This is a genomic window from Nocardioides sp. JQ2195 (genome assembly GCF_012272695.1).
In the GTDB taxonomy this organism is placed as follows: Bacteria; Actinomycetota; Actinomycetes; order Propionibacteriales; family Nocardioidaceae; genus Nocardioides.
Genome location: NZ_CP050902.1, coordinates 56,366 through 113,593, shown reverse-complemented (window position 1 = coordinate 113,593; position 57,228 = coordinate 56,366). Strand labels below are relative to the sequence as shown.

The following is a 57,228-nucleotide window of genomic DNA, read 5'->3' as shown; positions in this document are numbered from 1 at the left end:
GCCACGCCGTACAGGCCACCGGCCAGCACGCCGTCCAGCCAGGCCTCGACCGAGTGCGCCCAGCCCAGCCGGTGCAGCTCGACGTACGCCGAACGGATCGCGCCGTCGATCCAGCCGCCGTCCCTGGCGGGATCGGCGCAGGCGTCGATCACCTCCTCGAACGCGGTGTCGACCCGGATCTCGAAGCGCCGGCACGAGCGTCGCAGCGACTTGGTCACGCGGAGGCCGTCGAGGGGAAGCACGCCCCGGCGCTGGGGCGACCACCACCCCAGCTCGTCGTCGATGGGCATCGGGAAGAACCCCGATCGATAGGCCAGCAACAGTGTTCCCGGAGCCAGGTCGGCGCCGAACGCGATCAGGTCGTCGGGCACGCCCGTCGGATCGGGGAAGCCCCACGGCGTCAGCGGTGGTTCAACGGGCACGTCCATCAGCGTAGGCCAGACGATGCCCCGGACGGATCCGGTCATCTAGGCTTCCGGCATGGGAATCGGTCAGAGTCTCGCCAGGCGCATCACTCCGAAGATCACGCAGGCCGCCCCGGGGCTGTCCCACGGCTTCGTGCGGGAGGCACTCAAGCGCGCGATCGAGGGTGCGGGACCACTGCCGTCGGTGCGGGAGTCGTCCACCAAGAAGCTCGCCGATGCCGGGGGCGACGTCGACAAGGCGATCCGCAAGGCCATCGAGGTGCACACCGGCTATGCCGCAGCCGAGGGGTTCGTCACGAACCTGGGCGGCCTGGTCACCGCTGCGGCCACCATCCCTGCCAACATCACCGGGCTGGCGCTGATCCAGTGCCGCCTGATCGCCACCATCGCCGAGCTGCGCGGCCACGACCTCAGTGACCCGCGCGTGCGCAACGCGGTCCTGCTGTGCGTGATCGGCGAGGACAGCGTCAAGAAGCTGGTCAAGCGCAAGACCGTCCCGGGCACGCCGATGGCGCTGGCCACCGCGCCGGTGCACGACCCGGCACTCGACAAGGTCATCTCGACCGAGGTGGCCACCGAGCTGGTCTCCAAGGTCGCCGGCAAGCGCCTGGCCACCACCGTCGGGCGTCGGGTCCCGGTGATCGGCGGTGCCGTCGGCATGACCGCGGACGGCTGGGCCACGTGGCGGATCGGCCGCTACGCCGCTCAGGAGCTCCTGCCGCGCGCCCGGCGGTAGAGGCCGAGCAGGCGGCGTCCCCAGCCCTTGGCCTCGGCTGATCGGACGATCTTCTCCCGCATCCGGTACGTCGGCCGCAGGTGGGCCCGCTCGAGAGCGATCCGGGTCTCGCGCAGCTCGACCCGCAGCTCCTCCTCGGAGCGCCGCATCCGATCACCTTCGAGGAGCAGCGCCTTGATCGCGTCGATGGCGGCCGCGTTCACCTGCCGTGGCCGGGCCCGGTCGGGGTCGCGGAACTCCACGGCGTGGGTGTCGGGGAGCAGGTCGTCGAGGTCGCCGATCACGTCATAGCCGCGCAGGCGCAGCTCCGCGACCCACGCCTGGGACAGGTCGTCCGCCCACTGGCGGGCCTCGGGGGGCATGCCCAGCCGGGGCGAACGCGTCCGACGGGACAAGGTCTGGTGGGCGAGCAGCTCCCGGACCAGCGGCCGATAGGCAGCCGGCTTCAGCTCCGCGTTGGTGGCCGCGTTGATCCTGCGGATCAGGGCTGTCTCGGGGACCCCCATGGACGGGTTCGCGCGCTCGGCGTGCAGGTCGAGGTCGAGGCCGTCGAGGTCGAACGCCCGGGCGAACCGTTGCCACAGCAGGTCGGGCGGGGCACCCGGTTTCGGCACCGTCACGACGTGGACCCGGGACGGGTCGAGCGCGGATCCCCAGCGGTCCAGGATGTCGGGAATCTCCTGCACTCCCCAGAACCAGGTGGCGATGCGGTCCACGCGCTGGGGATCCTGGATCTGCTCCAGGAACCGGTGGTACTTGATCGTGCGCCGGTGCTTGACGTTCTCCTGCCACTCCGCCGGCACCTGGCGGACCAGGTCGCGCGTGGAGAGGACCACGTGGATCTCGGTGTCGGGGTGGCCCAGCGACTTCAGCGCGCGCTTGACCTGGGGGCGAGAGGCGGTGGCCAGGATCTCGTGGCTGATGATCGCCGTCCCCGACCAGTCCCGCACCTGCTCCGCGAGCCGGTCCCATGCGCCGACGGCCTCGGTCTCCAGACCTCCCCACGGGAGGCGCATGAGGTCGAGCGCGGCCAGGAAGTGTGCGTCGAACCGGTCGGCCGGGTAGAGCACGCCCTGCTTGGCCAGCCCCCCGCGATTGCGGAACAGCACGTCCTGCAGGTAGGACGTGCCGGTCTTGGGTGTCCCGACGTGGAGCAGCACCCGCTTGGGACTCACAGTGCCTTCTCCTTGAACCTCAACAGCGTGCACAGGGCCACGTCGAGGACGCCGCCGCTGGTGGGACGCGTCCCTGGGACGTGCTCCGGCGGGACCAACGCGTCCAGATCCCCGCGCACAGGATAGCCAGCAGCGGTCAGTTCCTTGCGCATTCCCTCGGCTTGGCGGCGTACCCAGTCGAGGTGGCGAGGAAGGACCGCGCGCTGCGGTCCGCGGGCGTCGGCGAGCAACGGCACGAGCCCGGTCTCGACGATGCGTGCTCGCTCCTCCTTCGGCGCCAGCACCCGGAGCACCAGGTTCGCTTGGCGCACGAGCTCGACCGCATCGGGTGAGAGCCGTGTGGTCGCCTCGACGGCAGACGCGGGGACACCCAGCAGGGCGGCGACCGACGCAGTCTCCGCGTTCACCACGACGTGCACCCCGGCGCGGCCGATGGTCGTCGCCTGCTGTGCGGCGACCCGCGGCAGCTGCAGCCGTGGCGGCAGGGCGTCCTGGCGCTCCCAGTCGTCGAGCCAACGCGCCCACCGGACGGTTCCGCCCTGGAGGATCCGCCAGCTCCACACGTCGGAGAGCATCGCGCAGAGCTCGTCCGCGAGCACGGCGGCCACCGGGGCCCGCAGGCCCGGGGGGTGCCCGGCGCGGAGCAGGGAACGTCGGAGAGCATCGACCGCCAGCGGGTCGCCGGCCAGGCGGTAGTCGCGACGCCACGGGCGGATTCGTGCAGGACGTTGCGTCGCCGCCGGCGGAGCGGGGTGGCGGACGACGAGGTCGGCCAGCAGCCCGACGGCGATCCGGAGCAGCTCGGACGCGGGGACCTGGGCCGGATCCACCGGTGGCGCCCCGAAGTCGGAGTCGGTGTCGACCCCGACCAGGGCCAGGTCGAGCTGGCCCCGCCCCGGTCCACCTTGGTCCAGGACGTGGTCGACCAGACGGCTCTGCTGCGGCGACGCCGCGCCGGCGAGCAGGTTCAGGCGCCTGGCCAGCTCGAGCTGGGCCGCTCCCGGCAGCGCCTCAGGGCGTCCTGCCGCCGTGCCGTCGAAGTCGGACCACGGTGTCGAGCCCCCGGCACGCAGGTGGTCCACCCAGGCCCACGCCCGGGCTGACCCCGCTCGGTCGACTCCCACCGTCACTGCTGGCGGAGCCGCGTCGCATGGGCACGGATCCTCGAGCCGAGCTCGCGCGAGGGATCGGGGCGGCGCGCCGCTTCGTTCGTCATCGCCGCCAACGCGTGCACCGCGGCGTTGGTGATCTTCTTGTTCCGGACCCGGTTCGGGTTCGGAGCCAGGTCGACCGGAGGCTCGCCGGTCCGGAGGTCGTCCAGGTCGCCGACCACGCGCACCCCCGAGCCCTCGATCCACTCGATCCACCGCTCGGTCACTGCCCTGGTCCACGCGTAGTGCTCGGGCGGGAGCTGGACCTTGCGGGACTTGTGCAGGTCGACCCGTTCCAGCATCGCCCGGATCAGCTCCTCGTGGGCCCCGGTGGAGCGGGTGGCCCGGTCGAGCCGTCGGTTGAGGCGCCGCAGGAGCTCGGTCTCGGCGACCCCCATCCCGGCGTTCGTGCGCTCACTCTCGAGGGGCGCCCACGCCGGGTCGATGCCGACGACCTGGCAGAACCGGTCCCACAGCGAGTCACCGGCGACCCGCTGCTGCGGGACGGTCACCACGTGCACGTTCTCGGGGAGCAGGTTGGCCGACCAGTTGGACAGCACCGTCGGGAGGTCGAAGGCGCGCATGAACCAGACCGACTCCCGCTCGGCCTTGACCAGGAACTTCTCGAAGCTCCACTTGCGGCCCTGCTTGACGCTCTCCTGCCAGGCCGCGGGCATCTGCCGGACCAGGTCCCGGGCGCTGTAGACGATGTGGATCTCGGCACCCTGCAGGTCGTTCATCACCCGGGAGACCTTCTCCTTGGGGGCCGGCGCGAGGATCTCGTGGCTGATGATCGACGTTCCGGTGTGGCGGCGCACCTGCTTGACCATCGTGGGCCAGGCTCCCGCCGCGTGGCCGGGCGGCCCGCCCCAGTCCTGGCCGAGCAGGTCGAGGGCGGCACGGAAGTGGAAGAGGTTCGGGTCGGCGAAGAGCCGGCGGTTGGGCAGGTTGATGCCGTGCTCGGCCAGGGTGCGGAGGTTGAGTGCCAAGCGGTCCTGCACGTAGGTCGTGCCTGTCTTGGGCGCCCCCACGTGGAGGAACACCTTGCGGGCCGTTCTGCTCATGGGCCAGATTGTGCCGCATGGGGCGCTGGCAGCAGCACTGCCGGTCAAGCCAGCGCCGTGACGACCCGCGAGGGACTCGGACGGCCCAGCTTGCCGGACATCCACACGCTGGTGCCCACCAACGCCTCCAGGTCGACGCCGGTCTCGATGCCCAGGCCGTGCAGCATCCAGACCAGGTCCTCCGTGGCGAGGTTGCCGGTGGCGCTCTCGGCGTACGGGCAACCGCCGAGTCCGCCGGCGCTGGCGTCGAAGGTGGTCACGCCGGCCTCGAGTGCGGCGTACGCGTTGGCGAGGGCCTGGCCGTAGGTGTCGTGGAAGTGGACGGCCAGGTTCTCGATGGGCAGCCCGGCCTCGCCGAAGGCGCCCAGCAGGCGCTTGACGTGGCCGGCGGTGCCCACGCCGATGGTGTCCCCGAGGCTGAGCTGGCTCGCGCCGAGGTCGAAGAGCCGCTTGCCGACGCTGACCACCTGGTCGATCGGGACGTCGCCCTCCCACGGGTCGCCGAAGCACATCGAGACGTAGGCGCGCACGTCCATGCCGGCCTCACGCGCCCGGCTCACGGTCGGCTCGAACATCGCGAACTGCTCGTCGAGGCTGCGGTTCAGGTTCTTGGTGGCGAAGGTCTCGGTGGCACTGCCGAAGATCGCGATGTGCTTCATGCCCAGCTCGAGGGCGCGGTCGAGGCCGCGTTCGTTCGGCACCAGCACCGGCAGGTCGTGGTGGTCGAGCCCACCCTCGTCGCGCAGCTTCTCGAGCAGCTCCTTGGCGTCGGCCAGCTGGGGCACCCACCTGGGGTGCACGAAGCTGGTCGCCTCGACGATCGGCAACCCGGCCGCGAGCAGGCGTCGGATGAACTCGGCCTTCGTCTCGAGGTCGACGACGGACTTCTCGTTTTGCAGGCCGTCACGGGGACCGACCTCCCAGATGGTGACCTGCTCCGGGAGCTCCGCGGGGCTCTGCTCGACCTGTGGCTGCCTCATGCTTCCTCCACCTCGAAGAGTACGGCGCCCAGGGGCACCTGCTCGCCGGCCGCGGGATGGACCCCGGTCACGGTGCCGTCGAACGGTGCCTTGAGCGCGAGCTCCATCTTCATCGCCTCCATGGTGCCGAGCACGTCGCCCTCCTTGACCGCCTGGCCCTCGGTGACGTTCACGGCGAGCACGGTGCCGGGCATCGGTGCCAGCAGGGTGCCGTCGCCGACCAGCGGGCCGTGGTCGCCGAAGACGTCGGGGCGCACGAAGTGGAAGCGCTGGCCGCGGTGGACCACGTCGATGCCGTGCTCCTGGGCGTCGACCACGGCCTCCACGCGGTGGCCGTCGATGCGCAGTCGGGCCACGTGGTCGGCCATCCCGCGCTCGAGGACGGTGACCCCGTCGACCGTGCTCTGGCTGCGGTCGACCCGCACCACCTGGTCGAGCTCGACCAGGGTGGGCACGGCCGGTCCACCGTCGCGCCACCCGTCAGCCATCAGCGGGCCGGGCCGCTCGGTCATCCGGGACACCGCGACGTCGGTCCACGCGGCGATGGTGCGGGCCACGTCGGGGCTCGGGGCCGTGGGTGGGTGGCGGTCCAGCCAGGCGGTGTCGATCTCGGCATCGCGGAAGGCGTCGCTCTCGGCGATCTCGCGGAGGAACCCGGTGTTGGTGGTCAGGCCGAGGATGCTCGTGCGCTCGAGGGCCGCGATCAGCTGTCGGCGGGCGGCCTCGCGGTCCTTGCCCACCGCGATCACCTTGCCGAGCATCGGGTCGAAGCTGGTCGAGACGACCTGCTCGCTCTCGAGGGCCGCGTCGACCCGCATGCCGTCCGTCGTGCCCGTGAAGGGAGCGACCGGCCAGCGGACGATGGTGGCGGTGCCGGCCTGCGGGAGGAACTCGTTGTAGGGGTCCTCCGCATAGACCCGCGCCTCGATGGCGTGGCCGTCGAGCCAGAGGTCGTCCTGGTCGAAGGGCAGCTCCTCCCCCAGCGCCACCGCGAGCTGCACGGCGACGAGGTCGATCCGCTCACCCTCGGGGGTGCAGGCCACCACCGACTCGGTGACGGGGTGCTCGACCTGGAGGCGGGTGTTCATCTCCAGGAAGTAGGCCTCCTGGGTGTCGCTGTCCAGCAGGAACTCGACCGTCCCCGCGTTGACGTAGCCGACCTGCTTGGCGAGGTTGACCGATGCCTGGGTGACCAGGGCGCGCACGGCCTCGTCGATGGTCGGGGCCGGGGCCTCCTCGAGCACCTTCTGGTGGCGACGCTGGGTGGAGCAGTCGCGTTCGAAGAGGTGCACCACGTTGCCGTGGGAGTCGGCCATCACCTGGACCTCGATGTGACGCCCACGCTCGACGTACTTCTCGACGAGCATGGTGTCGTCGCCGAACGACTTGGCGGCCTCGCGCTTGGCTGCGGCCACCGCGTCGGCGTACTCCCCGGCGCTGCGGACGATGCGCATGCCCTTGCCGCCGCCGCCGGCCGCAGCCTTGACCAGCACCGGGAAGGCCATCGTGGCCGGGTCGTCGTCGACACTGAAGCTCGGCACCACCGGGACGTCGGCGGCGATGGCGATCTCTCGGGCCGCGTCCTTGCGGCCCATCCTGTCCATCACCTCGGCACTCGGGCCGACCAGCGTGAGCCCGGCCTCCTCGACAGCGCGGGCGAAGGCGGCGCGCTCGGAGAGGAAGCCGTAACCGGGGTGGACGAGGTCGGCGCCGGAGTCCTTGGCGGCCTGCACCACGGCGTCGATGTCGAGGTAGCCGCTCACCTGGACGGCGACGTCGGCCTCGCGCACGTGGGGCGCGCGCTGGTCGAGGTCGTTGTGGATGGCGACGGTGCGGATGCCGAGCGCGCGGGCGCTGCGGATCACGCGGAGGGCGATCTCGCCACGGTTGGCGATCAGGAGGGTTTTCATGGGGTCCTCACTTGGGTTGCTGTCCTTGCCTGGTTGCCGCCCTGCGGCTTGTTGCTGCCCTGCCTTCTGCCCTGCGATCCTCACTGCTGTCTCGACGCGGCATTCACGACCTCGTTCCTCGGTCGTGTGCCTTGCTCGACCTGGCCACGCCCACGCGCTCTGCTCGTTCCTCGCAAAGCGCTGCGTGGCTCACATCCTGAAGATTCCATAGTTGGGCTCGGGCACCGGTGCGTGCGCCGCGGCGGCCAGGCCCATCCCGAGCACGCGCCGGGTGTCGGCGGGGTCGATGACGCCGTCGTCCCAGAGGCGGGCGGTTGAGTAGTAGGGGGAGCCCTGGACCTCGTACTGCTCGCGCAGCGGCTCCTTGAACTCCTCTTCCTCCTCGGCCGACCACTCGCCGCCCTTGGCCTCGATGCCGTCACGCTTGACAGTGGCCAGGACGCTCGCGGCCTGCTCGCCGCCCATCACCGAGATGCGCGCGTTCGGCCACATCCACAGGAAGCGCGGGTCGTAGGCGCGACCGCACATGCCGTAGTTGCCGGCGCCGAACGAGCCGCCGATGACGACAGTGAACTTGGGGACGACGGAGCACGCGACCGCGGTGACCAGCTTGGCGCCGTCCTTGGCGATGCCGCGGTTCTCGTACTCGCGACCGACCATGAAGCCGGTGATGTTCTGCAGGAACACCAGCGGGATCCTTCGCTGGTTGCACAGCTCGATGAAGTGCGCGCCCTTGAGGCTGGACTCGCTGAAGAGGATGCCGTTGTTGGCGATGATGCCGACCGGGTGGCCCCAGATGCGGGCGAAGCCACAGACCAGGGTCTCGCCGTAGTACTGCTTGAACTCCTGGAAGCGGGAGGCGTCGACGATCCGGCGGATCACCTCGCGCACGTCGTAGGGAGTCCGGGTGTCGCTGGGTACCACGTCGTACAGCGTCTCGGGGGCCTCGTGGGGCTCCTCGGGCTCGATGACCTCCCATGGGATGGCGGTCGGCTTCGGCACCGTCTCCATGATGCCGCGCACGATCGCGAGGGCGTGCGCGTCGTCGTTGGCGAGGTGGTCGACCACGCCGGACTTGCGGGCGTGCACGTCGCCGCCGCCGAGGTCCTCGGCCGTGACCACCTCGCCGGTGGCTGCCTTCACCAGCGGCGGGCCGCCGAGGAAGATGGTGGCCTGGTCCTTGACGATCACGGTCTCGTCGGACATCGCCGGCACGTAGGCGCCACCGGCGGTGCAGGAGCCCATCACCGAGGCGATCTGCGGGATGCCCTCACCGCTCATGTTGGCCTGGTTGAAGAAGATCCGGCCGAAGTGCTCCTTGTCGGGGAACACGTCGTCCTGCATCGGCAGGAACGCGCCGCCGGAGTCGACCAGCGCGATCACGGGAAGCTTGTTGGCGCGGGCGATCTCCTGCGCACGCAGGTGCTTCTTGACCGTCATCGGGTAGTAGGTGCCGCCCTTGACCGTCGCGTCGTTGGCGATGATCACGCAGGTGCGGCCGCTGACCTGGCCGAGACCGGTCACGATGCCGGCGCTCGGAACGGTGTCGGCATCGTCGGTGGCGCCGTACATCCCGGTCGCGGCGAGCGCACTGAGCTCCAGGAACGGGCTGCCCGGGTCGAGCAGCCGGTCCACGCGCTCGCGGACCAGGAGCTTGCCGCGGTCGGTGTGCTTCTTGCGGGACGCCTCGCTGCCGCCGGCGCCGTCGTTGCGTACGGCGGACAGGCGCGCGCGCAGGTCCTCGACCAGTTCCCTCATCTCCATGGGGTCGATGTTAACGACCATTAACCTTCGCGTCCAGACCGGCCGCCTCCTGCCGCGGGCTCTCGTTAATGGGCGCTAACCTGATGCCGTGAACCGACGCGAGCAGATCATCGCCACCGCGGCGACGCTGTTCGCCGAGCGCGGTTTCCACGGCGTCTCCGTCGGCGAGATCGGTGCCGCCTGCGGGATCAGCGGCCCGGGGCTCTACAAGCACTTCGCAGCCAAGGACGCGATCCTCGCCGAGATGCTGGTCGCGATCAGCGAGGAGCTGCTCAGCGTCGGGCGGGCGCGAGTGGCCTCGGCCACCTCTGCCCGCGCCGCGCTCGAGGCCCTGATCGACTGGCACATCTCCTTCGCACTGGCCAACAAGGCGCTGATCATCGTCCAGGACCGCGACTGGTCGTCGCTGCCCGACGCCGACCGGGAGAAGGTGCGCACGCTGCAGCGCACGTACGTCGACCTGTGGGCCGCCCAGCTCCGCGAGCTCGACGACTCCCTGTCGCTGGTCGAGGCGCGAGCCCGGGCGCACGCCACCTTCGGCCTGCTCAACTCGACCCCGCACAGCGCATTCCTGCCCGAGGCCGAGATGCGCGCGCTGCTGCACGAGATGGCCGCGCGGGCACTGTCACTGCCCCTTCCCCCTTCCCCGGGCACCCGGTGAAGGCGTCACCGCCCCGGCCGAGCTTCCGGCCGGGCACGGGCTCGTCAACCGTGGCTGACATGATCGGAGCATGAGCACTCGATGGTTCGACGCCAGGTCCGAGGAGCAGCGCAAGGAGTACAGCCAGCGCTTCGTGAAGATCGCGGCCGAGGGCCATGACATCGACGGCGAAGGGCGCTTCGTCGACGCGATGGCCGGCCGCGGATCCCGCATCCTCGACGCGGGTTGTGGCGCCGGTCGGGTGACGGACTACCTGCGCCGCTGCGGTCACCGGGCCGTCGGTGTCGACGTCGACCCACTGCTGATCGAGGCGGGGCACGAACAACACCCGCAGGCCGACCTGCGAGTCCTCGACCTGGCCGACCTGTCCCCCGAGCTGGGCAGCTTCGACGTCATCGTGTGCCCCGGAAACGTGATCACGTTCGTCGCCTCCGGCACGGAGCCCCAGATCCTGGCCGCGATGGCCACCGTGCTGGCTCCGGGCGGACGGGTGGTCTTCGGCTTCCACCTCGACCGCACGCTCTCCGTGGCGGACCTCGACGGGTGGGGCGAGGAGCTCGGCTGGCGTCTCGAGCACCGTTTCGGCACGTGGGAGCTCGACCCCTTCACCGACGAGTCCGACTGGGCAGTCTCGGTCTATCGCGGCTGAATCCGCGAAGCACCCGGGCCCGGTCGCGGATTCACCGCACGTGACGGGGATCCCTCGGCGAGCTGGCTCACCTGTTCCTCCAGGTCGAGGACCTTGGCGACGCCGGCCAGGTTGAGGCCCTCGTCCAACAACTCACCGATGCGGCGAAGCCTTTCGACGTCGGCAGGGCTGTACAGGCGCGTGCCTCCGGCGGTTCGATCGGGCTCCAGGAGTCCCTTGCGTTCGTAGACGCGAAGGTTCTGGACCTGCATGGAGGCCATGCCGGCGGCCACCGATATGGCGAAGACACCGCGGGACTGCTCGTCCACAGGCCTGTCACCTCCTCACGCTGAAAAAATTCTGTTGCAACGGACTTGATCCGTTGTCCAACATCGGTTATATAAAACCTGTAACAGCAATGTTAGATGCTGTTACCGACAACCACCAACTCCGAGGAAGGAAGGACTCGAAATGTTGATTCGTACCGCTGACCCGTTCCGTGAGCTGGATCGCTTCGCGCAGCAGGTCCTGGGCACCACCAACCGTCCTGCGGTGATGCCGATGGATGCGTGGCGCGAGAGCGACGAATTCGTCATCGAGTTCGATCTGCCGGGCATCGCAGCCGAGAGCATCGACCTCGACGTCGAGCGCAACGTGCTGACGGTGCGTGCCGAGCGCATGGCGCGCAATGGCGACTGGGAGATGCTGGCCTCCGAGCGACCGCGCGGCATGTTCAGCCGCCAACTGGTCCTCGGCGACAACCTGGACCTCGCCAAGATCCAGGCCAGCTACGAGGGCGGAGTGCTCCGCCTGCGCGTTCCCGTCGCCGAACAGGCCAAACCGCGCAAGATCCAGATCAACTCCGACACCCAGGCCCAGCCCGCTTCCATCGAGGCCTGAGGCCCTCAACCAGGGTGCAGGGGGCTCCGCGGCCGTACGCCGTGATCCGCGGAGCCCCGCGGCACCACCCCGAACGCCACGTCCCTCGGAAGGAGCTCCCCATGAATCTCACTCGAACTGCCAACGACTTGGGCATTCTCCTTCGGATCGGTCGAGAACTCGATGTTGTGGGCGACGTCACTTCCGTGGTCGAGAACCCCTCGGAGCTGCTGGCCTGGGCCACCACACTGTCCCGGCCTGCCCTGCTCTGCTGGAGGACCACCGACTCCGGCCGGCGTTACCTCCAGGTCAGCGCCCGCCACGACCGAGCCCCCATCCGTGGACAGGTCACCGCCGTGCTCAGCTGCGACCAGCACTTGGACTTCTGGGACCAGATCCCCGAGACCAAGGAGCTGGCACCCGGCGAGAAGGCGTCCGTCTCCCTCGCCCACCTCGCCCACGCCTGGGAAGTCGTCCCCTCGACCCCTCCGAGCGACGAGGAGCCTGTGGACGGGATCCGGGAAGAACGGGACGGCTGCGTCTCCGCAAGCCCCTGAGCAACGGCCCCATGATTCTCGAGGCCCTAGCATCAGGCCATGCGTTTCCGCCTCGGCCGTCCCGACGTCACGGCGTATGCCCACCGCTTCGACATACCTGAAGCGACCGGCGACCTCTCGGTCACCTTCCTCGGCGTCGCCACGTTGCTGGTCACCGACGGCACCACGTCGCTGATGACGGACGGGTTCTTCAGCCGGCCGAACCTGGCCCGGGTCGGGCTGCGACCGCTCACTCCCGACGATGCGCGCATCGACGCCGCCCTCAACCGGGTCGGCGTGGACCGCTTGGCCGCCGTGCTCCCCGTGCACAGCCACTTCGACCACGCGATGGATTCTGCGGTCGTCGCCGAGCGCACCGGCGCTCAGCTGGTCGGCGGGTCGTCCACCGCCAACATCGGTCGCGGGCATGGCCTCCCGGAGTCGCGCCTCGACGAGGTCGCCTCCGGCGAGTCCCGGACGTATGGCGACTTCACCGTGACGGCGTTCAAGAGTCGCCACTGCCCACCGGATCGCTTTCCAGGCACGATCGATGCGCCACTGCGCACCCCGGCGAGGGCGAAGGCCTACAAGTGCGGCGAGGCCTGGTCGGTCTTCGTCAGCCACGCCTCTGGCCCCACGATCCTCGTCCAGGGCAGTGCCGGCTTCCTCCCCGGAGCCCTCGTCGGCCGGTCCGCCGATGTGGTCTACCTCGGCATCGGGCAGTTGGGGGTGCAGAGCGACGACCACATCCGCACCTTCTGGCAGGAGACGGTGCAGGCAGTCGGTGCACACCGGGTCGTGCTGATCCACTGGGACGACTTCTTCCGTCCACTCGACCAGCCGCTGCGGGCGCTCCCCTTCGCCGGTGACGACCTCGACGTCACCATGCAGATGCTCGGCGCGCTGGCCGACCGGGACGGCATACAGCTGAGCTTCCCGACCGTGTGGCGACGCGAGGACCCCTGGGCCTGAGCCGCGGAGGCCTGGTGCCACCACTGGTCTATCGGACGTCGAGGATCGTCTGCCCGAGAAGCGGGAAACCGGTTTGTCGGGCTGCTCGATGGGGCAGATCCTTGGGGTGCGATCGATCGGCGATCGCACCCAGAGGGAGCTCACATGCATTCGCCTCGTTCAACCAGCACCGCACTGCTCGCCATCGGCGCTACAACCTTGGCGCTGAGCCTGCCCACAGCTGCGCACGCTGCTTCGACCACCCGGGTGAAGACCAACGGGCAGTTGACCAAGGTCGTTCCCGATGACGTCGACCATGTGAAGTTCTCCGGCAAGGTCAAGTCCAAGCGGGCCGTGTGCGAGAGGCGTCGCACCGTCAAGCTCAGGCAGGTCGACCAGGACCTGGCTGCCGGTCGGGACAAGGCCAACCGCAAGGGCGCCTGGAGGATCTCCTTCGACGGCAACAAGATCATGCCCGGCGAGTTCCGCATGACCGTCACCAAGAAGGTCTGAAGAAGAAGGGCAAGCGGATCGTGTGCCAGGCCACCGTCAAGACCGTCAACGTGACCGGCTGAGTTCAGCCGGTACACGACAGCGGCCGTCCTGGTCACGGGGTGGCCGCTGTCGTCAAAAACCCACGGTTCGCGCATCAGAGCAGGGGGCTCACGTCTTCGCCCTGTTCGAGTCCGGCGAGGATGCGGGCGGCTCGTCGGGCAGCGTCCACACCCACCTCGACATCAGCGGCGGCCGCTTCGTCCTGGGCGTCGTCCGGCCCGGCCCGACCATTGGTCGGCGTCCGCAGGGTTCGTTCGTGGAGCGCGGCGAGCAGCTCCTCCCGGGAGAGGCCACGCAGGTGCAGCAGCGCCAACGGGTCGTCGCCGATCAGCCAGGTCAGCTGGGTGAGCACGGCCAGCCCGTGCGGGCAGGGCTGGGCCCAGGCGTCGCACGAGCAGGACGCGGAGAACTCGCCGCCGTAGGGCAGCAGCTCGACCCCGGCGTCCTCGGCGTCCTCGACCAGCTGGTGGGCGAGCTCGCCGGCGAGCAACCCGGCGATCCGGCCGGACTCGGCCGCGACCAGCTCGACGAAGGTGGCCGAGGCCTCGGGGGACAGCGTCGGCAGGGCGATCGACACGGTCCAGGCATCGTCGCCCTGGTGCACCGCCGCGAAGAGCGAGCCCTTGTCGATGGTCAGCGCGCCGACCCGGCCCCCGCGGGCGAGCGACCGCCCGGCACGCAGGTCGTTGGAGTGGTACGCCGCCTCCTCGACGGCCCGGGCCACCGCCTTGCTCCACCACGGGGTCGGCCGGGAGCCACGCCGTGGCGCGAAACGAGGGTGGGTGACCGCACTCAATCGGAGCTCCGCAGCGTGACCAGGTCGCGGAGCTCGGCGTTGCTGAGCTCGGTCAGCCCGGCCTCTCCGCGCGCCAGCACGGAGTCGGCCAGGGACCGCTTGTGGGCCAGCAGCTCGGCGATGCGTTCCTCGATCGTGCCCTGGGTGATCAGGCGGTGCACCTGCACCGCCCGGGTCTGGCCGATCCGGTAGGCCCGGTCGGTCGCCTGCTCCTCGACGGCGGGGTTCCACCAGCGGTCGAAGTGGATGACGTGATCGGCCGCGGTCAGGTTCAGCCCGGTGCCGCCGGCCTTCAGTGACAGCAGGAAGACCGGCGTCTCCCCGGCCTGGAACCGGTCGACCATCGCCGAGCGCTCGCGCACCGGGGTGCCGCCGTGCAGGAACTGGGTGGGGACGCCGGTCGCCTCGAGGTGCTGCTCGAGCAGCCGCGCCATCTGGACGTACTGCGTGAAGACCAGCACCCCGCCGTCCTCGGCGAGCACGGTGCCGAGCAGCTCGTCGATGAGGTCGAGCTTCTCGGAGCGGCCGGAGAGGCGCGAGCTGGCCTGCTTGAGGTAGTGCGCCGGGTGGTTGCAGATCTGCTTCAGCCCGGTGAGCAGCTGCAGGACGAGTCCGCGCCGTGCGTGCTCGTCGGCGCGCTCGATGCGCTCCATCGACTCGCGGACGAGTGCCTCGTAGAGCACGGCCTGCTCGCGGGTGAGCCGCAGCGGGTGGTCGGTCTCGGTCTTGGCGGGCAGCTCCGGCGCGATGCCGGGGTCGGACTTGCGCCGGCGCAGCAGGAACGGCTGGATGAGGTCGGCGAACTGACGTGCCTTGGTCGGCTCGAGCCCGGACTCGATCGGCCCCGCCCACACCTTGCGGAAGGCGTTGCGCGAGCCGAGCAACCCCGGGATCGCCCAGTCGAGGATCGCCCACAGCTCGGTGAGGTTGTTCTCCACCGGCGTGCCGCTGAGTGCGATGCGGGCCGTGCTGTCCAGCGTGCGCAGGGCCCGAGCCGTCGAGGACTGCGGGTTCTTCACGTGTTGCGCCTCGTCGGCCACGACCAGGTCCCACCGGACAGCGGCCAGCTCGCGCTTGCCCTTGGGCTGGCTGTCGGTGCGCATCGTGCCGTAGGTCGTCAGCACGAAGCCGTCGCTGAGCCCCTCGAGGGTGCGGGAACCGCCGTGGAAGCGGCGGACCGAGGTGCCGGGGGCGAAGCGCCTGATCTCGGCCTCCCAGTTGCCGAGCAACGAGGCCGGGCAGACCACCAGGACCGGCCCGGTGATGCCGAGGGAGCGGCGGTGCAGGTGCAGCGCGATCACCGTGATCGTCTTGCCCAGGCCCATGTCGTCGGCCAGGCAGGCGCCGAGCCCGAGGGAGGTCATCTCCGCCAGCCAGGTCAGCCCGTGGGCCTGGTAGTCGCGCAGGGTGGCCTGCAGGCCGGACGGAGCGGGCACCGGCTCACGCGTGGCGGCAGTGAGGATCTGTTGACGCACCTTCTCGAGGGTGGCCCCGACGATCACCTTCTCCTCGACGTCGTCGACGGACACCTGGCCGGTCAGGGTGGCGGCCAGGGCCTGTGCCGGCTTCGCGGTGCGGATCAACCGCTTCCTGGCCCTGCGCGCGGTCTTCGGGTCGACCAGCATCCAGTTGTCGCGCAGCTTGATCATCGGGGTCGTCGCCTCGGCGAGCTGGTCCATCTCGTCGTCGGTGAGCGGGTCACCGTGCAGCGCCACCTGCCACTTGAAGCTGAACAACGACTCCGTGCCGAACAGCCCCTCGACCAGCGGTTCCTCCCGCTTGCCGTCGCCCGGCCGCAGCTCGGCGCGCGTCGTGAGGTCGCGCCCCAGCGAGCGTGGGAAGAGCACGTCGACCCCGCGCGCCTTGAGCGCCGGCAGGCCGTCGTCGAGCAGGCTGGCCAGCTCGACGGCGTCGAGGGTGATCTGGTCGGGCACCTGCAGCTCGAGCAGGCGCTCGAGCACCGGCCACGCCTCCGCGGCGCCGCGCAGGGCCTGCGTGGCGTGGATCTTCGCCCGGGAGCCGAAGCCGTGCGTGGCATCACTCGACGGCTCGGTCCACAACCGGGCGGCGTCGGCGAAGTGGAGGGAGTCCTGCTCGTCGTGGACCTGGAGCACCAGGCGCACGGTGCCGCCGATCAGCTCCTCCTCGTCGGCCTCCATGCGCAGCGTCAGGGCGACCAGCTGTGGCCGGTCGTCCGCGGCTTCGGGGTTGGCCAGTCGGGCCACCCGCTCCTGGATGCGACGGGTCACGTCTCCGGCGGGTTGTCGACGCGCGAAGGCCTTCGCGGAGGCGCCGGCCGGTCGGCGTACGACGGAGGTGGCGGGAGCCGACCTGGCCATCGCGTCGGCGACCGCATGCACCACCCCGCGCACCACGTCGACCGGCTCATCGACCTCCGCAGCGTGTCGCGACTCCGCCAACAGGCGCACCCGGTCCTCGTCGGCCGGGTCGAGCTCGGTGATCCGCCACCCGCCGGTGTCGGGCTCGATCTTGCCGGCCGCCACGAACTGCATGCCGAGCAGGGCCGCCCCGGCCAGCAGGGCCACGCTCGGGTGGATGTCGTCGCGCCCGCGCGCCTTGGTCAGCACCGGGAGGGCGGCCCGCATCGGCAGGCTGACGGTGCGTCGTTCGTCGCTGAACTCGACCAGGCTGTCGCGGGCCGGTGCGGCGACACGGAAGGTCGCGGGGCCAGTGACGGGCACGAAGCTCAAGCGAACCTCCAGGTCGACGGTAGATGCTAGACGCTAACGCGCGGCGCCGACACTTCGTTCCCGGCGCCCCTGCCGGACGGGCAGTGCGGCGCGCAGCATCGCGACCGGTCGGCGGCTCAGCTGCCCTTCAGCGACACGTCGTCGACCACGAAGTCGGTGGCCAGGTAGGCGTCCTCCACGCCGGTGAACGTGAGCGCCGCCGTCTCACCGGCGTACGCCGTCAGGTCCAGCGTCACCTGGCGGTAGCCGCCGGCGTCGAGGTTCGACCAGGTGTCCAGCGTCGTCGAGCCGAGCTGCAGCCGGAACGTGTCGTAGGCGCGGGACGACGTGTCCTCGTCGGTGTCGATCTTCAACCAGAACGACAGCTGCCCGTCCCCCGGCACCGTCACGACCTGGGACGCGGTGTCGGTGTGGGCCCGGCCGTAGCCGTTGAACCAGGCCTTGGTCGAGCCGGCGTGAGCGGGCTGGCCCGCGTCAGTGCTGATCACGCCCGTCGTGGCCTGCCACCCGGTCGATCCGTACTCGAAGCCGCCGTTGGTGATCGCGTCGTCACCGGTCGGTGGCTCGGTGGTCCCGCCGCCGAAGTCGTGGGCACTCCAGTCCGCGAGGGTCTGTGCGATCAGGTCGGTGTTGAGGTCCAACGCGGCCGTGTCGAGGTTGTCGATGTCGTCGCAGGCGGAGTGGTAGCAGGGGTCGAACGCCTCGTTGGCCTGCCCGCCCCACTTGGCGGCCTGGGTGGAGGTCTTGTGTCCCTCCGCTCCGGAGAACGTGCCGGCCGTCGGGATGCCGCGCTGCATGAAGGCGGCGTGGTCGGAACGACCGTCCACGTCGATGTGGTCGGAGTCGATGCCCGCGTCGGCGTACGCCGTGGTGAGGCCGTCGCGCAGCTCCGTGCCGTTGGGGTCGTCGTGGTAGACGAAGTAGCCAGGGTTCGGCGAGGCCACCATGTCGAAGTTGAAGTACACCGCCAGCTCGTCGACCTGCGCCTGGGTGAGGGTGTCGACGTAGTGCGTGGAGCCGAGCAGGCCCAGCTCCTCGGCGCCCCAGAACCCGAAGCGCACGTGGTTGCGCGGCGACGGACTGCTCTCGGCGAAGGACAGGGCGCTGGCCAGGATCGCCGCCGAGCCGCTCCCGTTGTCGTTGATCCCCGGACCGGCGGAGACGCTGTCGAGGTGACCGCCCATCATCACCGTGTGGTCGGTGTCCCCGCCCGGCCAGTCGGCGATCAGGTTGTAGGAGGTGCCGTACCTCGTGCTGAACGACTCGACCCGGGTGGTGAACCCGGCCGCGTCGAGCTCCGCCCGGACGTAGTCGACCGAGGCCCGGTAGCCGGGCTCACCGGTGGCACGGTTGCCACCGTGGGCGTCCGCGATCGACTGCAGCTCCCGGAGGTGGACCATCACCTCGTTGAGCGGGACGTCGGTCGCGTCCCGGACGGGGGCCACGTCCTGCACCTGGCTGGTCCTGGGGACGAGGGGTGCGGCTGGCTGTGCGTCGGCCGTGCCGGCGAGGGCGGGCACTGCCGCAAGGGCGGCAGCTCCGACCAGGCAGGCGAGCCGAGGGCGAACGGGTGTCATCAAGGTTTCTCCCGAGAGGTGAGGTGTGATCCCGGTCCACCCTTGGCCGTGCGCGGACGGCCGGCAAGAGAACCCCGAGCGTTGACTTTTGCCGTACGGCGCCCCGCTAGGCTCGCCGCATGAGCCTTCTCGACGCCCCCATCGCCCGACTCGACGGCACGTCCACCACGCTCGGCGAGATCACCGGCGGCAAGCCCGCACTGCTGGTCAACGTCGCCTCCAAGTGCGGCCTCACCCCGCAGTACACCGCTCTGGAGCAGCTCCACGAGCGGTACGCCGACCGCGGCTTCACCGTCGTCGGCATCCCGTGCAACCAGTTCGGCGGCCAGGAGCCCGGCACGTCCGACGAGATCGCCGAGTTCTGCTCGTCGACGTACGGCGTGACGTTCCCGATGACCGAGAAGGTCGACGTCAACGGGGACGACCGGCACCCGATCTATGCCGAGCTGACCGAGGTCCCCGACGAGGAGGGCGAGGCCGGGGACGTGCAGTGGAACTTCGAGAAGTTCCTGGTCGCCGCCGACGGCCAGGTCATCTCGCGCTTCCGACCCACCGTCACCCCCGACGACCCGCGCCTGGTCGACGGCGTCGAGGCGCTCACGTCCTGAGCGGCCCCTCGGGGACGTGAGTCACTTCACCCCCGATGCAGACAAAAGTCGGATGCGATGAAACGCTTCCGTTCCGTATCCTTCAGTGGTGTCTACCACCACCCCGGAGTCCAGCGCCCCCCAGACCAGCGCTCCCGCTGACGACGACAAGCTCGACAAGTCCGTCCTGATCGTGGCCGGCGTGGTCGTGCTCGGCGCGATCATGTCGATCCTCGACATCACGGTCGTGTCGGTCGCCCTCGAGACCTTCCAGAACGAGTTCGACGCCACCTCTGCCCAAGTCGCCTGGACCATGACCGGCTACACGCTGGCCCTCGCCTCCGTCATCCCCCTGACGGGGTGGGCCGCCGACAGGTTCGGCACCAAGCGCCTCTACCTGATCGCGGTGACCCTGTTCACCGCCGGTTCCGTGCTGTGCGCGACCGCCACCGGACTCGACCAGCTGGTGATCTACCGCGTGCTGCAGGGCCTCGGCGGCGGCATGTTGATGCCCCTGGGCATGACCATCCTGACCCGCGCCGCGGGCCCGCACCGGGTCGGTCGCGTGATGGCGATCCTCGGCATCCCGATGCTGCTCGGTCCGATCTTCGGCCCGATCCTCGGCGGCTGGCTGATCGACGCCGCCTCGTGGCACTGGATCTTCCTGATCAACCTGCCGATCGGCATCCTCGCCTTCGTCTACGCCTTCGTCGTGCTGCCCAAGGACCACGTCGAGCCCTCCGAGTCCTTCGACTGGCTCGGCATGGTCCTGCTCTCCCCCGGACTGGCTGCCTTCCTCTACGGCGTCTCGAGCATCCCCGAGGCCGGCACCGTCTGGGACGGTGAAGTGCTCATCCCCGCGATCATCGGCACTCTGCTGATCATCGCGTTCGTGCCGTGGGCGTTGGCAGGGAAGAACATCCACCCCCTGGTCGAGCTGCGGCTGTTCCAGAACCGGCAGATGACCATCGCAGTGATCGCGATGGCCCTCTTCGCGATCGCGTTCTTCGGTGCCAGCCTGCTGTTCCCGCTCTACTTCCAGCAGGTGCGCGGTGAGACCGCCCTGAAGGCCGGTCTGCTGCTGGCCCCGCAGGGCATCGGCGCGATGGTCACCATGCCGATCGCGGGCTTCATCGCCGACAAGCGTGGGCCCGGCAAGGTCGTCATGGTCGGCATCGCCCTGGTCACGATCGGCATGGCGATGTTCACCCAGCTCGGCGAGGACACGTCGTACCTGTTCATCATGGGCTCGCTGTTCGTGATGGGCCTGGGCATGGGGTCGACGATGATGCCGATCATGAGCTCGGCGCTGGCCACGCTCACCGACCACAACATCGCCCGCGGCTCGACGCTGATGAACATCACCCAGCAGGTCGCCGCCTCCATCGGCACCGCCCTCTTCTCGGTGGTGTTGACCAACCAGATCAAGAAGCACGACGAAGCCGGCATGTACCTGGGCCTGAAGGGCGCACTCTCCCAAGCCACGGGCGAGCAGGCGGCCCAGCTGCAGAAGCAGCTCGACGCCCTCGCTCCGACCGCCCTGCCCCTGCTGGCGGACTCGTTCGCGACGGTCTTCATCGTCGGCACCATCCTGGTCGGTTGCGTGCTGGTCCCGGCGTTCCTGCTGCCGCGCAAGCCCCCGGAGAAGCCGGTCGACCCGACGGCCATGGTCGGTCACTGAGCCTGACGCAGGAAAGGACGCGGATCGCAGTCATCAGGTGACTGCGATCCGCGTCCTTCGTCGTTCTCACGCCGCGCGGCTGCGCGGCACCAGGGTCAGGCGGTGGCCGGTGTGCTCACCGTGGAGCGGCGTCCGACCAGGCCGTCGAGGCTGAATCGGCCCGGGCCGACCAGGCCGATGACCAGGGCGGCAGCGCCCAGTGCGGCGACGAGCTCCCAGCCGCCATCGGCGACGAAGGGACCGGCCTCGCGGTGGGCGAACCAGAAGGCACCGACCATGTCCACGACCAGCAGGAGGCTCGCCACCGGTGTGAGCAGGCCGAGCACGAGCAGCACGCCGCCGCCGACCTCGATGGCGGCTGCGGCATACGCGGCGGCCTCGGGCAGCGGGACGCCCATCATGTCGAAGCTGGACGCGGTGCCCTCCATCCCGAACTCGGAGATCTTCTGCCACCCGTGCGCGATGAACAGGGCTCCGATGACGAGCCTGCCCAGGGCGAGCCCGGTGTCCTGGAGGGTCTGGGGAGTGCGGTTTCCGAGAAGCATGGAGTTCCTTCCTGGCGGGATCAACCACCAGATAGTTGTTGTTTCAACTAAGTGAACAGGACTCCACCCACGAACGTCCAGCTGAGCCCACTGTGGGCGATGTCACCCGCCCTGAGCGGGGCGGGATCAGCGGGTGCCGAGGGCCAGGGGGAGCACGTCGGTGGCACCGGCCTGCCTGAGCGCCCGGGCGGCAACGGTCATCGTCCAGCCGGTGTCGACGAGGTCGTCGAGCAACAGCACCGGCGCGGCCGGGATCTCCCCCTGCAGCTCGTGGCGGCGCAGCACGGCGGCCACCCGCTGGGCCGAGTTGGCCGCGCCCTGGCCCGGCTGGACCGACTGGTCGACGATCGCGAAGCGGCCGACCACCGGGACCTTGAGGAAGCGCGAGAGCCCGTCGGCGAAGTCCGCGGTCAGCTGCTGCTTGCGCCGCGACTCGACGAAGACGATGCCCTCCACGTGGGGACGCCAGTCGGAGAGCACCTCGACGACCGCCTTCACCAGCGGCACCGGGACCGGGCCGTCGGTGCCTGCCGGGGGTGCGCCGTCGTCGTCGAAGGGCAGGCCGGTGGAGGGATCGATCGCGGTGTCGGTGGGACCCGCGTCCCGGAACAGGTCGCGCAGGGCCTGCCCGTAGCCCAGGTCGGTCATCCGCGCCACGGCGCGACCCGTCGAGGCGCCGTCGGCGATCTTGCCCTTCAGCTCGATGCCGAGGTTGGCCAGCGCGGTCGGCCACATCTTGCGCCGGGCGACCTCGACGCCGGGCCGGGTCAGCTGGGAGTGGGCCTCGTCGAGCGAGGCCGCGGACACGTCGTCGCTGAACGCCACGCCCCCGCAGTTGTCGCAGCGACCACACGGACCGGCCACCTCGTCGTCGAGCTGCTGGCGCAAGAAGGTCATCCGGCACCCGGTCGTGGAGATGTAGTCGAGCATCGCCTGCTGCTCCCGATCGCGCGCCGCCTTCACCCGGTCGTAGCGCTCCTGGTCGTAGGCCCAGTCCTGACCGGTCGCCACCCAACCACCTTGGACGCGTTGCACGGCCCCGTCGACGTCGAGCACCTTCAGCATCATCTCGAGGCGCGAGCGACCCAGGTCGACGTACGTCTCGAGGGCGGGGGTGCCCAACGGCCGGTCGGAGCCGGCGAGGGCGGAGAGCACCTGGCGCACCTGCGGCTCGGGCGGGAAGGCCAGCGAGGCGAAGTACTTCCAGATGTCGCGGTCCTCGAGCGCCGGCAGCAGGACCACGTCGGCACGGGGCGTTCCGCGGCCGGCGCGACCGACCTGCTGGTAGTAGGCCACCGGCGACGACGGAGCCCCGACGTTGACCACGAAGCCGAGCGTGGCGTCGAAGCCCATGCCGAGCGCGCTGGTCGCCACCAGCGCCTTGACCCGGCCGGCGGCGAGGTCGGACTCCAGTGACTCGCGCTCGGTCGGGTCGGTCTGGCCCGAGTACGCCGCGACGGTGTGGCCACGGGCCCGCAGGAAGGCCGCGATCTCCTGGGTCTGCGCGACGGTGAGGGTGTAGATGATGCCCGAACCCTCGAGCTGCCCGAGGTGGTCGGCCAGCCAGCCCAGGCGCTGCTCCGGGGTCTTCAGCCTGACCGCGGCCAGGTGCAACGACTCGCGGTCGAGGGAGCCGCGTTGCACGAGGACGTCGTGGCCCAGCTGCTCGGCGACGTCGAGGGTGACCCGCTCGTTGGCGGTGGCCGTCGTCGCCAGCACCGGGATGCCGTCGCGCAGGTCGTCGAGCATGGTGCGGATCCGGCGGTAGTCGGGCCGGAAGTCGTGGCCCCAGTCGGAGATGCAGTGGGCCTCGTCGACCACCAGGAGCCCTGCGGTCGCGGCCAGGCGCGGCAGCACGTCGTCGCGGAACTTCGGGTTGTTGAGCCGCTCGGGCGACACGAGGAGGACGTCGACCTCCCCGGCACGGATCGCGCTCTCGATGCGGCTCCAGTCCTCGATGTTGGTCGAGTTGATCGTCACCGCATGGATCCCCGCGCGCTCGGCGGCACCGATCTGGTTGCGCATCAGCGCGAGCAGCGGCGAGACGATCACGGTCGGACCGGCGCCCTCCGCGCGCAGCAGCGCGGTGGCCACGAAGTAGACCGCCGACTTGCCCCAGCCGGTCTTCTGCACCACGAGGGCGCGACGCCTGTCGACGGCCAAGGCCTCGATCGCGGTCCACTGGTCCTCGCGCAGCCGCGCGTCGTCACGACCGACCAACGCCCTGAGGTGGCGCTCGGCGGCCTCGCGGGCCGAACGGCGTACGTCGGTGTCGGCAGCGGACGGTGCAGGAGTCTGGGAAGGAGTCTGGGAAGCGGCGGAGCTCATGCCCGCATGTCTACCAGCGGGCCACGACAGTCCGCTGGCCGCGTGGCGCCGGGCGCGCACGGCACTTCCCGGCCGAAATGGGTGCTGCCCGGCCGGTATTCCGGCCGGGCAGTGTCCATCTCACCGGGTACCCGGGGAGACGTGGAGGCTGGTGGGGTGTCTGGGGCGGGCCGGGGTCAGGCCAGGGCGCTGACCGCGGCGTCGTAGTCGGGCTCCTGGGTGATCTCGGGGACCAGCTCGGAGTGGACCACCGTGCCGTCGGCGTCGAGCACGACGACCGAGCGCGCCAGCAGTCCGGCCATCGGGCCGTCAGCCATGGTCACGCCGAAGTCCTCCCCGAAGGAGGAGCGGAACGCGGAGCCGACCTTGACACCCTCGATGCCCTCGGCGCCGCAGAACCGGGCCTGCGCGAACGGCAGGTCCTTGGACACGTTGACGACCGTGGTGTTCTCGAGGCCGGCGGCGAGCTCGTTGAACTTGCGCACGCTGGCCGCGCAGACGCCGGTGTCGATCGACGGGAAGATGTTGAGGACGGTGCGTCCGGAGACGTCGCCGGAGGCCAGGGCCGCGAGGCCCTCACCGACGAGGTCGTAGGCCGGCGCGGAGGCGCCGACGGCCGGCAGCTCGCCGACCGTGTTGACGGGGGATCCCTTGAATGCAGTGGTAGCCATGACCCATTCCTACACGGTCGGGTCGAACCCTGCGCGCGGTGGTCAGTCCTTGGGTGCCGGGACGACGGTGACCGGGACCGGCGAGTTGCGCACGACCTGGTCGGCGGTGGACCCGAACACCAGGCCCCGGAAGCCACCCGCGCCGCGCGCCCCGACGACGAGCAGGTCGACGTCGGCGGCGTGCTCGAGGAGCTTGGCCGAGGACTGGCCCTGGGCGGTGTGCAGCTCGACGCGTACGCCGTCAGGCACCGTCCACGTCTCGCGCTCGCTGCGCAGCTGCTCGAGGACGGCGTCGCCGAACTCCTTCACCGGCGGCACGTAGCCGCCGGTCATCGACGCCGGTCGCGGCGCGGTGGTCAGGCCCCAGGAGCGGAGCACGTGCACCGTCCAGCCGGTCAGCTCGGCGACCTTCAGCGCCCAGTCGACGGCGACCTTCGCGCCCGGCGAGGAGTCGTAGCCGACCAGGATCCCGCCCTTGATCGCGCTGGTGCCGGTGGCGTCCGCCTGCTCTTCCATGGTGCCTCCCTCGGTGATGCCCCGAATGCTAGCGCGCGCGAACCATCCCCTCGACCGTCCGATCGACCGTCCACTCGACTGGCGTGCCTCAGGACGGGGCAGCCGTGAAGGACCCGTCGCGCAGGAGCGGCACGACATCGGTGTCGTCGAGCCCGGCGGCGACGTCCACGTCGTCGGCGAAGCCCTTGTTGACCAGCTCCCGGCCGCTGGCGCAGGAGCGCAGCTCGTCGGGGAGGTCGGCGGCGACCGCGCGGAACGCCCGCTCGGCCATCCGCGCCTCCGGCGAGAGCCCGTCGACCCCGAGGTCGACGAGGGCGGCCAGCACGGCGCCCGCGCCCCACAGGTCCTCGGCGCAGGGGCGCAACGTGTCGTCGGGCCAGCGCTCCCCCGCGGCGACCACCGCCACGGTCGACGTCCGTCCCCGCGACCATGCCTCGCGGGCGAGGTGGGCCGCGACGGCGTGCCGGTTGCGCAGGCTCGCCGCGACCACCTCCGCGCCGTCGTCGGCGATCGCGTCGCAGATCGTGGAGCCGTTGGGGCTGGGCAGCACCAGCTTGGTGAGGTCGCCGGCCCGTTGCAGCGAGGCGGGCGACAGGGAGACGTGCCTGCCCTCGAAGGCGAGTGCCTCGAAGCGCCCCACGGCCAGGGTGGCCCCCACCCTCATCGCCAGCTCCTTGGCACGGGCGTTGCGCCACCGGAAGGGGAAGACCTCGATGCCACGCTCGACGGCCACCGTGACCGAGGTGGTGAACGAGAGCACGTCGACCACCACGGCGTACGAGCACCCGCTGAGTGCTGCGGCACCGACCGGCCCCCACTCGAACCTGACGTCGTAGGACGCCTGCCGGTGGGCCGGGTCGAACTCGTCACTCTCCACTGTCACGGCACCGTTCTACACGCTCGGTCCTCGCCGCGCCTGCCGTCGGACGACCAGGAGGTCACCAGATCCGGACCCGCTGCTCCGGGTCGAGCCACAGGCCGTCGCCCGGGCTGGTGGCGAAGGCGGTGTGGAACTCGTCGAGGTTGCGCACGATGTTCGCGCGGAACTCCGGCGGGCTGTGCGGGTCGATGGTGAGGTACTGCTGCTCCTGCTCCTTGCGCCGCTTGGTGCGCCAGCAGTACGCCCAGTTCATGAAGAGTCGCTGCGACCCCGTCACGTCTGCGGGGGCTCCTTCGACCGGCGCACCCAAGGAGATCTGGTAGGCCTTGTGACCGATGGTGAGGCCACCGAGGTCGCCGATGTTCTCACCGACGGTGAGCGCACCGTTCACCTTCTCCCCCGGCAGGTTGCGCGGCTCGAAGCCGTCGTACTGCTCGATCAGGGTCTTGCTCTTGACCTCGAAGGCAGCCTTGTCCTCGGGTGTCCACCAGTCGTTGAGGTTGCCGGCGCCGTCGTACTGCGCGCCCTGGTCGTCGAAGCCGTGGCCGATCTCGTGGCCGATGACGGAGCCGATGCCGCCGTAGTTCTCGGCCGGGTCGGCGTCGGGGCTGAAGAACGGCCGCTGCAGGATGCCGGCCGGGAAGCAGATCTCGTTCGTGCCGGGGTTGTAGTAGGCGTTGACGGTCTGCGGCAGCATGAACCACTCGTCGCGGTCGACGGGGGAACCGATCTTGGCCAGCTGGCGGTCGGTCTCGAAGGACGCGGCCGCTGCCACGTTGCCGACCAGGTCGTCGGCGCTGACCTGGAGCCCGGAGTAGTCGCGGAACTTCTCGGGGTAGCCGATCTTGGGCCGGAAGGTGTCGAGCTTCTCGTAGGCCTTCTGCTTGGTCTGCTCGGTCATCCAGTCGAGCGCCTCGATGGAGACCCGGTAGGCCTTGAGCAGGTTGTCCACCAGCTCGTCCATGAGCTCCTTGGAGCGCGGCGGGAAGTGGCGGGCGACGTATTCCTCGCCGACCGCTTCGCCGATCGAGCCCTCGACGAACGCGACCGCGCGCTTCCAGCGCTCACGCAGCTCGGGGGTGCCGTTGAGGGTGCGGCCGTAGAAGTCGAAGTTGGTCTCGACGAAGTCGTCGGTCAGGTAGGGGGCGCTCGAGCGCAGCACGCGGCTCAGGAACCAGGCCTGCCACTGCTCGATCGGCACCTCGTCGAGGACCGTCGACAGGTTCTGCAGGAACGAGGGCTGGCGCACACAGGTCTCGGCCAGGGTCTGCTCGTTGCCGCCGAGGTTGGTGGCGTAGGCCTTCCAGTCGAAGCTCGGCGCCAGCGCGACCAGCTCGTCGTACGTCGTGAGGTTGTAGGTCTTCTGCACGTCCCGGGTCTCAGCACGCTCCCAGTGACCCTTGGCGATCCGGGTGTCGACGTCGAGGACGACGCGGGCGGCGCCGGCGGGGTCCTCGTGGGCGGCGAGGGTGAAGAGGCGCTCGAGGTAGGCGACGTACTTCTCGCGGACCTCGGCGAACTTGTCCTCGCGGTAGTAGGACTCGTCGGGCAGGCCGAGACCGCCCTGGCCGATGTTGAAGAGGTAGCGGTCGGAGTTCTTGTCGTCGGTGTCGACGAACGAACCGAACAGACCGGCGCCGCCGACCCGCTCGAACTCACCGATGAAGGCGGCCAGGTCACGGACGTCGCGCAGCCCGGCGACCGCGTTGATCAGCGGGGTGATCGTCGACAGGCCCCGCTCGTTGATCGTGTCGGTGTCCATGAACGAGGCGTAGAGCGCAGCGATCTTGGCGCCGCTCTCCGAGAGCTGCCCCGGGTCCGTGGACGCGAAGTCCTGGATGATCTCGCGGACCTGCTCCTCAGCGGCGTCGGCCAGCTGGACGAAGGGTCCCCAGCTGGATCGGTCGCTCGGGATCTCGGTCTCCTCGAGCCAGCGTCCGTTGACGTGGCCGAAGAGGTCGTCCTGGGGACGGATGTCGGAGTTCATGCCCGGTCGGGCGTCATCGAGAATGCTCACGTCGTCGACCCTAACCGAGCCGTCCGCGACGAGGCATCCCAAGGGCGCAGCGTCAGGGCCGGCGTCAGCGTCAGCGCCGGGGCCCGCGCAACCAGCCGCCACCGAACAACGCCCACACCACCAGCACCGGTTGGAAGAACAACCTGATCAGCCGCGCCCGGTCGGTGTCGAGGCCGAAGGCGTCGGTGCCCTCGACGTACTGGGCGATGTTGCCCGGGAAGATCGCCACGAAGAACGCCGCCAGCACGGCACCGACGAGGCGCCGGTGGCGGGGCAGCGCCACGAACGCGGCACCCAGGCCGATCTCCACGACGCCCGAGCCGAGCACGGTGAGGTCCTCGTCGAGCGGGAACCATGCGGGTACCTGGGCCCGGAACTCCTCCCGCTGGGTGGTCAGGTGGAGGACCCCCGCGCCCACCATGGCGGCACCGAGGACGAGGCGGGAGGCAGTGCGCAACGAGGAACCCACCGTCCCACCCTAGGGCCGGGGCGCCCGGCCCAGCTCCCGGAAGGCGTCGGCCAGCACGTCGGAGCCGGCCAGACGGCGCTCGCTGTAGGTCACGTGGTTCCAGCTGGGCCAGGTGTAGTCGAAGTCGACCGTCGAGCCGTCTGCCGAGATCGTCATCGGCAGGCTGTCGATCGTGACCAGCTCCGCCGGCTTGCCCGCACCCAGCGCGGTGTGGGCCGAGGGATCGGCCAGGCCGAGCATGGCCCAGGGGATCCGCAGCCGCACCGCGTCGCGCTCGACCTGCCAGGTGGCCCTGGAGTCGTAGTCGTCGGCCTCGGGGTCCCACGAGCCCTCGACGAGCTCGCCGACGTCGACCAGCTCGGCCGGTTGTTCCCGGCCGTCGACCTCGAAGGCCCGGTTCACGATCTGGCGGAAGAGGTGCCATTCCTCCCCATCGTCGGGGTTGTCGATCCCCTGCGGGGTGTAGAGCCGGATCGGTTCCAGCTCGCTGCGCACGTAGGCCCTGGCGGTTCCCTGCGCGGTGTCGACCACGATCTTGTGGTCGGCAGGCCCACCGGGGAGGGTGTCGACGAGGATCTCGACGTGACCGGGCGGACCGTCGCGTCCGACGAGGTCGAGGTTGAGGTGGGCCGCGTCGGCCTCGGCCAGCAGGTACTCGATCGCCCCGGTCTTCGGCAGCGCCTCGCGCATGCTGTCCGGGATCGGGTCCGAGTCGGTGGCGACCACGCCGAACCACTGCTCGTTGGTCAACGCGTCGTGCCACAGCTGGCGACGCTCGGGATCTTGGCTCTCCATCGTGTTCCAGGTGCGCTTGAACCACTCGTCGGTCCAGGAGAAGACGAACGCGCCCGAGAGCCCTTGGTCGTGGATCAGGCGCATCAGGTCGGCGTCGATCTGCATCGCCTCCTGTTCCGAGTGCCCGCCCTGGTCGCGCCCGAGCGGGCCGAGGTGGGCGTTGCCCAGCGAGGCCGGGACGCCGAACTCGGTGATCAGGAGCGGCATGGTGGCGGCGAAGTGGTCCTTGAGCCGGACCAGGTAGCCGGCGTACGGGTCGGGTCGTCCGCGCCAGGTCGTCTCCTGCAGCCCGGGCTCGTGGCGCAGGAAGTCGGGGTAGTAGGGGTAGGCGTGGAAGCTGGCGAACGTGCCGCCCGGCCAGGCCCTCGTGGGCAGCACGTGGTTGGCGTCGACCGCGGCCATGTCCTCCTCGGGGAGTGGTTCCTCGGGATGCTCGAGGGGGTCGGTGGTGGGCCAGTTCGCGAACGCGATCGGGACGGAGACACCACGCTTCGCCTCGGCCGCGGCCAGGCCGTCCATGTGCCGGGCGATCCAGCGCTCGGTGGCGCTGGCGTCGTCGGTTGCGGCGAAGTAGTCCCCGGGCGAGTACGCCGCGTGCGCGTCGATGCGGTCCGTGCGCCGCACGGCCGCGGGGTCCCACTCCACGCCGACGATCCAGCTCACGATCCACCGGGAGACGTCCGTGGTCCAGGTCCCGGACGCGTGTCCGCGACGACGGAGCCGGGTCAGGTCGCCGTGCACCGCGTCGGAGACCGCCTGCAGCTCCTCGGTGAACGCCTCGTCGACCTCGGGGGTGTGGAGGGTCCGGCCGGGCTCGACGTAGGACTCGTCCGGCAGGTAGACGCCCTGCACGAGCAGGAGCGGTGCGTCGGGGTGGGCCCGGTTCCACGCAGCCAGCTCGTCATAGAAGGCCGGCGGGTGCAACGTGTAGTTGCGGACCACACGGATCCCCATGTCGGCCATCCCCGCGAACCAGCGCCGGTAGTCCTCGGCCGTGAGCGCGTCGATCTCCCCGGGCTGGCGCAGGGGCACGGTGCTGCCGAGGTTGATCCCCGGCAGGAAGGACTTGTCCCCCGACGCGGTGTGCAACCGGAAGCCGTCGGCGTCGGACTCGGCCACCACGTCCAGGCCCTGCACCACCGAAGGTGTCGGCGACCATGACTCCATCTCCTGCTCCTTCGCTGCGTCATCGTCGCAGGCACTGACCACCGAGGCGACGAGGAGCAGGGCCAGCAGTCCCCGGCAGGACCGCAACCGTCCGGCGTACTTCATCGAACCTCGAGCACCTGGTTCAGCTCGAAGTGCATCGGGTCGGTGTAGTTCCAGTCGCCACCCCAGCCGAACCCCCACTTCTTGAAGATCGACACGACCGTGCGGTCCATCTGGCCGACCGTGCCACGGCCGTTCTCGGCGGAGTTGATGTCGATCGCCATGCCGAACGCGTGGTTGGAGAGCGAGTGGGTGCCCGCGATGAAGCGCGGGTAGTAGCAGCCCGCGGTCTGGTAGACCTTGTCGGCGAGGCCGCGCTCGACCACCTCGGTCAGCGCGGCCCGGAGCTGGGTCAGCATCACCTTGTGGCAGGTCACCCGACCGAGCAGCGGCACCTCCTCGGTGCGCACGTTGGCCGTCACCCAGCTGGCGTCGGGGATCACCCGGCCGCCGACGACGCGGTAGTTGTAGACGCCGACGGCCGATCCGACCGAGTCGCCGGTGGGAACGGCGGTCAGGCGGGCATTCGGGTCGAGTCCGTAGCGCGCGACCGCGTCGAGCATCTGGATGGAGACGTCCTCGTCACCGATGATCTGCTTGATCGGCCTGCGCACCGACTGCGGTGACTTGATGCCGGTGGCGATGACCATCGCATTCCCCTCGACCATGTCGAGGGACTCGCCCCACTTGTCGTTGACGACCAGGTTCAGGCCCTGCGGCTGCTCGGCGTACGCGCCGATGTGGGCCGTGGGTGCGTCCTTGTCGGCACCGAGGCGCACGAACGCCTTCGTGTCGGAGATCCGCTTGCCGAGCTTCTCGGTGGTGGCGATCTCGCCGCCCGCGACCCGCGACCAGATCTCCTCCTCCTTGCCGGAGGTGGTGAACCTGCGGAAGGTTGCCGGCTCCACCGCGGCGAGCGTGACCACGCGGTTCTGGATCGGGATCGACGCCATCGAGAACTGCTCGGCCGCCTCGACCCCGTCGAGAGCCTTGATTCGCTCGACCATGTCGTCGGACAGCGGCTTGGTGCTGTAGACGAGGATGTCGGCGATCTCGAGGGACTCCTCGAGTGGCCCGGGCGGGTCGACGGCGTGATCGGGGTCGGCGACCGGAAACTCCGCAGTCGGGCTCGTCGACGGATCAGTGGAGACGGAGCTCGAGGCGGACCCACTCGGGTCGGCGGTCGGCTCGTCCTTCGTGGCCGCACCCTTGTCGCCACAGGCCGCGGCCGTCGTCAGGGTGCACACCATCACCACTGCTGCGGCCAGCGCGCGACGTCGAACGATCATGTGGTGGGCCCTCCCCCTGACACGGAAATCCTAAGGGGTCGGGGGTTGCCACCGGTCTCGACCTCGCTGCCACGACGTCATACGTCTCGGTGGCTCGGGCGACCACACCGGATGACGTTGCGGGGGCGGGTCAGGCGCGGCGGCGGATCTCCTCGATGATCGCGGGCACCACTTCGTGCATGTCGCCCACCACCGCATAGGTCGCCTTGGTCATCATCGGCGCCTCGGCATCGGTGTTCACGGCGAGGATCGTCTTCGAGCTGGCGCACCCCGCCCAGTGCTGGATGGCGCCGCTGATCCCGCACGGGACGTAGAGGTCGGGCGCGATCCGGCTGCCGGTCTGGCCCACCTGCTCGTGGTGCGGGCGCCAGCCCAGGCTGGTGACCACGCGGGAGACGCCGAGCTGTCCGCCGAGCAGGTCGGCGAGCTCGCTGACCGCGGTGAACCCGTCCGGGCCGCCGGCACCACGACCGGCTCCCACCACCACCCGCGCCGACTTCAGGTCACCCGACTGGTCGGGGGCGCCGGGCTCGGTCGAGACCACCCGAGCGACCAGGTCCGCCGCGTCAAGGACCGGCTCGAACTCCTCCACGGTCGGCTGCGTGGCCACGTCGGCCGGCCGGGCCTCGACCGCGTGGCCGGCCACGGAGAACACCGCCGGCCTGACCGGCAGCTGCATCTCCTCCAGCGCCGCTCCGCCGGCCACCTGCCGGGTCACGACCAGGGGTGACAACCCTGCGAAGGCCACCACGTTCGCGGCCATGGGGACGTCGAGGCGCGCGGCGACGTGGGCCAGCACCTCGTTGCCGCGCGGGGTGCCGGCGGCGGTGATCACCACGGCACCTGCCCGGTCGCGGGCCTCGATCAGGGCGACGGCCCAGGCCGCCGCGGCGTACGACGCGAAGCCCTCGCCGCGTGCGGCGTAGAGCGTGGATACGCCGTGCTTGCCCAGCTCGTCGACCTCGGGCACCTCCCCGACCACCACCCCGTGCACCGGGACTCCGCCGCCCTCGGCGGCCAGGTCACGGGCGAAGCGGAGCGTCTCGAGGGAGGTGTCGGTGACGCCCTCGGCGTCGGTCTCGAGGAGCACCACGATCATCGGAGCACCCCCAGGGACTCGAGGAGGTCGACCACTGCGGGGGCGGCCTCCGGGCCCTCACCCAGCACCTGCACGGTGGACGGGGCCGGGGGCGGGAGGGTGAGCCGGACCCTGCCGGAGCCGGCCGGTGCGCGCGACGGCTGCCGCATCTGGATCTCCACCTTCTTCGCACCCATCCGGCCCTTGATCGTGGGATAGCGGGGCGAGACTCCACCCTCGCTGACCGCCACCACGGCCGGCAGCGGCAGGTCGAAGGTCTCCCGGCCTCCGTCCGGGGCGTCCCCGTGGGCGATCGCCCGGCCGTTCTCGATCGAGACGGTCCTGATGCCGGTCACCACCGGGCGCCCGAGCGCGTGGGCGAGCCGCACCGGCACCTGGAAGTCTCCGGTGTCCGCGGCGTCGGTGCCGAGCAGGACGAGGTCGTGCGGGCGGCCCTGCTCGCCGTGCGCCCGGATCACCTCGGCGATCTCGTGGGCGATGTCGGCGGGCCCGAAGTCACGCAGGTCGGTCTCGACCAGGGTCGCCGCGGTGGCCCCCACGGAGAGGGCGCTGCGCAGCTGCTCGACCGTCTCGGCCGCTCCGACCGAGACCAGGCTGACGCTGCCTCCGTCGTCCTCGACGAGCTGAACAGCGAGCTCGATCGCACAGAGCTCGTGGTCACTGAGCGTGCTGCCGACGAACCGCGCGTCGACGGCCTGGGCGTCGGGCGTCAGCAGCACCTGGCCGGACGAGTCCGGCACCCGCTTCACACAGACCAGCACGTCGACCATCAGCGGATCCGGGAGTTCTCGGGGTCGAGCAACGGCGTGCTGTCGACCGACTCGACGGTGACCGGGTAGAGCTCCTCCATGTAGGAGACCGCCAGCTGGTTGCCCAGGCTGGCCTGGTCGGGCGGCAGGTAGGCCATCAGCACGTGCTTGCCGAGGCTGGGGGCGGAACCGGCGCTGGTGACGTAGGGGTGGTGGCCATGGCCGTCGGTGAGGGTGCCGCCGTCGCGGGTCAGGATCGGCTCGCCACCGAGCATGTAGCGCTTGATCCCCGACGACGACGTGTGGTCGTCGACGGTCATCGTGCACAGCACGGTCTTGGGCTCCTCCTCGCGCTGCTTCACGTAGGCCGCGCGGCCGATGAAGTCGGCCTGCTTCACCTTGGGCCGTTGCATCGACGCCTCGACGATGCTGCGCTCGGCGTCGAGCTCGAAGCCGAAGGCGCGGTAGCCCTTCTCGATGCGGCCCGTCGTGCCGTAGACGCCGATCCCGACCGGCACGGCACCGTCGGGCTCACCCGCCTCGTGCAGCAGCGACCAGAGACGCGCACCCTGCTCCATGGGGACGTAGAGCTCCCAGCCGAGCTCGCCCACGTAGGAGATGCGCGAGGCCAGCACGCCGAGGTTGCCGACCTCGATGTCGCGGCAGGTGAGGAAGCCGAAACCGCCGTCGCTGATGTCGTCGTCGGTCAGCCGACCGAGGATGTCGCGGGCCTTCGGTCCCCAGAGCCCGATCGTGGAGTACGCCGACGTCACGTCGACCACCGCGGCTCCGCCGTCGGCCGGCATCCGGTCGGCGAACCACTTCTTGTCCGCCATCCCGTGCAGCCCGCCGGTGACCACCCGGTAGTGGTCGTGGGCCAGCCGCATCACGGTCAGGTCGGACTTGAAGCCGCCTCGCTCGTCGATCACGGGGGTGTAGACCACCTTGCCCGGCGCCACGTCGGCCTGGGCCACGACGATGCGTTGCACGGCGTCCTTGGCCGCGTGGCCGACGACGTCGAAGATCGCGAACGCGGTCAGGTCGACGATGCCGGCACGCTCTCGCATGGCCAGGTGCTCGGCGTTGATGATCGGCGACCACCACCGGCTGTCCCACTCGTGCTCGCGGGGCATCACCCGGTCGCCGTACTCCCCGAGCAGCGCCTCGTTGCCGTCGTACCAGTGCGGTCGCTCCCAGCCGACGGTCTCGAAGAAGCGGGCGCCCTGCTCCTGCTGGCGGGTGTGCATCGGAGCCAGTCGCTTGCCGCGCTCGCCCTCCCACTGCTCGCTCGGGTGGACGATGCCATAGGTCTTGATGAACGCCTCGGAGGTGCGGGCCCGCACGTGGGACCTGGTGCGTTGGTGGGGGTGGAAGCGCGCGATGTCGCTGTGGTGCACGTCGATCTCGGAGTTGCCGTGCGTCATCCACTCGGCGACCGCTCGGCCGACGCCGGGCCCCTCCTTGATCCACACCGCGGCGGCCGACCAGAGGCCCTTCACCTCGGGGGTCTCCCCGAGGATCGGTGCCCCGTCGGGGGTGAGCGAGAGGAGGCCGTTGATCGCGTAGCGGATCTCAGCCCCGTCGGCGCCGAGGGCGTCGGGCATCAGCTCGAAGGCCTGCTCCAGCTGGGGGTCGAAGTCCTCCTGGGTGAAGGGCATCTCGGTCGGGGACAGCTTCGCCTGGTCGATGGAGGGGATCTCGTCGGGCTCGTGCAGGATCGCGCGGTGGGCGTAGGAGCCGACCTCCATGTCGGCGCCGTGCTGGCGTTCGTAGCAGAAGGTGTCCATGTCGCGCACGATCGGCACATTGATTTCACCGGTGATCTCGCCTTTTTCTCCGGCCAGCTGCGGGATCGGGCCGACCGAGATCATCTGGTGCACGGCGGGGGTGAGCGGGATCGCGGCCCCGGCCATCTTCGCGATCCGCGGGCTCCACACGCCGCAGGCAACCACGACGGTCCCGGTCTCGATGGTGCCGCCGGTGGTCTCCACGGCGCTGATCCGTCCGTCGGTGACGACCAGGTCGGTGACCTCGACGTTCGGCACGACGGTGAGCGCGCCCAGCTCCAGGGCCTTCTCGCGCATGATGGTGCCGGCGCGGAGTGAGTCGACGACGCCGACGGACGGGGTCCAGAAGGCGCCGATGATCTCGTCGGTCTCGATGAAGGGGATCTTCTCCTTCACGTGCTCCGGGCCGACCAGCTCCGCCTCGATCCCCCACGCCTTCGCGCTGGACATCCGGCGGCGCAGCTCCTCCATGCGCTCCTCGGTCCGGGCGATCTCGTAGCCGCCGGACTGGGTGAACACGTCCATCTCCTTGTACTGCCGGACCGAGTCCATCGTGAGATCGGTGATCTCGCGGGAGTGGTCGACCGGGAAGATGAAGTTGGAGGCGTGGCCGGTGGAGCCGCCCGGGTTGGGCAGCGCTCCCTTGTCGATCTGCACGATGTCGCGCCAGCCGAGGCGGGCCAGGTGGTGCACGAGGCTGTTGCCCACGATGCCGGCGCCGATCACCACGACGCGTGCACTGCCCGGAACCTCTGCCATGACCAACACCCCATCGAGTCGCATGATACGCAACAGTGTGCGCTATTCGGAACACTTGTAGTGTTCGTCCGCGGGCGGCTCCGTGTCAAGACCCCACCCAAATCGCCGAGTCGGCACGTGTTCACGCACCTGGCGTGAACTCGTGCCGACTCGGGGTGTTGTTCCGTCGACTCGTGCCGACTCGGTGGGCTCAGCTCACTTGCCCAGCCAGGCGTCGACCTTGTCGGGGTTCTCGTCGATCCACTTCTTCGCGGCGTCCTCCGGCTTCATCTTGTCGTCGGCGATGTACTTCGCGACGAGGTTCTGGTCCTCGTTGGTCCAGGAGAAGTTCTTGACCAGGTCCACCATCGCCCCGCCGTCTCCCGACCAGGCGGTGGAGACGACCTTCTTCAGCTCGGTCTCCGGGTAGTCACAGGCGACCTTGGCCGGGTCGTCCTGGCACCCGTCGGTGTATTCCGGCAGCGCGACCTTCTCCAGCGGGATCTCGGCCAGCAGCCACTGCGGGTCGTAGAAGTAGCCGATCAGCCACTCCTTGTTCTTCTCCGCCTTCTGGAAGGCGGTGATGCTGGCCGCCTCGCCCCCGGAGAACACCACCTTGAAGTCGAGGTCGAGGTTGGCGACGATCGCCTCGTCGAACTGGACGTACGACGGATCGGCACCGAGGAACTGGCCCTGCCCGCCGGACTCGGACGTCTTGAACTTGTCGGCGTACTTGTTGAGGTTCTTCCACTCGAGGATGTCGGGGTGGGCCTTGGCCAACCACGGCGGCACGTACCAGCCGATGATGCCGATGTTGCCGGTCGGGCCGAAGTCCTCGGCCGAGCCGTCGCCCTTGTCGGCGAAGTACTGGTCCTCCAGCGCAGGGTGGCCCCAGTCCTCGATGACGACGTCGACGCCGCCACTCTTGAACTCCTGCCAGGAGACGTCCTCCTTCAGGTCCTTGTAGCTGACCTTGCAGCCCAGCTCCTGCTCGGCGATGGTGCCGACCACGTAGGCGTCCGCGGCCATCCCGACCCACGGGTTGACCGCCAGGTTGAGCTCGCCGTCACCACCGCAGTTGGCCTGGGACTCCTTGTTGGCGTCGGTCGCCTCGTCGATCGACGAGCCCTCGCCACACGCGGCGAGGACGAGGGCCAGGCACGCCGACACTCCCAGGAGCCGGACGCCCCTGTTCCATCTGTTGTTCATCTGGTTCTCCTTCATCTCGTGGCAGCTGTCGCGTGCCCTTGTCGTTCCATCAGCCAACGAGCAGGGGCTCTGCGCCCTCGTCGGCTCCATCGCTCTCGTTCGAGCTGCGCCGGGATCGGCGCTGCGTGGGTGCTGCCGCGGGCGTGACGGCAGCGGCCCGGAAGATGCGGTCGAGCATGATGCCGAGCAGCACGATGCTCAGGCCGGCGGCCAGGCCCTTGCCCCACTCCTCGAACCGGGAGAAGCCGAGGACGACGTCGTAGCCGAGGGCGCCGGCACCGACCATCCCGCCGATCACCACCATCGACAGCACGTAGAGCAGGCCCTGGTTGGCCGCCAGCACCAGCGAGCGGCGTGCCATCGGGAGCTGGACCTTCGTGATCTCCTGCCAGGCCGTGGATCCGGAGGAACGGCCCGCCTCCAAGGTCGTCTCGGGAACGCCGCGCACGCCGTCGGCGACCAGCTTGATCGCCACCGGTGCCGCGTAGACGATGGCGGCGAAGATGGCGGTGAACCTGGTCTGGTCGAAGAGGTAGAGCACCGGCACCAGGTAGACGAACGGCGGAATGGTCTGCCCCATGTCGAGCAGCGGCCGGATCAGCAGGTCGACCGTCGGCCGTCGCGCCATCCACACCCCGAAGACCACCGCGAGGACCATCGTCAGCAGGGTGGCGACCAGGACCATGTTCAGCGTGATCATCGTGTCGTGCCACAGGTCGAGGTACCACAGGCCCGCCATGCACACCACGGTCCAGGCCACCACGGCCAGCGTCGTGCTGACCGTGCGGAAACCACCGATCACCAGCGCGAGCAGCAGGATCCCGGCGCCGCTGACGAACCACGGCGACTCGGCGAGCACGCTCTGCATCGGGTTGAGCAGGCCGTAGGTGATGAAGTTCTTGAAGCCCTCGGTCGCCCCGCCGATCGCACCGACGACCCGGCTCGCGACCTTGTTGATCGCGTCGGCCAGGTCGGACGACCACCCCGTGGAGGGGTACGTCGCCGCCCAGGAGTAGTAGCGCGACAGGTAGATCATCACTGCCACGGCGACCGCACCGATGCCGAGACCGGCCCAGCGCAGCCCGCGGTTCCCTCCACCGCTCCGGGCCAGCTTCTCGGGCCGTTCGCTGGCCGCGGTCGTGGTGCGGTCGAGCATGATCGCCAGCAGCACCAGCATGATGCCGGGGACCAGGCCGCGTCCGATGTCCGCGATCTGGAGCGCGTTGACCACCTGGAGGCCGAGCCCGGGTCCGTTCACGTAGGACGCGATTACCGCCATCGCGAAGGCGGCGAGAGTGGTCTGGTTGAGCCCGACCACGATGGTGCGGCGGGCCATCGGCAGCTGCACCTTCAGCAACCGCTGCCACGACGTCTGCCCCATCGAGTCGGTCGCCTCGATCGTCGTCTCCGACACCTGTCGGATGCCGAAGCCGGCGACCCGGATGAGCGGCGGGACCGCATAGATCAGCGTGGCCACGATGGCGGCCGGTGCGCCGGTGCCGAAGAACAGCACCACCGGGATCAGGTAGACGAAGGTCGGCATCGTCTGCATCAGGTCGAGGATCACCCCGACGATGCGGTTGGCCGTGTCGTTGGTGCCGATCAGGACCGCGATCGGCAACCCGATGATCACGGAGCAGATGACCGCCAGCATGGTCACGATCAGCGTGTCCACCGAGTCGCTCCAGAGCCCCATGACCGCGGCGACGAACATGATCGAGCCGCTCAGGACGGCGTACTTCCAGCCGGCCAGCGCGTGCGCGACCCACATGATGATGCCGAGCAGGCCGAGCCAGCCGATCTGGGGGACGGGCCGGGGGTAGGCCGGCTTGGAGAGCCACCTCTGCAGCTGGTCGACGGCGTTGAGCGCCCACTCTGCGATCTTCCCGGTGAACCTCATCAGCAGGTTGTCGTCGCGCCCGGCGATCAGGCTGTTGCGCCACCCGGTCATCTCGTTGTGCAGGTCGGTGTGCTCGCGACCGGCCAGGGCCAGCGTGTGGTCACCCTTCATCAGCGACCAGAGCAGGATCCAGGCACCGATGACCAGGACGCCCCACGCCCAGCGGGTTCGTCGGAACCAGCGCCAGGCAACGACCAGTGCCCGGCCCAAGCGCCGCTGGAGACTCACTCCGACTCCTCGGCCACCACGACCCGCAGGATCGCGTCGTCGTCGACGATGCCGACCAGCTTGCCGTCATCGATCACGCGGACGGGGTGGTCGGAGGCAAGGGCCGCCTGCGCCGCCGCGCGCACGATGGTGTCGGAGCTCATCACCGGGCCTTCGTTCGAGTCGTCGGGCCTCGGGTCGCGCATCACCCACTTGAGGGTCAGCACGTGCGAGCGGGGGACGTCGGAGGTGAAGTCGCGGACGTAGTCGTCGGCGGGCGCCCCGACCACCTCGTCCGGCGTACCGATCTGCACCACCTCGCCGTCACGCATGATCAGGATCCGATCGCCCAGCTTGAGCGCCTCGCTCAGGTCGTGGGTGATGAAGACCATCGTCTTCTTCAGCTCCTCCTGGAGCCGGATCACCTCGTTCTGCATGTCGCGGCGGATCAGCGGGTCGAGGGCCGAGAAGGGCTCGTCGAAGAGCATCATCGCCGGGTCGCCGGCCAGCGCGCGGCCCAGGCCCACGCGCTGCTGCATGCCCCCGGAGAGCTGGTCGGGGTAGGAGCTCCCGTAGCCGGTCAGCCCGACCAGGTCGACGACCTCGGCGGCCTGCTGGCGTCGTACCTTCTTGGGGACGCCGCGGATCTCGAGCCCGTAGGCGATGTTGTCGATCACCTGGCGGTGGGGCAGCAGGCCGAAGTGCTGGAACACCATCGAGACCTGGGTGCGTCGCATGGCCCGCAGTCCCGCGGGGTTGGCCGCAGTCACGTCCATCCCGCCGATCTCCACCTGCCCGGCCGTCGGTTCGATCAGGCGGGTCAGGCAACGGACGAGGGTGGACTTGCCGGAGCCGGAGAGCCCCATGACCACGAAGACCTCACCCGGGGCGACCTCGAAGGAGACGTCCTTGACGCCCACCACGCAGCCGGTCTTCTCCTTGAGCTCGGCGCGCGAGAGATCGGCGTCCGGCGTGCCGATGATCCGGTCGGCCCGGGAGCCGAAGATCTTCCACAGGCCGCGGACGCTGAGTGCCGCGGCACCCGTCTCCGGATCGGCGCGGACTGGTGTCACTGCATCGGAGGTGGTCACTGGGACGCCCCTTCTGTGTCGAGGTGGTTGCGTGGGTCGCCCGGGGGATACAGCGGCGTTCCGTCGCGGTGGCGGTAGTACGGCGCCGGGTCGGCCGGCAGGGGCGTGTTCCCGAGGACCAGGTCGGCCGCCTTCTCGGCGAGCATCATCACGGGCGCATAGATGTTGCCGTTCGTGACGTAGGGCATCGACGAGGCGTCGACCACCCGCAGGCCGTCGATCCCGTGCACCCGCAGGGACGTGGGGTCCAGCACGCTCATCGCGTCGGTGCCCATGCGGGCCGTGCAGGAGGGGTGCAACGCGGTCTCGGCGTCCTCGGCGACCCACTTCAGGATCTCCTCGTCGGTCTCGACCTGCGGCCCGGGCGAGATCTCGCCGTCGTTGAAGGGAGCGAACGCCGGTTGGTTCAGGATGTGGCGCGCCACCCGGATCGCTTCCACCCACTCCTGGCGGTCCTGCTCGGTGGACAGGTAGTTGAACCGCAGCTCCGGGTGCCGGTGCGGATCGGTGCTGGCGATCTTCACCGAGCCACGCACGTCGGAGTACATCGGCCCGATGTGCACCTGGTAGCCGTGCTCCGCGGCCGGCTGCGAGCCGTCGTACCGAATCGCGATCGGCAGGAAGTGGAACATCAGGTTCGGGTAGTCGACCCGGTCGTTGCCGCGGACGAAGCCGCCGGCCTCGAAGTGGTTGGTCGCGCCGAGTCCCGTGCGGCGGAACAGCCAGTCGGCGGCCAGCTTGGGACGGTTGCGCCACTTGAGCCCGGCCGAGATCGAGACCGGCTGCTTGGAGGCGTACTGGATGTAGACCTCGAGGTGGTCCTGGAGGTTCTCGCCGACGCCGGGCAGGTCGTGGCGCGGGGTGATGCCGAGGGCCTCCAGCTCGGCGGCGTTGCCGATCCCGGCCAGCTGCAGCAGCTGGGGCGAGTTGATCGAGCCGCCGCACAGGATCACCTCGCCGGCGTACGCCGTGTGCTTGCTGCGCGCGCGGGACCAGTCGACGCCGACCACGCGGCTGCCCTCGAAGCGCAGGCCACTGACGAAGGCATAGGTCTTCACGTCCAGGTTCTTGCGACCCATCACCGGATGCAGGTAGGCCTGCGCGGCGGAGTAGCGGCGCCCGTTGCTGACGTTGCGGTCGAAGCGGGCGAAACCCTCCTGGCGGTAGCCGTTGACGTCGTCGGTCAAGGGGTGGCCCGCCTGCTGGGTCGCCTCGAAGAACGCACCGAACAACGGGTTCGTGGCCGGACCCTGCTCGAGCTTGAGCGGGCCGCTCCCACCCCGCCACCTGTCGGCACCGACGCTGCCGTCGGCGAGGAAGCGGGTCTCCATCCGCTTGAAATAGGGAAGGCAGTGGGCGTAGTCCCACGACTCCATGCCGGGGTCGGAGGCCCAGCGCTCGTAGTCCATCGGGTTGCCGCGCTGGAAGATCATCCCGTTGATGCTGCTGGAGCCGCCGAGCACCTTTCCGCGCGCGTGGTAGACCCGACGTCCGCCCATGTGCGGCTCGGGCTCGGACTCGTACTTCCAGTCGTAGAAGCGACTCCCGATCGGGAAGGGCAACGCCGCCGGCATGTGGATGAGGGGGTCGACCTTGTAGTCGTTGCGGCCGGCCTCCAGCACCAGCACCCGGGTCGACGGGTCCGCGCTCAGTCGGTTCGCGAGGGCGCAACCAGCAGAGCCGCCTCCGACGATGACGAAGTCGTATCGATCGGTCATTCGCTTCCTCTCTGCTGCGTGATGCCGCCTCGGGTCAGGCGCCCACCCCTGGCTCGGAGCCGAACCACTCCTGCGGGCGGGGCCGGATGTTGTGCCACACGTGCTTGGTCTCGCGGTACTCCTCCAGCCCGGCGCGACCCAGCTCGCGGCCGATCCCGGACTGCTTGTAGCCGCCCCACTCTGCCTGGGGCACGTAGGGGTGGTAGTCGTTGATCCAGACCGTGCCCATCCGCATCCCGGCCGCGACCCGTTGGGCCCGCCCGGCGTCCGAGGTCCAGACCGCTCCGGCCAGCCCGTAGATGCTGTCGTTGGCGATGCGGACGGCCTCGTCCTCGTCGCGGAAGGTCTCCACGGTCAGCACCGGGCCGAACGACTCGTCCTGGGTCACCGACATGTCGCTGGTGCAGCCGTCGAGGATGGTGGGCAGGTAGTAGAACCCGTCGGCGTACGCCGTGGCGTCGGGTCGGGAGCCACCGCACCGGAGCACCGCACCCTCGGCGAGCCCCGCGGCGACGTACTTCTCGACCTTGTCGAGGTGTGCGGCGCTGGTCAGCGGACCGGTCTCCGCGTTCTCGTCGAACGGACCACCGAGACGGATCCGTTGCGCCCGCTCGACGAGTTCGTCGACGAACTCGTCGTGGATCGACTCCTCGACGACGAGGCGCGCTCCCGCCGAGCACACCTGGCCGGAGTGCAGGAAGACCGCGGTCAACGCCATGTCGAGCGCGGTCTCCCGGTCAGCGTCCGCGAAGACGATGTTCGGGTTCTTGCCGCCCAGCTCGAGGGCGACCCGCTTGACCGTGCCGGAGGCGTTGGCCATCAGCAGCTTGCCGACGGCCAGGCTCCCGGTGAAGGACACCAGGTCGACGCGCGGGTCGGTGCTCAGCGGAGCGCCGGCCCTCGGGCCGTCGCCGAGGACGAGGTTGCCGACCCCGGCAGGGAGTCCCGCCTCGACGAGGATCCGCATGAGGTGGATCGACGAGTGGGGCGTGATCTCGCTGGGCTTCAGCACGAACGTGTTGCCGGCGGCCAGGCACGGCGCGACCTTCCACGAGGTCTGCAGGAGGGGGTAGTTCCACGGCGTGATCAGTCCGCAGACACCCAGCGGCTCGTGCACGACCGTGCTGACAACGTCGGGGTTGCCGGTGTCGACCACCCGGCCGGACTCCTCGGTCGCGACATGGCCGTAGTGACGGAACACGCCGACCACGTCGTCCACGTCGTACTCGCTCTCGACCAGGCGCTTGCCGGTGTCGAGGGACTCCGCACGGGCGACCTCCGCCTTGTCCCGCTCGAGCAGGTCGGCCGTTCGGAGGAGGAGGTCCGCACGCTCGCGGGTCGAGGTGTGGCGCCAGGTGCCGTCGTGGAACGCGCGGTGGGCCGCCTCGACGGCGGCCTCGGTGTCCGCACTCGTCGCGTCGTCCACCTCGGCCACGAGCGACCCGTCGGCAGGGCAGTGGATCGCGCGGCGACCGGCTTCGCGCGCGGATCGCCACTCACCGTCGATGAAGATCTCAGGCATCACGATCCCCACCTTCACGTCGGCTGGTGTTGCATCTGACGCAACACGATTCTCTGCTCGCAACCACCCATCGTTCATTCGAAGGATCGCGGTAACCCCGGGCGTCGTCAAGCAGAACGGGAAGACTTCACCTAACGGTGACCCCAACCGAGGCGGTGGGACACCTCGGCCGCCGCGTCGACCACCATCGGGATGACCTCCTCGAGCCGCTCGCCGTCGAGGCGGAGCGTGGGCCCAGAGACGCTCAGGGAGGCGATCACGTCGCCGTGCGCGTTGTGGATCGGCGCCGCGACGGCGGTCAGGCCGACCTCGAGCTCGTCGACCGCGACCGCGTAGCCCACGTCGCGCACCTTCTCGACCTCAGCGCGCAGCCTGCCCTTCTTGGTGATGGTGAGCTCCGTGTAGGCAGTGAGTCCGCCGAGGACCTCGTCGAGCCGCTCCTCGGTGAGCCCGCTGAGCAGGACCTTGCCGTTGCTGGTCGCGTGGAGCGGGATGTGTTGGCCCACCCAGTTGTGCGACTGCAACGCCGAGGACCCGGCGACCTGGTCGAGGTAGAGGGCGGAGCTCTCGGACAGCACCGCCATGTTCACCGTCTCGCCCGTCTCCGCCGCGAGGTGGCGGCTCACGGACCGGGCCTCCTGCACCACGTCGAGACGGGCCGTGGTGGCACCGGCGAGGCGCAGGATCCCCATGCCCAGGCGGTACTTGCCACGGTCCTCGGTCTGCTCGACCAGTCCGCGTCCCTCGAGCGTGGCGATCAGCCGGAACGCTGTGCTCTTGTGCACCTCGAGCTGGGCGGCCAGCTCGGTGACCCCCGCAGTCCCGCGGTGGGCCAGCACCTCCAGAATGGCGAGGGCGCGATCGACGGACTGCACTCCGTCGACGGTGCGGGGCGTGGTCATGGAGCGACACTAGCGCAGGCACTGGCGCAGGATGCGTTGCGTATCGCAGACTATTGGCGCGAACTACGCAACGCCGCTTGACCACAGAATGAGGCGCGCATGGTCCTCCCGTATTCCGCCAACGCCACCGACCCGGCCGGTGACTTCGTGCTGACCCTGGCGTGTCCCGACCGTTCCGGCATCGTGCACGCGGTCACGGGGTTCCTGGTGCGCCATCGCGCCAACATCATCGAGAGCCAGCAGTTCGGCGACCGGCTCACCGATCGCTTCTTCATGCGCATCGACTTCGCGGTGGAGGGCGAGGCCACCGACGCCGCCGTGCTCCGCGAGGACTTCGCCTCCGTGGCGGCCGAGCTGTCGATGACCTTCGAGCTGTGGGACGCGGCCGCGCCGTACCGCACCCTGATCATGGTCTCCAAGCACCTGCACTGCCTCAACGACCTGCTCTTCCGCACCTCGACCGGGGCCCTGCAGATCGAGATCCCAGCCGTCGTCTCCAACCACCCGGATGCCGAGGCGCTGGTCAGGTCCTACGGCATCGACTTCCACCACGTCCCGGTGACTCCGGAGACCAAGCCGGAGGCCGAGGCGGAGGTGCTGCGCCTGGTCGAGGAGCACGACGTCGACCTCGTCGTGCTGGCCCGCTACATGCAGGTGCTCTCCGACCCGATGTGTCGGGCACTGTCCGGCAAGGCGATCAACATCCACCACTCGTTCCTGCCCAGCTTCAAGGGCGCCAAGCCCTACCACCAGGCGTTCGACCGGGGCGTGAAGCTGGTCGGCGCCACTGCCCACTACGTCACCGCCGACCTCGACGAGGGCCCGATCATCGAGCAGGACGTGATGCGCGTCGACCACAACCACAACCAGGCCCAGCTGGTCTCCGCCGGCCGCGACGTGGAGGCGCAGGTGCTCTCCCGGGCGGTGCGCTGGCACTCCGAGTCCCGGGTCCTGCTGAACGGTCACCGCACCGTCGTCTTCCGCTGAGCGTCGCTCGGGGGCGGTCATTTGGGCAGGAAGTTCACGTCGCACGACGCGGTGTCGAGCGTGACCGGCAGGTCCAGACCTTGAACTTCCTGCCCAAATGACCGGCAGGCGTGCTCAGTCGCCGAGCTCCTTGCGGCGGCGGGTCACGAACTCCTCCAGCTCCAGGCGTACGCCGTCATCGAGCGCGGGCGGCGAGAACTCCTCGAGCTTGGTCCGCCAGATCTCCCCCGCACGTGCAGCGGTGTCGAGCCCGCCACCGCGCGTCCACCGCTCGAAGTTCTCCGACGAGGAGAGCATCGGGCGGTAGAAGCAGGTGCGGAAGCGTTCCATGGTGTGCGCCGCTCCCAGGAAGTGGCCACCGTGCCCGACCTCCTGGTGGGCGTCGAAGGCCAACGACGCCTCGTCAATCTCGAGCGGGGTGAACTCGGCCTGGAGCATCTGCAGGATCTCGGTGTCGACGATGAACTTCTCGTAGCCCGAGACCAGCCCGCCCTCCAGCCAGCCGGCGGCGTGCATCACCCAGTTGGCCCCGGCCAGGAACGTCGGCAGCATGGTCATCAGTGCCTCGTAGCCGGCCTGCGCGTCCGGGACCTGGGACGAGGTGAGGCCACCGCCGGTGCGGAAGGGCAGCCCGAAGTGGCGGGCGACCTGGCCGGTGCACAGCAGCCCGATCCCGGACTCGGGGGTGCCGAAGGTGGGTGAGCCGGACTGCATGTCGATGTTGGAGAGGAACGAGCCGAAGACCACCGGCGTGCCGGGGCGGATCAGCTGCGCCAGCGCGATTCCCGAGAGCGCCTCGGCGATCTGCTGCACCAGCGCCGCTGGCACGGTCACCGGCGACATCGCCCCCATCAGCAGGAAGGGGGTGAGGATGACCGGCTGCCCGGCGGAGACGTACTCGAACATCGACTCCAGCATGCGGTCGTCCCAGTGCAGCGGCGAGTTGCAGTTGATCAGCGAGATCGTGGCCGGCGTCTGCTCGATCGCCTCCCGCGAGCCGAACACGATGTCGCACATCGCCAGCACGTCGCGCGCGTTGACCGCGGAGACGACGTTGCCCATGAAGACCTTGTCGGTCTCGGTGAGCAGGGCCAAGGTCATGTCGAGGTGTCGGCTGTCGAGCGGGGTGTCGTTGGGCTCGCAGATCACACCGCCCGCCGAGTCGAGCACCGGGAAGGCCTGCGCCAACCGGCTGAAGCTGCGGAAGTCGGCCATCGTCGCGTCGCGGCGTACGTCGCCCTCGCGCACGAACGGGGGACCGTAGACGGCCGCGAACGCCATCGAGTCGCCGCCGATGTGCACGTAGTTCTCCGGGTTGCGCGCCTGGAGGTCGAACTCGGCCGGCGCCTTGGCCACCTGGGCCAGCACGAACTCCGGGTCGAGGAAGACCGTGTTCTCCTCGACCTTCTGCCCGGCCGCACGGAAGAGCTCCAGCGCCCGATCGTCCATGAACTCCACACCGATCTCGGTGAGGATGCGACGCCAGCCACCGTCGAGAGTGGCCATGGCGTCAGCCGAGAGCACGTCGTAGCGGGGCATCTGGTTCCTGAACATGCTTCCTCCTGTGTCGCCCTTGACCTTGGCCTTGTTGAGATCCTAACCTCATATTATGGAAATGGAGTTCCACAATATGGAACTCTCGACGCCGGCAGGACGCGAGGACGACAGCAGTGAGCACCACCCGCAGTGAGCCCGCCACCGGGACCCAGGCCCTCGACCGGGCGGCCGCGTTGATCCGGACGGTGGTGGAGGCGGACGAGCCGCTGAGCTTCGTCGACCTCTTCGAGGAGTGCGGCCTGCCGAAGTCGACCACCTCACGGCTGCTCACCGCCCTCGAGCGCACCGAGCTGCTCGAGCGCACGGTCGACGGTTCCTACGTCGCGGGCCCGCTGTTCTGGCTCTACGCCACCCGGCACGACCCGTGGGAGGAGCTGGTGCGCCTGGCCCGGCCGACCATGGAGAAGGTCGGCAAGGACAGCCTCGAGACCGTCAACCTCGCGGTTCCTCGTGGGGACCGGGTGGTGCAGGTCGCCCAGGTCGACACGGCGTACATGCTCGGCACCCGTGACTGGACCGAGGTCGAGGTGCCCGCGCACTGCTCCGCGCTGGGCAAGGTCCTCTACGCCCACGGCGTCCTCGACCTGCCGACCGGCCGGCTGGAGCAGCTGACCGAGCACACGGTCACCGACCTCGCCGAGCTGCGCGACCACCTCGACAAGGCCCGGCGGCGCGGCTTCGCGACGACCGTCGACGAGCTGGAGATCGGCCTGACCGGCCTGGCCGTCCCCGTGCGCGGGGTCGACGGCGCGGTGATCGCCGCACTCGGGATCTCGGGACCCACCCAACGGCTGCGAAGCCGGCTCGACGACGTCGGGCACACCCTGATCGACCGGGCGGACCAGCTCTCCGTGCTGCTCCGACGGCGAACCCGAAAGGAGACGGTGGCATGACCTCCCCGGAAATGACGCCCGAAGAGATCCTCCAGGGCCTCTACGACGACACCCTCGTCGGCAACGCCCCCCACGTCCTCGAGCTCACCAACAAGGGTCTCGAGCTCGACATGGAACCCCAGACCCTGCTCTTCGATGCGCTGATCCCGTCGCTCGAGGAGGTGGGCGCCCGCTTCGAGCGCGGTGACTTCTTCGTGCCCGAGATGCTGATCGCCGGGCGGGCGATGGCCGGGGCGATGGAGCTGCTGCGGCCCCTCCTCGCCGAGACCGGGGTCGAGACGATCGGCAAGTTCCTGATGGGCACGGTCAAGGGCGACGTGCACGACATCGGCAAGAACCTGGTCAACATCATGCTCGAGGGTGCCGGCTTCGAGGTGATCGACCTCGGCGTCCAGGTCGCTCCGGAGAAGTTCGTCGCCGCGATCGAGGAGCACCAGCCCGACATCGTCGGGTTCTCCGCGTTCCTGACCACCACGATGCCGATGTTCAAGGCCAACATGAACGCGCTCGAGAAGTCCGGCGTGCGCGACAGCGTGATCGTGATGGTCGGCGGCGCGCCGGTCACCCAGGAGTACGCCGACGCGGTCGGCGCCGACGGCTACGCGCCCGACGCCTCGGCCTGCGTGAAGAAGGCCAAGGCCCTGATCAGCGACCGTCGCTCGAAGGTGCCCGCATGAACCCCCCGGACAACTCCTCGCCGCGCTGCGGTGTGCCCGGGAGCATCGCATGAGCTCGCCGGCCGCTCCGCTCGAGACCGTCCTGCGCTCCGCGAGCCGGGAGGTCGTCATCGGCCACGGACGACGCTTCTGCCTGATCGGTGAACGGATCAACCCGACCGGTCGCCGCATCTTCCAGGAGCAGCTGCGCGCGGGCGACCTGTCCGCGATCGAGCGCGACGTGCAGGCGCAGGTGGCCGGCGGCGCCGACGTGCTCGACATCAACATGGGCGTGCCGCTGACCGACGAGGCCGACCTGCTGGTCCGCGCGATCCGCATGGTGCAGGGCCTCACCGACCTTCCCGTCTGCATCGACTCCAGTGTGGTCGAGGCGCTCGAGGCCGGCCTCGCGGCATACGAGGGACGGGCCCTGGTCAACTCCGTGACCGCGGAGGACGAGCGGCTGGAGCAGATCCTGCCGTTGGTCAAGAAGCACGACGCCGCGGTCATCGCGTTGCCCAACGACGAGCACGAGATCCCGATGGAGGTGGAGAAGCGGCTCGAGCTGACCGAGAAGATCATCCGGGTCGCCACCACGGAATACGGCATTGCCGCCGCCGACATCGTCATCGACCCGCTGGCGATGCCGATCGGTGCCGACACCTCCACCCTGATGACCACGCTGGAGACGATGCGCCGGATCCGTCACGACTTCGGCGTGAACATGACCTGCGGTGCCTCCAACGTCTCCTTCGGCATGCCCGACCGGCACACGCTCGGGGCGACGTTCCTGCCGATGGCGATGCTCTCCGGGCTGACCAGCGCGATCATGGACGCACGCACTCCCCAGATCGTCGACGCGGTCAAGGCCGCCGACCTCTTGCTCGACCACGACGAGTGGGGCACGGCCTGGATCGCGGCCCACCGCGCCAGGAGGGACGAGTCGGCGTGACCGTCGAGCCGGGCCTCCCCGACGACCAGGGCCTCCCCGCGGACGCGGAGCCCCCGGACATCTCCGTCGTCAGGATGCAGCGCGAGGGCCTGCTCGAGGCGCCCGGCACCGACTTCCCACCCCACGACGGAGTCGGCCGGGTGACACTCTCGTTCACCATCGAGACCGGACCCGTCACCGGCACCACGGCTGGAAGCACGGAGACCCAGAAGACGGTCCGGGTGCCGCCGGGGGTCAGCGTCTTCGACTCCGCGTCCTGGAACGGGATCGCGATCGACTCGACCTGCGGCGGCCACGGCACCTGCCACAAGTGCCGGGTGCGCGTCGAGGGACCGGCGCCGACGACGCGTCACGACGTACGCACCTTCAGCCCTGAGCAGCTCGACGCGGGTTGGCGACTCGCCTGCCTGGTTCCCGCCACCCGCGACCTCGCGGTCTTCGTTCCACCGCTGACCACCCGCCCCAAGGCCGCCACGGTGGGCGTGGGTCGGCAGGTGATCCTGCGTCCGGCCGTCCAGAAGCGGTACGTCGAGCTCGAGGAGCCGACCCTCGCCGACCAGCGCAGCGACGTCGTGCGGCTGCTCGACGCGATCACCGACCTGGCCCCGTCCCCCGACCTGCACGTGCTCCGTCGCCTGCCGAGGGTGCTCCGGTCCGCGGACTTCAAGGTGACCGCGGTCATCGTCGACGAGGCACTGATCGAGGTCGAGCCCGGCGACACCACCGGCCAGCGGCACGCGATCGCCTTCGACCTCGGCACCACCACGGTCGTGGCCACGCTGCTCGACCTGACCACCGGGACCCCGGTCGCCGTGGCGTCGATGCTCAACAAGCAGCAACCCTTCGGTGGCGACGTGATCAGCCGGATCAGCGCGACGATGATGGACGACCGCGCGCTGGGTCGGTTGCAGGAGGCCGCCGGTGCCACGCTCGCCGAGCTCGCCGAGCAGGTCTGCCGCGAGGGTGACGTGGCCCCGGAGTCGGTCCACGAGGTCGCCCTGGCCGGCAACGCCACGATGGTCGCCCTGGCCCTGGGCATCGACCCCGAGCCGATCGGCGTCGCCCCCTTCGTGATGACCACGGCGCTGCCACCCGCCGTGCTCGCCGCCGACCTCGGGCTCTCGCTCCACCCCCGCGCGCGGGCCGTGATGTTCCCCGCGCTGGGGGCGTACGTCGGCGGCGACATCGTCTCCGGCATGCTCGCCACCGGCATGGATCGCGACAAGCGCACCCGCCTCTTCATCGACGTCGGCACCAACTGCGAGATCGTGCTCAGCGACGGGGACACCATCGTGTCGACCGCGGCCCCGGCCGGCCCGGCGTTCGAGGGTGGCGCCATCCGTTGCGGGATGCGCGCCGCCGAGGGCGCCATCGAGGTGGTGCGCCTGTCCCCCACCCCGGTGGTTGAGGAGGTCGGGCAGCGACCGTCTCGAAACCCCAGCCCGGTCGAGCTCCAGGTGATCGGTGACGTGGCGCCACGCGGACTCTGTGGCTCCGGTCTGGTCGATGCGGTGGCCGAGCTGGTCCGGGTCGGGCTGCTCGACGACTCGGGCCGTTTCCTGCCCGAGGAGGCCGCGGCCGAGGTGGCTCCTGGCCTGGCCGACCGGCTCACCCGGATCGGCGAGGAACGAGTCTTCGTGCTCCACCGGGCCTCACCCGACGCCGACCCGGCCGACTGCGTCGTGCTCTCCCAGCGCGACGTCCGCGAGCTCCAGTTCGCCAAGGCCGCGATCTCCACCGGGTGGTCGCTCCTGCTCGACGAGCTCGGGCTCGAGCACCGCGACGTGCAACAGGTCCTGCTCGCCGGCTCGTTCGGCAGCTACCTCTCCCCCGCGGCCGCCGTACGCATCGGGCTGGTGCCCCCGCTGCCCCTGCTGCGGATCGTCTCGGCCGGCAACGTCGCGGGCGAGGGCGCCAAGATGGCGCTGCTCTCCCTCCCTGAGCGGGCTGGCGCCCAGACGCTGGTGGAGGAGGTGACCTATGTCGAGCTCTCCGACCGCCCCGACTTCAACGAGCGCTTCGTCGAGCAGCTCGGCTTCGGCAAGACGTCCTGAGCGGCGTACGTCCCTGGTCGCCTGTGGCGCGCTCGCCCAGCCCGCGGCCGAGATCGCCGAGCGCCGGGACTGGGCCCTGGACGTGCATCCGTTGCCGCCGCTGCTGCACAACCAGCCCCACCTGATTGCCGACCGGGTGCGCGCGCTGGCCCTCGAGCTGCTGGCTCGCGGCGACCGGGTGGTGATCGGGTACGCCGACTGCGGCACGTACGGCGCCCTCGACGCGGTGTGCGCCGAGCTCGGCCTCGAGCGCCTGCCGGGGCTGCACTGCTACGACGTCTTCGGCGGCGCCTCCCGGATCGAGGAGTTCTTCGCCGACCAGCCCGGCACCTACGTGCTGACCGACTTCCTGGTGCGGTCGTTCGAGCGCACGGTGGTGCGCGAGCTCGGGCTCGACCGCTACCCGGAGCTGCGTGAGGACTACTTCGGCGCCTACACCCGTGTGGTGTGGCTCGCCCAGCAGCCCGACGACGAGCTGCACCGGCTCGCCTCCGGTGCCGCGGCCAGGATCGGGCTGCCGCTGACCGTCGTCCCGACCGGCCACGCCGGGCTCGAGCACGCGTTGGCCGGCCTGCTCTGACCTGGCCCCCCTCGTTGCGACGCCCTCTCGCTCCGGGAGCGATCAGATCGGCAGGAAGTTCACTGAGTATGCCGACGGCTTGCGCGTGGACGGAAGATCCGGCCCCCGAACTTCCTGCCCAAATGACCGCCCTGCACGGACCGCTCAGAGTCGCTGCAGCAGGTCGGTGCGCCACGCCTCCGTCTCGGCGATCTGGTTGAAGGTGAACACGTGCAGGCCCTCCACGAAGGCGGTCGGCGTGCCCAGGGCCGGGGCGCACCGGGCCAGGAAGCGCTCGCCGGTGAAGCCGCCGGGGGCGGCCAGGCGCGCGAAGGTGCCCTTGTGCTTGGCCAGGAACCGGGTCGACTCGCCGACTCCGATCCGGGTGGCCATGCCGAGCAGCTTGGCCCGGTCGACGGGGCCGGGGATGCCGAGCAGCAACGGGGTGGTGACCCCGCGGTTCCGCATCCGCTCGAGCCACACCTTGATCACGGCGGGATCGAAGGTCAGGTTGCTGACGATGTGCGTGGCGTGGCGCCGCTTGTCCCACATGGCCTGCACGGTCAGGTCGTCGCTGATCGACGGGTGCGACTCCGGGTAGCCGGTGATGCCGACGTGGTTGAACGGTCGCCCCAGGGCAACGATGTCCTCCAGCAGCGACAGGGCGTCGGGGTAGTCGCCGGCGGGCTCGGCGTCACCGCCGGGCACGAAGATCCGGCTGATGCCGGCCGAGGTCAGCCGGTCGCAGATCTCCTCGAGCTCACTGCGCCCGCTGACCATGCGGGCGGCCAGGTGGGGTACGACGGCGTACCCGGCGCGGGTCAGCCGCTCGGCCAGGTCGAACGTGGCGTCCAGGCCCTTGCTGGGCGACGCGGTCACGGTGATCACCCGGTCCAGGGGAACGTGCTCGACCACCTTCTCCTCGGTCGATGCCGTCGGCAGCACCTCGTAGCGCGCCTGCTCGAGCAGGCGGCGCATCGTCTGATTGCGGGTCCTGCCTCCACCATCCAGTTTGTTGCGCATCGTGCACCCTGATTTCGTCATACGCACCGTTCTGGCATCAGCGTAGACCCGCGGATCGGCCCCGGAACAGGGCTGGCGCCGACCTTTTCCCGGAGGCCCGCCGCCCGTCAGGAACGCAGGACCCGCTCCGCGATCCAGGCGATGTCGCGCGAGGTCTCGTCGGGACTCGCGGACGGCTGCATCACGTGGCTGAGCACGACCCGGACGACCATGTCGATCGCCGCCTCGAGGCGTGCCGGCTCCAGGGCCACCCGATAGGGCCCGACCCGCTCGGTCACCACCAGCTTCGCGACCCCGAGCAGGGACTGCGAGTGCGTGGTCAGCAGGGGCAGCAGCTCGGTGTCGGCACCGTGCGTGGCCGAGACCACGGCATGCAGCAGTGGGTTGTCCTGGGCGAAGTCGAGCACCGCGCGCGACGCACCCCGGATCGCACCCAACAGGTCGTCCGGAGAGTCGTCGAAGGCGGTGTTGACCAGCTCCAGGAACCGGGAGAGCTCGTGCAGGATCATCGCCTCGGCGAGGGCCGGCTTGTTGCCGATCTCGTTGTAGACCGTCTGCCGGCTGACCCCCACCTCGTCGGCGAGCTTCGTCATGGTCACCCAGGCCCAGCCGTGCCGGGTGGTCAGCGACGCCGCAGCCTCGATGATCCGGTCACGCGTGGTGAACGGAACATCGAGGTCCGAGGCAGACGTCATGGCGCCATAGTAGGACGCGACAGTGCGCCCACCTTCACCGAGCGGACCTCACCCCACCAGGCTCAGCGCCAGCACCGGGCAGGAGCTCACCGCGGCGGTGAGCAGCTTGCGGTGCTCCTCGCCCGGCTCCTCGTCGAGCACGTGCATGACGTCGTCGTCGTCGAGCTCGAAGAACTCGTGGGCCATGGATTCGCACATGCCCAGGCCCTCGCACGTGTCGCGGTCCACCTCGATCCGCATCACGCTGTCTCCCCGTGCCGCTCGCAGCTCGGGCGCACAGTCGCGGCACGCGCCCGACTCACGCTCGCGGCGTCCTCGCGCATCACGCTGTCTCCCCGTGCCGCTCGCAGCTCGGGCGCACAGTCGCGGCACCCGCCCGACTCACGTTCGCGGCGTCCTCGCGCATCACGCCACAGCCTTGTCGATCGGCACGAAGTCGACCTTCTCGCGCACGCCGCAGTCGGGGCAGCACCACGAGTCGGGGATGTCGGCCCACGACGTGCCGGCCGCGAACCCCTCGTGCTCGTCGCCGGCGTCGACGTCGTACACGTAGTCACAGCCCGGACAGCGGGCGGCGAGCACCTCGTCCACGGCCAGCGCCGCGGCGGCCAGTGCCTCGTCGGCGCGGATCCTGCGCTCCTTGGCCTCGTCCATCGCCACGCCGTACTTCTCGAGGAGCTTCCGCTCCTTGCCGGGCTGCAGGTTGGCCAGGGTCAGGTCGCCGTCGAAGTGGGCGATCACCCGCGGGTCCATCACCCGGCGCCAGACCGGCGGGAACAGCGCGAGGACGATCATCCCGGCGTACCCGGTCGGCAGCACCGGCGACTCCTCGAAGTCCCTCAGGGTCTGGTAGCGACGTGTCGGGTTGGCGTGGTGGTCGGAGTGGCGCTGCAGGTGGTAGAGCAGCACGTTGGTGGCGATGTTGTTGGAGTTCCAGCTGTGGCTCGGCAGCACCCGCTCGTAGCGCTGCCGCTCGCCGACACCGACCTTCTGGCGCAGCATGCCGTAGTGCTCCATGTAGTTGACCACCTCGAGCAGCGAGAAGCCGACGACCGCCTGGATCACGAGGTACGGCGTGATGCCGATGCCGAAGATCGCGATCATCGCGCCGAAGAGCACGGCCGACATCAGCCAGGCGTTGAGCACGTCGTTGCCGAGCCGGAACGGGTGCTTGCCCTTGCGTGCGATCCGCTTCCTCTCCAGGTTCCAGGAGCTCCTGAGCGACCCGATCACGGTGCGCGGCCAGAACTGGTAGAAGCTCTCACCGAAGCGGCTGCTGGCAGGGTCCTCGGGGGTGGCCACGCGCACGTGGTGGCCGCGGTTGTGCTCGATGTAGAAGTGGCCGTAGAAGCTCTGGGCCAGCGCGATCTTCGACAGCCAGCGCTCGTTGGCCTCCTTCTTGTGCCCGAGCTCGTGGGCGGTGTTGATCCCGATCCCGCCGATGCAGCCGATCGAGATGGCCAGGCCGATCTTGTCGACCACGCCGAGCGGCTCGTCGAGCAGCCCGAAGGGGTTTCCCCCGCTGACCAGCCACATCGCGCCGACGAACCCGGCGTACTGGATGGGCAGGAAGAGATAGGTGATCCAGCGGTAGTACCTGTCCTTCTCGAGCTCCTCGATCACGTCGTCCGGAGGGTTCGTGCGGTCCAGTCCGGCGATCAGGTCGATCGACGGCACGATGGCGAGGATCACGATGGGACCGATCCAGAACCAGACCCCCCAGCCGGTGATCGCGTGCATCCCGAAGGCGACGAAGGCCAGCGACGGCACCACCAGCCCGATCAGCCAGAGGTAGCGCTTCTTGTCCTTCCACCGCTCGGTGGATCCCTCGGGAACCGTTCCCGCAGTCCTGGTCGCCATGGCGAGCCTCCTCGTCCGCACGCCGGAGCTCGATTCAGGGTTGTGACCGGCGTCGCTTTACAAAACAGGATGGATTGTAAAGAGGCTCCTGTCAAGGGTTGGCCCGCGCCGACGTGGCCGGTCAGGCGTTCTCCTTGCGGAACACCGACGTGCCCCACCACAGCGCCAGCACGAAGAGACCGGCAGCCCAGCCCACGCCCCACGCCATCTCGTTGGTGCCGAAGTCTCCGACGAAGGTGCCACGCACGGCGTCGGTGATCCAGCGGAACGGCATGAAGTCGCTGATGCCCTCCAGCCACCTCGGGCCGAGCGTCATCGGGAGCATGATCCCCGACAGCAGGAGCACGGGCATCATGATCATGTTGATCAGCGGCGCCATCACGTCCTCGCTCTTGGTGGTCAGCGCCAGCGCGTTCGACGCCGCGGCACAGGCGCCACCGACGAACAGGGTGAGCAGCACCCCGACGACGATGCCGCCGAGCGGCGCACGCATGCCCATCCAGTAGCCCAGGCCGATCAGGATCAGCGCCTGCACGAGCAGCTGCAGCAGGTCACGCATGAGGCGGCCGACCAGCAGCGCCGTGCGGCTGGCGGGGGTGACCCGCTCGGCCTCGACGACTCCTTCTCGCCACTCGGCGATCAGGCCGAAGCCGGCGAAGAACGCGCCGAACATGCCCAGTTGCACCAACAGGCCGGGCACCAGGAAGGTGTAGGGGTTGTCGGTGGGCAGGTCGAACTGCGCGACCAGCGGCTTGAGCAGCGGGCCGAAGAGGATGAGGTAGAGCACCGGCTGCAGCACGCCGATCAGCACCCAGGCGGGGTTGCGCAGGTTCATCCGGATCTGGCGGCGGAAGACGATGAACGACTCACGCCAGAACAGCGGGGTCATCGGTTGGCTCCTTCGAGCTCGGAGGTGGGTTCGCCGGCGGCGGTGGACGGCTCGGCGCCCTCGTCGGCGGCCTCGGCGTCGCGGAGGGAGCGGCCGGTCAGGGTCAGGAAGACGTCGTCGAGCGTGGGGCGGAGCACCTCGATCGAGTCGAGGGCCACGCCACCGGTGTCGAGGTCACGCAGCAGTCCCGGGATGGCCCGGCCTGCCCGCTGGACGCGGCCGCGCACGTGGCGGCCCTCCACCTCGACGCCCTCGGCGATCGAGCCGAGCTTGTCGCGGGCGATCACGACCTGGTCGTCTCCGGCCACCTCGAGGTCGACCAGGTCACCGGAGACCTGGGCCTTGAGGTTGTCGGCGGTGTCGCTGGCCACGATCCGGCCCTTGTCGATGATCACGATACGGTCGGCCAGGTGGTCGGCCTCGTCGAGGTAGTGCGTGGTCAGGAAGACCGTCACGCCCTGCTCGGCCCGGAGTCCGGCGATGTGCTCCCACAGGTTGGCCCTGGCCTGCGGGTCGAGGCCGGTGGTCGGCTCGTCGAGGAAGACCAGGTTGGGCTCGTGGATCAGGCCCATCGCGATGTCGAGGCGACGCTTCTGACCGCCGGACATGTTCTTCGGCATCCGGCGCCACAGGCCGGGCAGGTCCAGCTGCTCGAAGAGCTCCTTGCCCTTGCGCTCGGCGTCGCGACGCGACAT

The 57,228-nt window shown here is 69.8% G+C and carries 51 protein-coding genes (2 of these 51 only partly in view); 15 read left to right on the top strand and 36 right to left on the bottom strand.

Annotation, left to right across the window (positions count from 1 at the left end; translation table 11 throughout):
* On the bottom strand, window positions 1-422 hold the 5' portion of the coding sequence (gene aat / locus ncot_RS00530) for a leucyl/phenylalanyl-tRNA--protein transferase (RefSeq protein WP_240938000.1). It extends 253 nt beyond the left edge of the window; the window shows 422 of its 675 coding nt (coding positions 1-422); it begins with the start codon at window positions 420-422; the stop codon falls past the left edge of the window.
* 58 nt (window positions 423-480) lie between these two features.
* Between aat and ncot_RS00525 the strand changes: the two genes are divergently transcribed.
* Entirely contained in the window at window positions 481-1,161 is a 681-nt protein-coding gene (locus tag ncot_RS00525) for an EcsC family protein (RefSeq protein WP_168615839.1), read from the top strand.
* Here the strand turns inward: ncot_RS00525 and ncot_RS00520 are convergent.
* The 6 genes from ncot_RS00520 to ncot_RS00495 form a co-directional block, all read right to left on the bottom strand.
* Complete coding sequence (locus ncot_RS00520) at window positions 1,131-2,336, bottom strand: hypothetical protein (RefSeq protein WP_168615838.1); 1,206 nt, start codon at window positions 2,334-2,336, stop codon at window positions 1,131-1,133. The two genes, ncot_RS00525 and ncot_RS00520, sit on opposite strands and share 31 nt — an antisense overlap.
* Entirely contained in the window at window positions 2,333-3,460 is a 1,128-nt protein-coding gene (locus ncot_RS00515) for a hypothetical protein (protein WP_168615837.1), read from the bottom strand. Before ncot_RS00515 ends, ncot_RS00520 begins: the two co-directional genes overlap by 4 nt.
* Before the next feature lie 2 nt (window positions 3,461-3,462).
* Window positions 3,463-4,551, bottom strand: coding sequence for a hypothetical protein (locus tag ncot_RS00510; protein ID WP_168615836.1), 1,089 nt, complete (start codon window positions 4,549-4,551; stop codon window positions 3,463-3,465).
* 44 nt (window positions 4,552-4,595) lie between these two features.
* Window positions 4,596-5,531, bottom strand: a complete 936-nt coding sequence (locus tag ncot_RS00505; RefSeq protein ID WP_168615835.1) for a hydroxymethylglutaryl-CoA lyase — start codon at window positions 5,529-5,531, stop codon at window positions 4,596-4,598.
* Complete coding sequence (locus ncot_RS00500; RefSeq protein ID WP_168615834.1) at window positions 5,528-7,441, bottom strand: biotin carboxylase N-terminal domain-containing protein; 1,914 nt, start codon at window positions 7,439-7,441, stop codon at window positions 5,528-5,530. Before ncot_RS00500 ends, ncot_RS00505 begins: the two co-directional genes overlap by 4 nt.
* 189 nt (window positions 7,442-7,630) lie before the next feature.
* Window positions 7,631-9,199 carry a carboxyl transferase domain-containing protein gene (locus tag ncot_RS00495; RefSeq protein ID WP_240938208.1) on the bottom strand — a complete coding sequence of 523 codons (1,569 nt, stop codon included), beginning with the start codon at window positions 9,197-9,199 and terminating at the stop codon, window positions 7,631-7,633.
* 94 nt (window positions 9,200-9,293) lie between these two features.
* Between ncot_RS00495 and ncot_RS00490 the strand changes: the two genes are divergently transcribed.
* On the top strand, window positions 9,294-9,866 hold the full coding sequence (locus tag ncot_RS00490) for a TetR/AcrR family transcriptional regulator (protein ID WP_168615832.1): 573 nt from the start codon (window positions 9,294-9,296) through the stop codon (window positions 9,864-9,866).
* A 70-nt stretch (window positions 9,867-9,936) separates the two neighbouring features.
* On the top strand, window positions 9,937-10,515 hold the full coding sequence (locus ncot_RS00485) for a class I SAM-dependent methyltransferase (RefSeq protein ID WP_168615831.1): 579 nt from the start codon (window positions 9,937-9,939) through the stop codon (window positions 10,513-10,515).
* On the opposite strand, the gene ncot_RS00480 is transcribed toward ncot_RS00485, so the two are convergent.
* The gene (locus tag ncot_RS00480; protein WP_168615830.1) at window positions 10,503-10,823 is read right to left on the bottom strand and encodes a MerR family transcriptional regulator; all 321 of its coding nucleotides are present in this window, start codon (window positions 10,821-10,823) and stop codon (window positions 10,503-10,505) included. The two genes, ncot_RS00485 and ncot_RS00480, sit on opposite strands and share 13 nt — an antisense overlap.
* Window positions 10,824-10,965: 142 nt before the next feature.
* On the opposite strand from ncot_RS00480, the gene ncot_RS00475 reads away from it, so the two are divergent.
* From ncot_RS00475 to ncot_RS00460, 4 genes are all read left to right on the top strand, one after another.
* Window positions 10,966-11,394, top strand: a complete 429-nt coding sequence (locus ncot_RS00475; protein WP_168615829.1) for an HSP20 family small heat-shock protein — start codon at window positions 10,966-10,968, stop codon at window positions 11,392-11,394.
* A 101-nt stretch (window positions 11,395-11,495) separates the two neighbouring features.
* A complete protein-coding gene (locus tag ncot_RS00470) occupies window positions 11,496-11,930 on the top strand; it encodes a hypothetical protein (protein WP_168615828.1) in 435 nt (144 codons plus the stop codon).
* A gap of 39 nt (window positions 11,931-11,969) precedes the next feature.
* Window positions 11,970-12,881, top strand: a complete 912-nt coding sequence (locus ncot_RS00465; RefSeq protein WP_168615827.1) for an MBL fold metallo-hydrolase — start codon at window positions 11,970-11,972, stop codon at window positions 12,879-12,881.
* 144 nt (window positions 12,882-13,025) lie between these two features.
* Window positions 13,026-13,373 carry a hypothetical protein gene (locus tag ncot_RS00460; protein WP_168615826.1) on the top strand — a complete coding sequence of 116 codons (348 nt, stop codon included), beginning with the start codon at window positions 13,026-13,028 and terminating at the stop codon, window positions 13,371-13,373.
* A 136-nt stretch (window positions 13,374-13,509) separates the two neighbouring features.
* Here the strand turns inward: ncot_RS00460 and ncot_RS00455 are convergent, their stop codons facing one another.
* The 3 genes from ncot_RS00455 to ncot_RS00445 form a co-directional block, all read right to left on the bottom strand.
* A complete protein-coding gene (locus tag ncot_RS00455) occupies window positions 13,510-14,211 on the bottom strand; it encodes a hypothetical protein (protein ID WP_168615825.1) in 702 nt (233 codons plus the stop codon).
* Window positions 14,208-16,913 (bottom strand): DEAD/DEAH box helicase, encoded by a 2,706-nt coding sequence (locus ncot_RS00450; RefSeq protein ID WP_240938207.1) that lies wholly within the window; start codon window positions 16,911-16,913, stop codon window positions 14,208-14,210. The genes ncot_RS00455 and ncot_RS00450 overlap by 4 nt, the downstream gene beginning before the upstream one ends.
* A 125-nt stretch (window positions 16,914-17,038) precedes the next feature.
* The gene (locus tag ncot_RS00445) at window positions 17,039-18,499 is read right to left on the bottom strand and encodes a M28 family peptidase (protein ID WP_168615823.1); all 1,461 of its coding nucleotides are present in this window, start codon (window positions 18,497-18,499) and stop codon (window positions 17,039-17,041) included.
* Window positions 18,500-18,618: 119 nt separating this feature from the next.
* Here ncot_RS00445 and ncot_RS00440 point away from each other — a divergent pair, with 119 nt between their 5' ends.
* Together ncot_RS00440 and ncot_RS00435 are read left to right on the top strand one after the other, a co-directional pair.
* A complete protein-coding gene (locus ncot_RS00440) occupies window positions 18,619-19,107 on the top strand; it encodes a glutathione peroxidase (protein ID WP_168615822.1) in 489 nt (162 codons plus the stop codon).
* 88 nt (window positions 19,108-19,195) lie between these two features.
* A complete protein-coding gene (locus tag ncot_RS00435; protein ID WP_240937999.1) occupies window positions 19,196-20,767 on the top strand; it encodes a DHA2 family efflux MFS transporter permease subunit in 1,572 nt (523 codons plus the stop codon).
* A 95-nt stretch (window positions 20,768-20,862) separates the two neighbouring features.
* On the opposite strand, the gene ncot_RS00430 is transcribed toward ncot_RS00435, so the two are convergent.
* From ncot_RS00430 to ncot_RS00345, 18 genes are all read right to left on the bottom strand, one after another.
* Window positions 20,863-21,312, bottom strand: coding sequence for a DoxX family protein (locus ncot_RS00430; RefSeq protein ID WP_168615821.1), 450 nt, complete (start codon window positions 21,310-21,312; stop codon window positions 20,863-20,865).
* A 126-nt stretch (window positions 21,313-21,438) separates the two neighbouring features.
* A complete protein-coding gene (locus ncot_RS00425) occupies window positions 21,439-23,640 on the bottom strand; it encodes a DEAD/DEAH box helicase (RefSeq protein WP_168615820.1) in 2,202 nt (733 codons plus the stop codon).
* A 176-nt stretch (window positions 23,641-23,816) separates the two neighbouring features.
* Complete coding sequence (gene tpx / locus ncot_RS00420; RefSeq protein ID WP_168615819.1) at window positions 23,817-24,311, bottom strand: thiol peroxidase; 495 nt, start codon at window positions 24,309-24,311, stop codon at window positions 23,817-23,819.
* A 42-nt stretch (window positions 24,312-24,353) separates the two neighbouring features.
* Window positions 24,354-24,827 (bottom strand): universal stress protein, encoded by a 474-nt coding sequence (locus ncot_RS00415; RefSeq protein WP_168615818.1) that lies wholly within the window; start codon window positions 24,825-24,827, stop codon window positions 24,354-24,356.
* An 88-nt stretch (window positions 24,828-24,915) separates the two neighbouring features.
* A complete protein-coding gene (locus tag ncot_RS00410) occupies window positions 24,916-25,710 on the bottom strand; it encodes a 2-phosphosulfolactate phosphatase (protein WP_240937998.1) in 795 nt (264 codons plus the stop codon).
* Window positions 25,711-25,765: 55 nt separating this feature from the next.
* The gene (locus ncot_RS00405; RefSeq protein WP_168615817.1) at window positions 25,766-27,724 is read right to left on the bottom strand and encodes a M13-type metalloendopeptidase; all 1,959 of its coding nucleotides are present in this window, start codon (window positions 27,722-27,724) and stop codon (window positions 25,766-25,768) included.
* A gap of 70 nt (window positions 27,725-27,794) precedes the next feature.
* A complete protein-coding gene (locus tag ncot_RS00400; RefSeq protein WP_240938206.1) occupies window positions 27,795-28,145 on the bottom strand; it encodes a hypothetical protein in 351 nt (116 codons plus the stop codon).
* A gap of 57 nt (window positions 28,146-28,202) precedes the next feature.
* Window positions 28,203-30,260: a hypothetical protein gene (locus ncot_RS00395; RefSeq protein WP_168615815.1), complete on the bottom strand. Its 2,058-nt coding sequence runs from the start codon at window positions 30,258-30,260 to the stop codon at window positions 28,203-28,205.
* Complete coding sequence (locus ncot_RS00390; protein WP_240937997.1) at window positions 30,257-31,486, bottom strand: M15 family metallopeptidase; 1,230 nt, start codon at window positions 31,484-31,486, stop codon at window positions 30,257-30,259. The genes ncot_RS00395 and ncot_RS00390 overlap by 4 nt, the downstream gene beginning before the upstream one ends.
* A 130-nt stretch (window positions 31,487-31,616) precedes the next feature.
* Window positions 31,617-32,585, bottom strand: a complete 969-nt coding sequence (locus ncot_RS00385; RefSeq protein ID WP_168615814.1) for an electron transfer flavoprotein subunit alpha/FixB family protein — start codon at window positions 32,583-32,585, stop codon at window positions 31,617-31,619.
* On the bottom strand, window positions 32,582-33,355 hold the full coding sequence (locus ncot_RS00380; protein ID WP_168615813.1) for an electron transfer flavoprotein subunit beta/FixA family protein: 774 nt from the start codon (window positions 33,353-33,355) through the stop codon (window positions 32,582-32,584). The genes ncot_RS00385 and ncot_RS00380 overlap by 4 nt, the downstream gene beginning before the upstream one ends.
* Window positions 33,355-35,880, bottom strand: coding sequence for an FAD-dependent oxidoreductase (locus tag ncot_RS00375; protein ID WP_168615812.1), 2,526 nt, complete (start codon window positions 35,878-35,880; stop codon window positions 33,355-33,357). Before ncot_RS00375 ends, ncot_RS00380 begins: the two co-directional genes overlap by 1 nt.
* Before the next feature lie 195 nt (window positions 35,881-36,075).
* Entirely contained in the window at window positions 36,076-37,068 is a 993-nt protein-coding gene (locus ncot_RS00370) for an ABC transporter substrate-binding protein (protein WP_168615811.1), read from the bottom strand.
* Window positions 37,069-37,117: 49 nt separating this feature from the next.
* On the bottom strand, window positions 37,118-39,196 hold the full coding sequence (locus ncot_RS00365) for an ABC transporter permease subunit (RefSeq protein WP_240937996.1): 2,079 nt from the start codon (window positions 39,194-39,196) through the stop codon (window positions 37,118-37,120).
* A complete protein-coding gene (locus ncot_RS00360; RefSeq protein ID WP_346766645.1) occupies window positions 39,193-40,248 on the bottom strand; it encodes a glycine betaine/L-proline ABC transporter ATP-binding protein in 1,056 nt (351 codons plus the stop codon). Before ncot_RS00360 ends, ncot_RS00365 begins: the two co-directional genes overlap by 4 nt.
* Before the next feature lie 14 nt (window positions 40,249-40,262).
* The gene (betA, locus tag ncot_RS00355; protein WP_168615809.1) at window positions 40,263-41,984 is read right to left on the bottom strand and encodes a choline dehydrogenase; all 1,722 of its coding nucleotides are present in this window, start codon (window positions 41,982-41,984) and stop codon (window positions 40,263-40,265) included.
* 34 nt (window positions 41,985-42,018) lie between these two features.
* Window positions 42,019-43,506 carry an aldehyde dehydrogenase family protein gene (locus ncot_RS00350; RefSeq protein WP_168615808.1) on the bottom strand — a complete coding sequence of 496 codons (1,488 nt, stop codon included), beginning with the start codon at window positions 43,504-43,506 and terminating at the stop codon, window positions 42,019-42,021.
* Between the two features lie 131 nt (window positions 43,507-43,637).
* A complete protein-coding gene (locus tag ncot_RS00345) occupies window positions 43,638-44,408 on the bottom strand; it encodes an IclR family transcriptional regulator (protein ID WP_168615807.1) in 771 nt (256 codons plus the stop codon).
* Window positions 44,409-44,507: 99 nt separating this feature from the next.
* On the opposite strand from ncot_RS00345, the gene purU reads away from it, so the two are divergent.
* Window positions 44,508-45,395, top strand: coding sequence for a formyltetrahydrofolate deformylase (purU, locus tag ncot_RS00340; RefSeq protein ID WP_168615806.1), 888 nt, complete (start codon window positions 44,508-44,510; stop codon window positions 45,393-45,395).
* A gap of 114 nt (window positions 45,396-45,509) precedes the next feature.
* Here the strand turns inward: purU and ncot_RS00335 are convergent, their stop codons facing one another.
* Window positions 45,510-46,949 carry a trimethylamine methyltransferase family protein gene (locus tag ncot_RS00335; RefSeq protein WP_168615805.1) on the bottom strand — a complete coding sequence of 480 codons (1,440 nt, stop codon included), beginning with the start codon at window positions 46,947-46,949 and terminating at the stop codon, window positions 45,510-45,512.
* Between the two features lie 116 nt (window positions 46,950-47,065).
* Between ncot_RS00335 and ncot_RS00330 the strand changes: the two genes are divergently transcribed.
* The 5 genes from ncot_RS00330 to ncot_RS00310 are packed head-to-tail and all read left to right on the top strand — an operon-like array spanning window position 47,066 to window position 52,087.
* Window positions 47,066-47,845, top strand: coding sequence for an IclR family transcriptional regulator (locus ncot_RS00330; RefSeq protein WP_168615804.1), 780 nt, complete (start codon window positions 47,066-47,068; stop codon window positions 47,843-47,845).
* Window positions 47,842-48,522: a corrinoid protein gene (locus ncot_RS00325; RefSeq protein WP_206065060.1), complete on the top strand. Its 681-nt coding sequence runs from the start codon at window positions 47,842-47,844 to the stop codon at window positions 48,520-48,522. Before ncot_RS00330 ends, ncot_RS00325 begins: the two co-directional genes overlap by 4 nt.
* A gap of 49 nt (window positions 48,523-48,571) precedes the next feature.
* Window positions 48,572-49,453, top strand: coding sequence for a dihydropteroate synthase (locus ncot_RS00320; RefSeq protein WP_168615803.1), 882 nt, complete (start codon window positions 48,572-48,574; stop codon window positions 49,451-49,453).
* On the top strand, window positions 49,450-51,507 hold the full coding sequence (locus ncot_RS00315; protein WP_206065059.1) for an ASKHA domain-containing protein: 2,058 nt from the start codon (window positions 49,450-49,452) through the stop codon (window positions 51,505-51,507). Before ncot_RS00320 ends, ncot_RS00315 begins: the two co-directional genes overlap by 4 nt.
* Window positions 51,434-52,087, top strand: a complete 654-nt coding sequence (locus ncot_RS00310; RefSeq protein WP_168615802.1) for a DUF1638 domain-containing protein — start codon at window positions 51,434-51,436, stop codon at window positions 52,085-52,087. The genes ncot_RS00315 and ncot_RS00310 overlap by 74 nt, the downstream gene beginning before the upstream one ends.
* A 144-nt stretch (window positions 52,088-52,231) precedes the next feature.
* On the opposite strand, the gene ncot_RS00305 is transcribed toward ncot_RS00310, so the two are convergent.
* From ncot_RS00305 to ncot_RS00280, 6 genes are all read right to left on the bottom strand, one after another.
* A complete protein-coding gene (locus tag ncot_RS00305) occupies window positions 52,232-53,089 on the bottom strand; it encodes a methylenetetrahydrofolate reductase (protein WP_168615801.1) in 858 nt (285 codons plus the stop codon).
* A gap of 107 nt (window positions 53,090-53,196) precedes the next feature.
* Complete coding sequence (locus ncot_RS00300; protein ID WP_168615800.1) at window positions 53,197-53,784, bottom strand: TetR family transcriptional regulator; 588 nt, start codon at window positions 53,782-53,784, stop codon at window positions 53,197-53,199.
* A gap of 48 nt (window positions 53,785-53,832) precedes the next feature.
* Entirely contained in the window at window positions 53,833-54,024 is a 192-nt protein-coding gene (locus ncot_RS00295) for a ferredoxin (protein ID WP_168615799.1), read from the bottom strand.
* A 165-nt stretch (window positions 54,025-54,189) separates the two neighbouring features.
* On the bottom strand, window positions 54,190-55,644 hold the full coding sequence (locus tag ncot_RS19780; RefSeq protein WP_168615798.1) for a fatty acid desaturase: 1,455 nt from the start codon (window positions 55,642-55,644) through the stop codon (window positions 54,190-54,192).
* 121 nt (window positions 55,645-55,765) lie between these two features.
* Window positions 55,766-56,533 (bottom strand): ABC transporter permease, encoded by a 768-nt coding sequence (locus ncot_RS00285; RefSeq protein WP_168615797.1) that lies wholly within the window; start codon window positions 56,531-56,533, stop codon window positions 55,766-55,768.
* On the bottom strand, window positions 56,530-57,228 hold the 3' portion of the coding sequence (locus ncot_RS00280; protein WP_168615796.1) for an ATP-binding cassette domain-containing protein. The gene runs 333 nt beyond the window's last position; only the last 699 of its 1,032 coding nucleotides appear in the window; its start codon lies off the right edge, out of view — the gene reads right to left on this strand; it ends in the stop codon at window positions 56,530-56,532. Before ncot_RS00280 ends, ncot_RS00285 begins: the two co-directional genes overlap by 4 nt.

Excerpts from the sequence above, each read along its gene's own strand:
- ncot_RS00385 (WP_168615814.1), bottom strand. The coding sequence starts at position 32,585 with ATGATCGTGGTGCTCCTCGAGACCGACGCCGAGGGCGTCACCGACACC.
- ncot_RS00300 (WP_168615800.1), bottom strand. The coding sequence starts at position 53,784 with ATGACGTCTGCCTCGGACCTCGATGTTCCGTTCACCACGCGTGACCGG.
- ncot_RS00445 (WP_168615823.1), bottom strand. The coding sequence starts at position 18,499 with ATGACACCCGTTCGCCCTCGGCTCGCCTGCCTGGTCGGAGCTGCCGCC.
- purU (WP_168615806.1), top strand. The coding sequence starts at position 44,508 with ATGGTCCTCCCGTATTCCGCCAACGCCACCGACCCGGCCGGTGACTTC.
- ncot_RS00380 (WP_168615813.1), bottom strand. The coding sequence starts at position 33,355 with ATGGTCGACGTGCTGGTCTGTGTGAAGCGGGTGCCGGACTCGTCCGGC.
- ncot_RS19780 (WP_168615798.1), bottom strand. The coding sequence starts at position 55,644 with ATGGCGACCAGGACTGCGGGAACGGTTCCCGAGGGATCCACCGAGCGG.
- ncot_RS00390 (WP_240937997.1), bottom strand. The coding sequence starts at position 31,486 with ATGATCGTTCGACGTCGCGCGCTGGCCGCAGCAGTGGTGATGGTGTGC.
- ncot_RS00500 (WP_168615834.1), bottom strand. The coding sequence starts at position 7,441 with ATGAAAACCCTCCTGATCGCCAACCGTGGCGAGATCGCCCTCCGCGTG.
- ncot_RS00345 (WP_168615807.1), bottom strand. The coding sequence starts at position 44,408 with ATGACCACGCCCCGCACCGTCGACGGAGTGCAGTCCGTCGATCGCGCC.
- ncot_RS00485 (WP_168615831.1), top strand. The coding sequence starts at position 9,937 with ATGAGCACTCGATGGTTCGACGCCAGGTCCGAGGAGCAGCGCAAGGAG.
- betA (WP_168615809.1), bottom strand. The coding sequence starts at position 41,984 with ATGACCGATCGATACGACTTCGTCATCGTCGGAGGCGGCTCTGCTGGT.
- ncot_RS00510 (WP_168615836.1), bottom strand. The coding sequence starts at position 4,551 with ATGAGCAGAACGGCCCGCAAGGTGTTCCTCCACGTGGGGGCGCCCAAG.
- ncot_RS00295 (WP_168615799.1), bottom strand. The coding sequence starts at position 54,024 with ATGCGGATCGAGGTGGACCGCGACACGTGCGAGGGCCTGGGCATGTGC.
- ncot_RS00305 (WP_168615801.1), bottom strand. The coding sequence starts at position 53,089 with ATGCGCAACAAACTGGATGGTGGAGGCAGGACCCGCAATCAGACGATG.
- ncot_RS00465 (WP_168615827.1), top strand. The coding sequence starts at position 11,970 with ATGCGTTTCCGCCTCGGCCGTCCCGACGTCACGGCGTATGCCCACCGC.
- ncot_RS00425 (WP_168615820.1), bottom strand. The coding sequence starts at position 23,640 with ATGAGCTCCGCCGCTTCCCAGACTCCTTCCCAGACTCCTGCACCGTCC.
- tpx (WP_168615819.1), bottom strand. The coding sequence starts at position 24,311 with ATGGCTACCACTGCATTCAAGGGATCCCCCGTCAACACGGTCGGCGAG.
- ncot_RS00505 (WP_168615835.1), bottom strand. The coding sequence starts at position 5,531 with ATGAGGCAGCCACAGGTCGAGCAGAGCCCCGCGGAGCTCCCGGAGCAG.
- ncot_RS00375 (WP_168615812.1), bottom strand. The coding sequence starts at position 35,880 with ATGGCAGAGGTTCCGGGCAGTGCACGCGTCGTGGTGATCGGCGCCGGC.
- ncot_RS00285 (WP_168615797.1), bottom strand. The coding sequence starts at position 56,533 with ATGACCCCGCTGTTCTGGCGTGAGTCGTTCATCGTCTTCCGCCGCCAG.
- ncot_RS00320 (WP_168615803.1), top strand. The coding sequence starts at position 48,572 with ATGAGCTCGCCGGCCGCTCCGCTCGAGACCGTCCTGCGCTCCGCGAGC.
- ncot_RS00370 (WP_168615811.1), bottom strand. The coding sequence starts at position 37,068 with ATGAACAACAGATGGAACAGGGGCGTCCGGCTCCTGGGAGTGTCGGCG.
- ncot_RS00475 (WP_168615829.1), top strand. The coding sequence starts at position 10,966 with ATGTTGATTCGTACCGCTGACCCGTTCCGTGAGCTGGATCGCTTCGCG.
- ncot_RS00460 (WP_168615826.1), top strand. The coding sequence starts at position 13,026 with ATGCATTCGCCTCGTTCAACCAGCACCGCACTGCTCGCCATCGGCGCT.
- ncot_RS00325 (WP_206065060.1), top strand. The coding sequence starts at position 47,842 with ATGACCTCCCCGGAAATGACGCCCGAAGAGATCCTCCAGGGCCTCTAC.
- ncot_RS00395 (WP_168615815.1), bottom strand. The coding sequence starts at position 30,260 with ATGAAGTACGCCGGACGGTTGCGGTCCTGCCGGGGACTGCTGGCCCTG.
- ncot_RS00495 (WP_240938208.1), bottom strand. The coding sequence starts at position 9,199 with ATGAGGGAACTGGTCGAGGACCTGCGCGCGCGCCTGTCCGCCGTACGC.
- ncot_RS00430 (WP_168615821.1), bottom strand. The coding sequence starts at position 21,312 with ATGCTTCTCGGAAACCGCACTCCCCAGACCCTCCAGGACACCGGGCTC.
- ncot_RS00440 (WP_168615822.1), top strand. The coding sequence starts at position 18,619 with ATGAGCCTTCTCGACGCCCCCATCGCCCGACTCGACGGCACGTCCACC.
- ncot_RS00350 (WP_168615808.1), bottom strand. The coding sequence starts at position 43,506 with ATGCCTGAGATCTTCATCGACGGTGAGTGGCGATCCGCGCGCGAAGCC.
- ncot_RS00415 (WP_168615818.1), bottom strand. The coding sequence starts at position 24,827 with ATGGAAGAGCAGGCGGACGCCACCGGCACCAGCGCGATCAAGGGCGGG.
- ncot_RS00310 (WP_168615802.1), top strand. The coding sequence starts at position 51,434 with ATGTCGAGCTCTCCGACCGCCCCGACTTCAACGAGCGCTTCGTCGAGC.
- ncot_RS00400 (WP_240938206.1), bottom strand. The coding sequence starts at position 28,145 with ATGGTGGGCGCGGGGGTCCTCCACCTGACCACCCAGCGGGAGGAGTTC.
- ncot_RS00525 (WP_168615839.1), top strand. The coding sequence starts at position 481 with ATGGGAATCGGTCAGAGTCTCGCCAGGCGCATCACTCCGAAGATCACG.
- ncot_RS00470 (WP_168615828.1), top strand. The coding sequence starts at position 11,496 with ATGAATCTCACTCGAACTGCCAACGACTTGGGCATTCTCCTTCGGATC.
- ncot_RS00335 (WP_168615805.1), bottom strand. The coding sequence starts at position 46,949 with ATGTTCAGGAACCAGATGCCCCGCTACGACGTGCTCTCGGCTGACGCC.